Below are 55,550 nucleotides of genomic sequence, written 5' to 3'. Positions count from 1 at the left end.
CAGCGGCTGCGCCGGCCGTGAGAAAGGTCAGGCCATGATCGTTATATATACGGGCCCTACCCTGCCCGTGGAAAAAGCCCGGGCGGTCCTGGATGGGGCGAACTACCGTCCACCCATTGTCCGGGGTGACCTGAGTAAGCTGCCACGGAAGACGAAGATAGTCGGCATCATCGATGGCGTATTTTACAGCGATTCCGCCGTCGCCCACAAAGAGATCATCGAGGTCATGAAGAAGGGCGTCACAGTCGTGGGAAGCTCGAGCATGGGTGCCTTGCGGGCGGCGGAGCTTGCGGACTTCGGGATGATCGGCGTCGGCAGAATTTTCGAGTGCTACAGGTCGGGGCGGATCACCAACGACGACGAAGTCGCCGTCACCTTCAACCCCGTGACGGGGGAACAGATGTCCGAGCCCATGGTCAACGTCCGGTACCAGCTCAAGGCCGCCGAACATGCCGGCATTATTGATCCAGAAGAGCGCCGGGCAATCGTAGAGATGACCGGCCGGATCTTTTATCCGCAGCGGACTTACGAAAATATCCTGGCTAAGTCGATCGAGGCGGGAGCCATCTCCCGGGCAAAAGGAGATCGGCTGCTCGAGTTCGTGCACGAAAGCCCGCTGAACCTGAAAGCGGAAGACGCCGTCTTATTACTGGAAAAGATAAGGTCGCTCTCCTGTCTCTAACGCTTATTTGTATGCGTCGCTTTCTGGCAGGCGCTGGTTACTGGTAAAATTCGCTCATGTATTAGCGCCCTATCGGTAGCGCAGGAAGATCAGTAAGCCCCCGCATCCGAGAATGCAGGCTCCGATCAGCATGAAGTAGATTGTCGGGCTGGTCTTGACTGTTACCTCTCCCAGGGTGGTCGGCTCTGTCGGAGGCGTTGCTGCCGCATGACCGCTGGCTACTCCGATCGACGGCACTGCCAGCCCCAGAATCAACATAATCATCAGTGTAGTGATGCCTGCAGGAATGAACCTTTTTATCATACCTTAACCCCCTGGCCGGCAACGGATCACTGCTTACCCCCAAACTGGGCTGCCGACTGATAGCTAATTATTAATTCGTATTATTTAACATTTATGTTGTTTATAATAATTAGAAATAAATAAGCTGCAGCGCAGACTCACATTGATTCCAAAAATTCGACGAACATTCTCAGCTTCTTCGCCCGCTCCTCCGATGTTCTGCGGCCCACCATCTCGAGGAACTCTTCCTTGTGTTCAGGCCGAAGGCAGGTCATGCTCTCTTCGCCGTTCTCCGCCAGGCAGAGGAGATAGTCAAGTTCTTCGTCCGTCAGGCGCTCGATTCTCTGCCGAAAGTCTTCTCTGGACTTAGCATAGTGCATAGAAATGGGCGGCAGGATAGACCTGTATCTTCTACCCGAGCCGGCGCAGATACCGTTATCGCAAAGCTCGGGGGCGAGCTTTTGCAGAATCTGCCAGTCGAGGTCTGTGAGTTCTCTGGACATGAGTTTACCTTTGGTGTGAGTATATTGTGTGGATATAATTCCACGGGCCGGGGATGTCCTCCTTTTGCTGCAGATCAGGATCGATCGTCTGGACGTAATGGTGGTCGATACTGAATATTCAGCAAATTTGGGGCCCGGCCGCGAGTTTTTATGCTACTCCTATCTAAGCGTGTTACGTACATATTATTTATCTATCGTCCTTACTGAATCGTTTTATACGTGTACCCGTACCATTTACACGAAGTATAGTCGTTACTGAAACGTTTTGGACATTCGTCATTTAAATCCTCTCTGGCCTCCGGTTCCTCACTATACTCCTCTCTGATCTCCTGACCTCTGACCTCTCCCCGAGATCGTTCTCTCTGATCTCCGGGGCCTCCGAAACCTCACTGTTGCCCGGCTTGCGTATCCGTACCATGGAAAATGTGAGGTTGGGGAGTGCCCGGAGGTCCGGGAGACTTTTTTTCAAACTGGGAGGTCAGAGAGGTCAGGAGGTCTGAGAGGAGGAAGGTGAGGGGCCGGAGGATTGGAGAGGAAAAATCGGCTATCAGAAATCGCCTGTTGAACGCCTGCGAATGCAGGCGTTCTCAAGGCGAATATCCGGCAAATGAACTGTCCAAAAAGTTACAGGAAAGACCATACCCGAAGTACTCGAATCACTCAAAGTTCGATAATAACGGCATGCTAGAAAATGATCTTATCGTAAAACTTCGTGTACTTTGTGTACCTTGTGTACTTTGTGTAAACGGTACCTGACTGTCCTAAAAGTTTTAAGAATAACTCGCTTATGAAAAGTGGGTTTTCAAGCAGGGGATACGAAAAATTGAACTGGCTCGGCCACTGGAGTCCTCGGTTTTAATTCGCAAAGGTGCAGGGGCGCAAGGGCGCAAAGGTTTTCTGATTAGACTTTGCGTCGTTGCGTCGTTGCGCCGACGCGACCGAAGGGTCGAATCCTTGCATATTGCGAACTAAATACAAGGCGGCCCGGCGCCGACGACATCCACATTTTTCATCGGACTATTATCTTGCTAGGCGCCATGTGTAAAAGATCAATAAAAGGAAAAACGTTTTTAGTTGAAGAGGGTTGACGTTTTTACTTGCTTTGAGGGTATATTTGAGGGTAGTACTTATTTTTTGAGGGTAGTACTTTACTTATCCATTTGCTTATTTTGAGGGTAGTACTCAATTCTTATTTTGAGGGTAGTACTCAATTCTTTTTTTGAGGGTAGTGCGGCGGAGGGTATGCCGCCGCATCAATAGCCATCACCACCCGGGTGATGGGGAGGGTAATGGATAAGGTGAGGGTTACGTCACGGTAGATGTTATGTACTCGACGCACGTTCCGGGTCGCCAGGCATTGTTGTCTGGCATATCTGATCTTATGCGCCGGGTAAATCGAGCCGAAGGCTCCATCTACCGTACCAATCCCATCCCTGCAAAAAGAACATTCTCGGGAGCGTTTTTATAATTTACCTGCGGATTAAAAGTTTATCTTTCCATGGCGGCGCCAATCTTTCGAAACTATGCCTGCGCTGCCCGATACACTTTTTCCTTAAAATCTGTGCCGTCAGGATATATTTTATCGAAACGTGTGCTCCTGAAATATGAATTTTCGAGACATATATGGCTATGATATGATTTTTCAAGACATGTGCTGGCGTGCCAGCGGTATGATGACAGTTACGTCCGCAAGATAAAATGGCAGACGCACTGCTATCCTAAGCAAGCTAAAAACGTAAGCTTGAGTTGCTGGTGTTGGCAGGGTAAAAAGAAAAGCCCCGGGCGCTGCCAGCCCGGATTAGGCTGAGCCCGCTGTGCTGTTCAGGAATTTGTTACTGTAGTAGCGCGTTCGCCCGTCATGCCATCGTAGCTCTGGTATACCATCTGCGTCCTGGGACCTTCAGGCGTCATCACTGTCTTCGTATAGGACCTCTGCGATGTGACCGGGCTGCGGAAGAGCCCGAATCCTCCGAACGGCAGGCCTATCCCCGACGACAGCGACAGATCGCTGAGGGGCGAAATCGTCTTCTCTATCTTCGTCGTCGTCCCGGGCTGATCGTAGCGGTCCCCGAACGAAAACGCGTCCAGGTCAAACTTCGGCATGCTGAACAGTGATGCCGATACCGGCACAAGAATCATCGCCAGCACTCCTATCACCAGCACCGGCATAAAATAACTCGCACACTTCACCCTCATCTGATACCCTCCTGATATAGAGACGTGTGATAACGTCTCAGGACGTGTGATCGCGTCTTATGACGTGTAATCACGTCCTCTAACTACCCTTTATCGTCTTCGACACGCGGGGTTAAAACAGTTTACCGAAAAAGGGGCGAGCCGATCTGATCGTTGTCCGGTTCTATAAGCCTTCGACCTTGATCTTCCCGGAGCTTCCGATCACGTCGAAGGTGGTCCTGTCGTTGACTCTCCTGAACTCCAGGTTCAGGCTTTCTTTACCCATGCGCAGGTTTTTCACGGTGACGTACTTGAGCCAGTGGGGGAGCGTAGGTTTCACGTATAATACCCCGTTGGGAGCGTCCGGGTATAGCCCGAGCATGGTCTGAATGAAGAGGATGATGCTGCCTGAAGCCCAGGCCTGCGGGCTGCATGTGGAGTGGTAAATGATCGGAGCCTTGCCCTCCTCTCGCTTGTAGCCGCAGAAGAGCTCTGGCAACCTGTAGTCGAAGTGCTTGCTGGCCTCTATCAGGCTGGTGATGATCATGTTCGCCTCGTCGGCAAAACCGTAGTTCTTGAGGCCCCAGGCGACCAGAGAATTGTCGTGCGGCCAGATGGATCCGTCATGATAGCTCTGGGGATCGTAGGCTTTTTCGCTGGAGGCCAGAGTGCGTAAGCCCCACCCGGAGTACATGTCCTCCTGCATGAACCGCTTTGCCATGGCTTCTGCCTTATTCCCCTCTATGAGCCCTGACCACAGGCAGTGGCCCGGGTTGGTGGTGATCGAGTCGACAAGCCTCTTATCCTTGTCCATCGCCTCGGCGAAGAAGCCTTTGTCGGCCATCCAGAACTGGTCGTTGAACTTCGCCTTGAGCTCGGAAGCCTTGCTTTTCATCAGCCTTGCCAGGTCGCTGTCCGGGTACAGTTCGGCAAACCTGAGCCGGGCGTCATACGTGTACCCCTGCACCTCCGAGAGGGCGATAGGCGCATCTGCCAGCCGGCCGTCGCTGAATACGATGGAGTCGTGGGAGTCCTTCCAGCCCTGGTTGACCAGGCCCAGCTTTTCAGACATCCTTATGTACTCGACGTAGCCGTCCTTGTCCAGGTCTCCATAGTTATCGATCCAGAGCGCAGCCTGCTCTGCCCCGCCCCTGAGATCGGATACCAGCGTCTGGTCCCCCATCCAGCGGTTGGATTCCGAGAGCAGGATCAGGTATAGCAGCGTCGCGTCGATGGTACCATAGTAAGGCGTATGCGGGATGTGGTGCAGGTTGGCCAGCTCCCCTTCCCGGATCTCGTGCAGTATCTTCCCGGGCTGCTCGTCCGTCCACGTATCGACCTTGTTCCCCTGGTAGATCGTCAGGAACTGGAGCGTGGACTGGGCGAGCGTCGGGTTGAGCATCAGCGTCTGCAGGCTCGTGATGATGCTGTCCCTGCCGAAGATGGTGTCGTACCATGGTATGCCGGCGGCCGGCACGAGCAGGCCTTTCTTGGTGTTGATGATCAGCGATCGCAGGTCCAGGATGCACGTCTCGATGACGCTGTTCATCACGTCGCTGTCGGTGGAGATCTGGGTCAGCTGCTTTTGCCACTGGCCGTACGATTCCTCGATCTCTTTCTTGGCCACGCCGTATTCCTGCCTCATCACCGGAACGCCGCCCAGCGTCATGACCACTTCGATGTCGATCTCCCTCGTCTCGTAGGGTTCGACGTCGACGTTGAAGATGGCGGTGTCCCAGTAGATCTCAGGAGCAGGCTTAAAGTAGAATTCAGTGCGACGGATGACGTTGTCCAGGCCCTCGTAGCGCAGGATGATGTTCTTTCCCTCATCGCCCTCGATTAGCGCCCGGAGACCCCGTCGCATGGGGTTTATGCCTTTGACTTCGAAGATGTCTCTGAAGTCCGTGTCGTACGATAGCTCAAGGCTAAGCTTCACAGGGAAGCTGTTGGTATTTTTCACGAACAGCTTCTCGTAGAAGTTCGTGCTTATGAACATGGTCCGGAGAATGTGGAGTGTGCCCTCCGGCACGACGTTCCCGTCCGTGCCCTTCAGCTCCGGGTTGGTCAACGATATGTTGGCGATATACCCCCGGCGGGTGAAGCTCAGCGGCACCAGGTCCCTGTCGTTGACTTTCAGGATATACTTGTTCAGGTACCTGGTGTCAGAGCGGAACAGGCCTAGCGGGGTGCCTCTCGGCACATTACCCACGTTATCGGTGACCATAAAGGTCGTGCCTTCGTTGATGACGATCGTATCGTTCATAAGTGGGACCCGTTACTGTTTCGCTAAATCCTGGACTGGCCAGCGAAATCCGTGCCGAGGCCCTTGTTGCCTGCGCCCGGCTTAATCACCGTGTCCATACGGTCGACCTTCTCTACGATGCTGGCGTTGACCAGCCGGTTGTACAGGTCTTCCATCTTCAAGGCCATCTTTTTAGAGTCAAACCTCTCCAGCGCAAGTTCTCTGCCGTTATTACCGAGGTATTCAGCATGGTCAGGGTTACTGAGGAGGTGGTCGATATGCCGGGCCAGTTCCTCACTGAGTGATTCGCTGACGTCTAGCACGATGCCATTGATGCTGTGCTGCGTGCTCTCGACCAGGCCGCCGCTTCGGGTAACTATGACTGGCTTGCCACAGGCCATGCCCTCTACTGGCGCAATGCCGAACGCCTCGCCCTGGGGTGTGATCGTCGGGTAGAGGATGACGTCGGCAGCCTGCATGTACAGTGGCATCTCTTCGCCGCTGGCCGCCACGAAAAGCATGTTATCGCCTACCTTCAGGTCGCTGATCATAGAATTGATACAGGTCCGGAAGGCGGGCCTCTCGTTCTCGAAGTCCACCGAGTCACCGTTACCGCTGACAATTAGGCATATGTCCGGGTACTTCTCTATCAGTCGGGACACGGCTTCGATGCTGTGCAGCGTTCCCTTTGATTTGCAGGCTCTGGCAGGGTGGAAAATCACCTTCCGCCCGGCAAGTCCGAACCTGGCTTTAGCTGCATCCTTGTCTGTAGGTACGCAGTACTTGTTAAGGTCGACACCATGGTAGTGGACCTCGACTTTGTCCTGAGGCAGCATCGAGTGGAAAATACACGGGCTCTTCATAAAGTAGCTGACTGCCACGATCTTATCCCACTTAATATCCCGCATCAAATGCTTGCAGAGGTCATCTTCCCAGTAATTGTGGATGGTCAGCACTATCGGTATGCCGTACTTCTTCGCCAGCTCGTCGAGGCATTCGGCGTGATCAGGTATGAAGTAGTGGAAATTGTGAGCGTGGATGACCTCGGGGTTTTCCTTGAGGATAAACCGCTCCATCATATCGTACACTTTCTCGTACCGGCCGGAGACCGGGGCTTTCTTCTGGAGGTATTCCAGGCTCATGTACTCATCTGACGTGATTCTGATCCAGTCGTAGGATGAATCGTCTCTCTCGGGATGGGGTGCGGTCAGTAGCGATATCTCGTGCCCTCGCCTCGCCAGTTCCTCATAAAGGTAAACAAGATGGGACTCGACACCCCCTACTACAGGGGGGAATGCCCAGTGCATAACGCTAATTTTCATGATATCGACCAAACCAAATTATATTTTAAGTTTTTTAAATCTAATCTCTATTAAAAACAGCATTAGTTACGGGCGCCCACCTTTTTAACACTGCCCTCCTGGAGTAGCTTAACCGATGGCCGAGCCTCCTGCCATAGGGGGCATAATCGTGACCGTGTCACCTCCGGTAAGCCGGGTATCCAGCCCGTCCAGCGAGCGTATTTCCCGGCTGTTGACAAAGACTGCCAGATACTCGTTCATCCGGCCGGTCCTGGGGTCGTAGATCGCCTTCTCAAACCCCTGCCTGCCGAACTGTGACAGCTCTGCGAACAGGTCCCTCATCGTCATGCCCGGGCGAAACTGGAACTCCAGGGACTTGCGATCGAGCACGTCTGATGAGTAACCTACGATTATGACCCGGACAACCTCCGGGCTAAGCTGCTCTTGCAGTCTCAACCGGGCCTCCCTCTCCGTACAGGATGTCGATCACGAAATCGAGGCCGAGCGAGCGGAGCTTTTCTTTCGTGGGCACGCCGTTATCGTCCCAGCCGCAGAGCTCATAGTACCTGCCGATCATCTCCTCGATCTTCGCTACATTGCCCTTTGCGAGGCCATCTTTCAGCGGCTCGGTGTTAAACCGCTTCGGCAGCACGTCTTCCCTGCGCCCGAAGCCCTCCCTCGAGTAGAACGCCCTGGCCAGATTGATGGCACGCTCGCCTATATCCAGGAACTCCTGCAGGTCGTAGCCGAAACCGGTTGCAGCGTTGACCAGCATCAGGAAATCGTTTTCCAGGTTCAGTTCGTTAGCGACGAATCTGCAGACACAGATGCAGTCAAGGATCGCCGAGTCAGCATCGTCTCGCTTGATGAGAGCGGGCTTGTCCTCCGTACTGAACGGGTCGGTACGCTCCCCCGAGGTGAGCCACTCTTTGTTAAACACCCACGGCTTCAGGTGATCGGCGCCTCGTATTCCCCGGGCGTACGACAGAGCGGTACCCTGGCCGCTTCTCGGGTCGTAAGCGGGCATTTCCTGGCCTTTGGTGTGGGCGGCAAAGTCGGCGCTGCCCTGGCCGATCTCTTCGGCGGCTCGCCTGACGCCGTTGGACGCCAGCCTGCCCAGCTCTCCCTCCCCCTTGCCCGCAGCATGTATTGCAGCCATCCACGCCTCCTTGTTGCCGAACCGGAGGTCGAGCCCGTTGGTCATGTCCTTGCCGATGAGGCCCTTTTCATAGCACTCCATGAGGAACGCTATCGTGTTTCCCAGCGAAATCGTGTCCATCCCGTAGCCGTCGATGATGTAGTCTGCGAGAGATATCGCCTTGATATCGCTGATGCCGCAGTTGGATCCCAGCAGGGCGGTTGTCTCATACTCCGGGCCGTCATCGATCTTACCTTCATACCCGGGAGCGTCAAGCACGTGGAAGTGGGTACACTTGATGGTACAATTCCAGCACGGATGCCAGTTCCTGCCGTCGTTCCACAGCTCTTTTCGCATGGCTTCGCCGTCGATCTTCTCGGCTTCCTCGAACTGTCCCGTCTGGAAGTTCCTGGTCGGCAGCCCTCCCGCGGCATTTACGCCAAGAAGGATGTTGGGCGTTCCCCTGTACCTGAGGGCATCGGAGGTAACCGGGTTCTTATTGAGCCGCATGTTCTGCTCTTTTACCAGGGTCATGAACTCCTTCTGCATGGCAAGCTGCGGTCTCTTGCTGCCGAGGACGGAGATCGCTTTCAGGTTCTTGGAGCCCATGACTGCGCCTACCCCGCCTCGAGCAGCAGCGCGTGCGTCCGCAATGATTGCCGCCAGCAGGGCCATTCGTTCTCCGGCCTGGCCGATACTGAGCACTTTGATCGGCCTGGGGGTCTTTCCCTGCAGCTCCTTTATCCGCTCAGTGGTCTCCCACGTGTCCATCCCCCACAGCTCAGCAGCATCCAGGAACTCTACTTTGTCGTCTGTAATATGCATGCGGACCGGGGCCTTCGACTTCCCTTCGAGGATGATGCCGTCGTAGCCGGCGAAGCGAAGCTCCGGCCCCCAGAACCCGCCGCCGTAAGAGTCGGTAAACGAGCCTGTCAGCGGCGACTTAGTGGCAGCGACAAACCGGTTTCCGGTCGGCGCCGGCGTTCCGGTCAGTACGCCCGTAAACAGGTACAGGATGTTCTCAGGCGACAGCGGATCTGTATTCCTCTTGATCTCCCTGATCGCGTAGTGTGCAGCAAGCGCTTTACCTCCCAGGGTGGCTCTGGCCACGTCTTCCGCAACGTCTTCCACAGCGTAGGTATGATCTGTCAGGTTAACCCGCAGTAATTTACCCCAGAGCCCTTTCATGCGAACAGCTCCTCGCCAATGCCGGCATTCCTCAGGTGATCCTCCACGACTATCCGCTCGGCATCCGTCAGCTCCTGCAGTGGAGCCCTGACATGGCCTGCGGGGAATCCCTGTAGCGTCAGCGCATACTTAATCGCAGCCGGGAAGGTGCCGACCTGCATCGCCCGGATCGCGTGATCCAGCGACTTCTGCAGCTCGAACGCCCTGTCGTACTTCTTGTTAGTCAGCGCCCGGTACATCTCGGCACAGATGTGGGGAGCTATGCATGCGCTGCCTATAGCCATACCTTTAGCCCCTAGCGCAATGCCTGAGCTGACCAGGCTGTCCATGCCCACCAGCACTGAGAAGTTCTTAGGCGATCTCAGGATAAACTCGGAGAGCTTCGCTGCATCCCCCTCGCTATCCTTGAGCCCCACGATCCTGTCGTCCCGGGCGAACTCATCGAGAATGTCCGGCGACATCCTGTTACCCGCAAAAGAAGGTATATTATAGGCGATGACGGGAAAGTCGACGGCTTCTGCGATGGAAAGATAATGCCGGGCGATACCTTCCTGGGACGGGTGGAAAAAGTACGGCTCTACTGCGACAACCGCATCGGCCCCCGCGTCCCTGACATACTTTGCCAGCTGGATCGTCTCCCTCGTAGACGCCGAGCCGGCGTTGATGATAAGCTCAATCTTTTTCGCCGCGCCGACTACTATATCGACGACCGCCCTGCGCTCCGCCTCGTTCATGAGGGCGAACTCTCCCGCCGTACCCATGACCAGCAGGCCGTTGATTCCCGACTCCTCGAAATGGGTGACCAGCTCGCTCAGCAGGCCGCCATCCAGGTCTCCGTTACGCTTGAATGGCGTAGGCATGGCCCCATAGACTCCCCTGGGATGATACATGACGTAAAATGCCTCCGAATTCTACGTTCAGGTTGGATTCGGCACAACAAATACGTTAGGCGGGTAAAAAACGGCCGAAATCGGCCTGCTTCGCAGGCCTAAAAAGCGTAAGCGATCTATCAGGAAGACAATCTCATTTTCCGCGCAGCGGCCAGCATGCGCTGGTATTCGACGAGGGGGAATGACAGATCTGCAGGCAGCTCGTCGAAAAGGCGTACTTCGGCGATCTCTTTCGCGTTGGGGACGGTCTCGGTTTTGGGCCCGAGGTCGCCGAGGTAGACCAGCCCGTCTTCCTCGTGCTCGAGGACTCTGAGGTCGTGCACCTCGTACCCGGTCTCTTCCCGGAACTCCCTGGCGGCTCCCAGCTCTGGTGCTTCCCCCGGCTCCAGCTTGCCGCCGGGCATTTCCCAGGCACGGCGGGCGTGCCGGACCATCAGAAACTGTTCGCCCGAGAACGCGATGACATAGACATAGCTAACTACCATCTATCTGCTGCCTTCCAGTATAAGCGTAAAATTTAGAAGGGGACTTTGGTGTTAGCCAGCGTCCACTCGACGATGCCCGCGTACTTCTCCTTCAGGCTGTACTCGTACTTTGCATCATACGAGTTCTTGTGGGCGTGGAGAATGCCCAGCTTGGAGTGAATGACGCCAAGCATTGCGGTAACCTGCTTCAGCGTGATCGCGAAGTTGCGCTCGATCAGGATCCGGTGGAGCGTGTCAGCAGTCAGCTTCTTGAGCTTGACGAATGCGTGCAACACGGTCCTGCGAATGCCGCTCACATCTGACTTGAGATACTCATCCAGACGCTTAGTGATCTCATTAACGATAAAATCCATTTCTATCCCTACCAATATACCCTAATGATCATTTATCACATGGTCATATTTAACTCTTTCTTAACAAGCAATTAATCAACTATAGAATATATTAAAAGTCTATAGATTTAGACGTGCCAGAAACTGCCCGATTTATCGGACGCAATTCTAAAAATTTTTTTATCGCAGGCTTAAAATTTTCGACAGCGATAATAAAATATGCGATGCGGCTACCGGGAATTGAACCCGGACTTCGAGCTTGGGAAGCTCATGTCATAGCCACTAGACCATAGCCGCGCATGAAAAAGCCAGACTGGCAGATGATTTAAACGCGTTTTTTCTATATGTATCTTTTGGAATAACGGGCATGTACGATGCAGGTATTCCTGAGTTTACCGCAGCATAACCGGTATACTGCCGGACTATCTCAGCAGTCTCATGATATCCTCGCATATCCTTGCCGGACTTTTGCTCCCTGATGTGACGCCTCTTCGGGCCCGCGATCTCGTGCAGACAGCGGTGCCTGCAGATATTCGATGTAGCCTGTCGAGCAGGGGGGCGACCCCCTTTTCAGTCCCTTTACCCGCGACGATCGCGATCCTGAGCCTGAATCTGCCGGCCCTGTCGGGGCACAGGAATATCACTTTGTCCACGAGAGCTCTGGCTTCTATAGCCGCAGCGGTCACAGCGGCATATTCCTGGTCACCCGCCAGTATGGCCGTCCGTATCCCGATGACCTCCCTGAGAAAATACTCGATGAGCTTCGAGTGGTACGCATGGTCCCGGGTTTCGTCAGACTTCATCATACTCTCGATATCCAGAGAATATACGAAACTGGTGCCCGCAAGGCACTCGAAAAGATACCGCCAAGCGTAAGAGCCATATATCGGCGAGATGCCGGCGGTGATCAGCAGAGGCTTCCCATAGCCCCTGACCCTGTACTCGCAGCGCCGGCCCTCGAAGGCGAAACTCCCGATGTAATCACCGTTCGCGTCCTCCCGAAGCATAGAGACCTATCCAGTGCTCCGGGGAAAAATGTTTGGCACGACAGACGCGTCAGATGCGGGAAACGCCTCGCTACTGTTTGATCCGGCGCTGGCTGATCTTTCGCTTGACCAGCAGGGCAGTCGTACGTACGTGGAATACGGGAGAGGAGCACCGGCCGAAGGCGACGGTCTGTCTCTTCAGGATCGCTTCCCGCAGGTCCGACCCCTCTTCGAGAAGCGTGTAGGCGTTGCCGATCTCCGCTCCGAAGTGGGCGTCGCTGCCGCCAGTCTTAGCCTTGCCGTAGTTGTTCGAATACGCGTCGGCGGCATCGTTATATCTGTTGAAGACGCACCGGGCGTTGATCACCTCTACCCCGTCAATGAGCGGCGCATCGTTTTCCCTGAGCCAGAAGGCAGAGCTCCGCATGCTGTCGAACGGGTGGGGCACTATGGCAACTCCTCCCTGCGCCTTGATCTCCTCGATCACGGCAGTGTGCTCCCGGGCTTTGATATCCTCTGTGAGAAACAGCCCGATCACATCGCCCCTGTCCGTTTTTACCTCGCACCCGCAGATGACGTCGATGCCTTCGGGCTTCAGCTTGACAGCCTCCATACCTCCCCTGATGGTGTCATGATCGGTGATGGCAATCCCGTCCAGGCCTCGTTTTTTCGCTATCTTAAGGAGGTCCCTGACGTCCATGATCCCGTCTTTGGAGTACCGGGAATGAGAGTGCAGGTCGTACTTCAGCATGATTTGCCCTTCTTTTAATACACCTGTCTGCTGATCGACTAAATATCTTTCCGGGTGGCCTGATGGCCCCGAAGAGCGCTGACACGATAAAAGCGGCATTCTGCCGGTCTGCCTGTACCTTTAAAAGTTAACAAAAACTACGAACTAAAAAACTAAGAGGGGCCATCAGGCCCCTCACATGAAGCCGCCCATTCCGGGTGGCATGCCGCCGCCCATGCGGCCGGCTGCAAGCTGCCTCTTTGCCTGCTGCTTTGCTTCGGAGATCGTCTGCTCGCTCGGACCTCCCGAGGCGATTACATCGTCAATGCGCAGGATCATGACAGCGGCTTCGGCTGCGGAGCCCACTGCCTGGGTCTTGACCCTGAGCGGCTCGATGATGCCGGCTGCGAGCATGTCGATCGGCTTGCCCTCGTAGACGTTCAGGCCGAAATTCTTGCCATTCTTAGCCTCGTGCTTGCTGCGCAGGCTGACGAGCATGTCGATGGGGTCGAGACCGGCGTTCTCGGCAAGCGTCCTGGGGATGATCTCCATGGCGTTCGCAAACGACTCGATGGCCAGCTGCTCTCTGCCGCCGATTGTGGACGCATACTGCTTCAGCCGGAGGCTGAGCTCTATCTCAGGTGCCCCGCCGGCGGGGACGACCTTTCCGTCCTCCACTACGACACTTACTACCCTGATGGCGTCATGTAATGCCCGCTCCAGCTCGTCCATCACGGTGGCCGTGCCGGCACGGACGAACAGAGTGACGGCCTTCGGGTTCTTGCACTCCTCGACGAAGGTCAGCGATTCGTCGCCGCTCACCTTGCGCTCTTCGACGATGCCTGCGTAGCCGAGGTCCTTCGGGTCGATCTCCTCGATCTTGGTCACGATCCTGGCGCCCGTAGCCCTGGATAGCTTTTTCATGTCCGACTCGGAGACGCTCTTGATGGCGAAGATGCCTTTCTTGCCCAGGTGGCTGGCTACCAGGTCGTCCATTCCCTTCTGGCAGAAGAGCACGTTGGCACCGCTCTTGCTTATTGCCTCCACGTTCTTCAGAAGCATGGCCTCTTCCTGCTCCAGGAAGGTCTTCATCTGCTGCGGGCTCTTGATCTTGATAGATGCGTCGACCTGTGTCTTTTTGATCTCCATCGACGCGTTGAGCAGCAGAATCTTAGCTTTCGAGACAGCCTTCGGCATGTTCTCGACAACCCTGGTCTTGCCCAGGGCGATGCCCTTGATGAGCTGTGAGGCCATGGCGCCGGGGCCGACCATCTTCTCGACCTTGACGTTGTCGGTGTCCACCTTGCCGGCATCTTCCACTGCCAGGACTGCGTCCACTGCCAGCTTCGAGAGCATGGCACCCTCTGCTTCCGCGCCTTTGCCGGTCATGGCGGTGAAGGCGATCTTCTCGAGCAGCTCCCTGTCTGTCTTCTCAACCGGGACAGCGATCGTCTGCAGCAGCTCCTTAGCCTTGTCCGCAGCCATCCTGTAGCCGGTAGCGATGACCGTCGGGTGGATCTGCCTGTCCATGAGATCCGAGGCCTTCCTCAACAGCTCGCCCGCGAGCACCACTGCGGTCGTCGTGCCGTCGCCTACCTCATCATCCTGGGCCCTGGCGACTTCCACGATCATCTGTGCGGCAGGGTGATCGATCTGGACTTCCCTGAGGATGGTGGCTCCATCGTTGGTCACAGTGACGTTGCCCGTAGGGTCGACAAGCATCTTGTCCATGCCCTTGGGGCCGAGAGTCGACTTGACTGCCTCAGCCACTGCTACCGCTGCCATGATATTGAATTGCTGGGCATCCCGTCCCTTGGACTGGGTGCTTCCTTCCCTGAGTATGTATACTGGCTGACCGCCAGCACCTTCGTTGGCCAAAATCATACCTCCAGAAATATGCCTGATTATGGTGCATAATTAGGATTGTACTTCTATAAATAATTTACCGCCAATGATACGAAGAATCGCCATGCTGTGGTGCCTATCTTGGAGGCGGCCTGGTGGCCGCCCCGGGGGTATCGTCTACCGTAGATGCGGTTGCCTTTAAGCGATGCCGGAAGCTAAGTATAAATAATACAACCGCAGACCATACCCACCACCATGTTCGACCAGATGCTACTATCCATCGGGCTGATCATCGCCTCCCTGATCGCCGGCGTCCTTGTAGGCTTGATTCGAAAGCAGTTCAGCGACAGGGAGAAAAAGCTGATTTCCATGGCCATGACCGGAATGGTCTTCATCCTCATCTTCCTCATGGGCGTCAAAACCGGGCTTAATAAGTCAGTTATGGAAGGCCTGGGAATCTTCGGGCTCAAGGCTCTGCTGATCACGCTCGCGGCCATAGCGGGCAGCATTCTCTTCGCCGTGCTGTTCGATAAGCTCGTGCTCAGGAGCGGGTCGAAGTGATCTGGCAGATTATAGCAGCACTGGCGCTAGGCATTACCCTTGCGGTTTTCGGGCTGATCCCTGACGCAGTCTCAGCCAGCCTCGACACGATCCTCACCGCCATGCTGTGCCTGCTTCTCTTCTTCATCGGCCTGGACCTGAGCCAGAACCGGACCGTAATAACGGAGATCCGGCGGCTGGGCGTGAAGATACTGCTGCTTCCCCTGTTCATCGCCTGCGGCAGCATCGCCGGTGGACTGGCAGCCAGCTTCGTGGTCGGCATCACTCCCGCTTACGGCATGGCCATCGGCGCGGGCTTCGGCTGGTACAGCCTCTCCGGCATCATGCTCACCACCATGGTCGGAGCAGACATCGGCACGATGGCACTTCTCTCCAACGTCTTCCGGGAGATCCTGTCGATCATGATGCTCCCGCTGGTAGTCAAGTACTTCGGCAAAATCGCCTCGGTAGCCCCCGGCGGCGCCACTACTATGGACACCACCCTGCCCTTCGTGGTCAAGTATGCCGGGAGCGAGATGAGCATCGTCGCCTTCATCAGCGGGGTAGTACTGTCAATCCTCGTCGTGTTCCTCGTGCCTGCCCTCGCCGGGCTGTGAGGGCTTTTTAACCACTGGGGCAAAGATAACCATTCACCACAGAGTGCACAGAGACGCACAGAGAACGGTTTACCACAGAGGCACAGAGAAACACAGAGACACAGACACACAGCTATTTTTATGGATAATGTAGGAGCAATCATTTAATGTGGAAATCTCTGTGCGTCTCTGTGCGTCTCTGTGGTGAAACAATCGCTCTGTGAGTCTCTGTGCACCTCTGTGTCTCTGTGGTTATATTCGAATTGGGGCACTTATTTTCCATAACATGAAAATAATACTTTCACTCCCCTTTAGCGTAAACAGTATAAACCCACAACACTCATGTCCTATCGATGGAACGATTTAGCCAGGCAGCGGAGCGGTGTGCGGATCTGATTAAAAAGAGCGACGAGCTGCTCGTTGTCTCTCACATTGACGCGGACGGGCTGACCTCAGCGGGTATCATCTGTACTGCGCTGCAGAGGCTCGGCAAGGGCTACGATACCCGGTTCGTAAAGAAGCTGGACGCGGAGGCGCTGAAGCAGATAGCGGCCATCGCCGGGAAGCGTACTGTGATCTTCACCGACCTCGGGAGCGGGGCGATCGACCAGATCAATGAGCTGGGGCTGACAGCGGTGATCGCCGATCACCACCAGCCGAAGCCGTCCGACTACCCGTACCATCTGAACCCGCACCTCGTCGGGCTGAACGGGGCTACCGATATCAGCGGCTCAGGAGTAACGTTCCTGCTGGCGCTCAAGCTCGGCCCCAACGAGGACCTTTCTTCGCTGGCCATCGTCGGGGCCGTCGGCGATCTGCAGGACATGCGCACGAACGCGCTGGTCGGGGTGAACCGGCAGATCCTGACACTTGGGGTATCGGGCGGCTACCTGTCGTTCGAGAAAGACATCAAGCTCTTCGGCCGGCAGACCCGCCCTGTCTATAAGCTTCTCCAGTATTGCTCGGACCCGTACATGCCCGGGTTGAGCGGGTGTGAAGAGGCCTGCGTCACCTTCCTGGAGAACGCGGGTATCCCGGTCAAGGCGGAGTCTTGGAGGCGGTGGATCGACCTGAGCCGGGACGAGAAGACCCGGGTCATCTCCAGCCTGTTCCAGCACTGCATGGCCTGCGGTATGCCCTCCCATAAAATCCAGCGGCTGGTGGGCGAGGTATATACCCTGTGCAAGGAAGAGCCAGGCACTGAAATGCGGGACGCATCCGAGTTCTCTACGCTGCTGAACGCTACCGCCCGGTACGAGTACGCCGAAACCGGCCTGGCCATCTGTACGGGCGACCGGGGCGAGGCTTTCCACTACGCCCGGGACCTGCTCGAGCAGCACCGCCGCAACCTGGTCAACGGCCTGAACTATGTCAGCGACCATGGCGTCACCCGGCTGAATAACGTCCAGTACTTCGACGCCAGGAGCGAGATCAGAGAAACGATCGTAGGCATCATCGCCGGCATGAGCAGCAGCCTGGACTGCGTCAGCCGGGGGATGCCCATCGTCGGGCTGGCCACGTCGACCGAGGGGATCAAGGTTTCGGCGAGGGGCAACCATGATTTGATTATGCGCGGCCTCAACCTGGCCCGGGCCATATCCGAAGCTGCAGCCGCCGTAGGCGGCGCCGGGGGAGGCCACGACATCGCCGCCGGAGCTACGATCCCCGCAGGTAAAGAGGTAGAGTTCATGGCTCTGCTGGACCAAAAAATCGGGGAACAGATAAAGAGCAAGCTATAAATGCGCCCCTGTCGGATATCCCTCGCAGCGAAAACATTTATATGCAGCCGGTTCATGTATGGATTTAGACGGAAGGAGATAATCAATGCTCATGTTTTATTCCGAGGAAAGATGGAACAACTGGATCAACCAGGTCAAAGAGAGCAAGTTCAAGTTTGACCCGAGCGCAGAAGGCCTCGGCAGGGAAGGCATCGTCTTCCTGGACATGGAAGAGGACGTCATCCTGGCGATCTGCAAAATCACGGGCAAGCTCCAGAACAAGTACATCACTAAAGAGGATGCGGCAGCTAACCTGGAGAACATGAAACGGATTATCCTCTCTCCCGTGGAGCCCATAGACCCCGACAAGGACGAGATGATTGAATCGGTGCAGCGGGCGCTCGTGGCGGTTTTCGGCGCAGCCGAATACTTCGTAGCCGGCGACTTCGACCCTAAAGCGGATCCGACAAAGCTCATCATCGATGCTTTCAAGGCTGAGGAAGCCGAAGACATGGACAAGACCTTCGAACTGGTCAGCAAAGCCGGCGCACTGGTACTGGCAGGCAAGTCGTTCGACAGCGAGAAAGCGCTGGACAAGGTCGCCCCCGACAGCCTGGTCGCCGAAGGCATCGACGGCCTTGACTCTATCGCAGCCGTGCTCGCAGGCGGCATCGACTACACAGATGAAGCTGACGACGAAGAGTGAGCAAAAAACGCTCCTTCCTGTTTTTTAAGATATTCAATGCGTACTGCCTGACAAACGCTATCTTCCCAGTATACGCGTACCCATCGTCTTTTCTTCTCTGACGGCTTTAGAGACGCGGGCAGTATCGAGGCCGTTTACGACGAATGCGTCCAGCCTGTTATTTAATAAAAATTCGGGAAGCGCGCTGTCGATGCAGGTTTCGCCGGTGCCGCAGAGTCTGGAAGCTTCTACGGTCTCCAAAAGTTTGCCGTCGGCGAAAATGCCGTCCACGTCCGTGGCTTTGATCAGCCTGCCTCCGGTCTTCAGGGCCATCCATGCGGCGATGGTGTCCGAGGTCACGTCCCAGCTGTGCGGCAATGCATCATCTTTCCGCAGGATCTCGTACGGCAGGGCGATTCTGATGCCTGTGCCTTTCAGCGAATCCGCCAGCGGTATGCCCGTGCCGTCGGCCAGATAATACGCATATTGATTCATGGCGAGGACCGCCATCCAGTGGGCGGCATCGTCGGATAATTGCTTCTCCCGGTAGACTTTCCTAATCGTGTCGGCAAAGTCGCCTCCCCCGGGAACGATGAGGATGTCTGCGGCTAACTCTTCCTCAGCTATCCGCTTTACCAGCGCCCGGGAGTGATCAAAGAGGCTGCCGCCTATCTTCAGCACGATCAAAGTTACCAGCCCATGCCGCTTCTTATCATGTTATACGAGATATAGAGTAACACGAGGTAAAAAATATACCTTATGTACCTGACGGGCAGCCTGTCCGAGAACATTGTAGCAAGCTTTGCCCCGATGACTGACCCGGGCACAATCGCCGCAGCGATGACCAGGGCTTCAGTAGCGGAGAAGAGTGTCCCCGAGCCCACGATGAAGTATGTGACGGCCCCGACGGATGCCGAGACGACGATCGTGGCGAGAGAGTTGGCGATCGCGTTTCTGAGCGGGACTTTCAAGAGCGAGTTCTGCACCGGCACCGCCAGTGTTCCGCCTCCTATGCCGAGCAGCGCTCCCAGCAGCCCCATGCAAAATCCCAGTGCTGAGAACGCCGGCACGTTGAGCTTCTCCGGCTCTTGCGCCTCGCCCAGATCTATTTCTCTCTTGACCAGTACCGCCTCTGCTATCATGAACAGAAGGAAAATGCCGAACAGGAGCTTGATACGTGTATCCGGGCTCCAGGCTGCGACCAGAGTGCCCAGGATGATGCCGGTCACAGACCACACGTTCATGATCCAGATCGTTCTCCTGTGCAGTAATCCCCGGCGCCTGTAGCTCATCACCGACGTCAGCGAGACGAAGATGTTGGAGATCAGCGAGACAGGTATGGCCAGGTGTATCGGCAGGCCGAAGCCCAGCGTCAGCACCGGTACGAGGATCACCGCTCCCCCCAGGCCGAGCAGGCCACCGAAAGCGCCGGCTATCAGACCAGTGATCAAAAACAGTATGATGCTGACGGCGGATAGCATTTTAAACGGTTATGATATCAGATTTGAATATGAAAAATGCTTTGCCCGTTTCCGGGCAAGCTTAAAAGTGAGAAAAGTAGAAGCTCTGGCTTAGAGAATAATCTCTATGTCCAGCTCTTCTGCAAGTTCCTTGTACCTGTTACGGATGGTGACTTCCGTCACGCCCGCCACGTTGGCGACCTCGCGCTGCGTCCTGCGCTCGCCGCACAGGATGGACGAGATGTAGATTGCCGCCGCTGCGACGCCCGTCGGGCCTCTGCCGCTGGTCAGCTCCTTCTCGGCCGCCTGTCTCAGGATCTCCACTGCCTTGCTCTGCACCTCACCTTTTAACGATAAGCCCGAGCAGAACCTCGGGACGTAGTCGATGGGCGACGTAGGCATGAGCTTGAGGCCGAGTTCCCTGGATATGAACCGGTAAGTCCTGCCGATTTCCTTCCTGCTGACTCTCGACACCTCTGCGATCTCGTCGAGCGTCCTGGGAACGCCGTTCTGCCTGCAGGCCGCATAAAGTGCTGCGGCAGCGACGCCTTCGATGCTTCTGCCACGGATCAGGTTCTTGGAGACTGCTTTCCTGTATACGACGGCGGATGTCTCCCTGATGTTCCTGGGCAGGCCCAGCGCAGAGGCCATCCTGTCCAGTTCCGACAGGGCGAATGCGAGGTTACGCTCTGTTGCGTTCGATACCCTGATACGCCTCTGCCATTTCCTGAGCCTGTACAGCTGTGCCCTGTTCTTGGAAGAGATGGACTTGCCATAAGAGTCTCTGTTTCTCCAGTCGATCATAGTCGACAGGCCTTTGTCGTGAATGGTGAATGTCATGGGGGCGCCCACACGGGACCGCTTCATGCGCTGATCGTGATCGAAAGCCCTCCACTCAGGGCCCATATCGATAAAGTCCTCGTCGACTACGAGGCCGCATTCGTTGCACACGAGCTCCGCTCTCTCATAGTCGTGTACAAGCTGGCGAGAGCCGCATTCCGGGCACTCCATGATGCGCTCTTCGCTTTCACCGGTCTTCTCGGTCTCCTTCTTTACTCTTTCGAGGGACTTCTCTCTGGAAACCTCTCGCTTCTCTATCTCTCTTATTTTTTCAATTTCTGCCACGGTAATACACCTTCTACGCGACGAATACTCGCTCGTTCACCAGCGCCTGCACGCTGGCTTTCGGTAACTTTCTATCTACTTTCACGGAGACGTAAGGGGCTTTTTCAGGCCCGAAAATATCGTAAACAGTGCCAACCCTGTCCATCTTTTTCGTTACAACCTTCGCGTTCATCTTCGGCAGCGACGTTTCTTCCAGTCTGATAATCAGGTGGCCATGCGGGGATAAATGCAAAACTCTGCCAAGTCGTTTCAAAAAACGTCACTTCCAAAACTATATATAGTCTTATGCGATAGTATAAAAACTTTACGCAATACTTAATATGCTATGCTATATTAGAATATACCGGCGCTATCTGCGCATTTTCATGAATTAGTGCGTTAATTTATTACTATGTAGCCAGTGGATATTAAAACTTTCTAAATTGCCTGTATAGTAAGACTATTACCTGTTATACGGCCTCTGCCGGATCACCTGCGGCCTACTATTAAATTCAGCTTACGTACGGCGTTTTCTCGCGTCAGGGCCGCCTCTTGCTCGCTCAGGCCTGCGCCTCTTGCTACCGCGAGGGCTCGGGCGCCCGTGATGAGGTCGCCCGGCGCGTGCGAGTCCGTGTCCACTACCATCATTGCACCCGCTTCCCGGGCTGTGTTGGCTACGTAGCCATTCGTCATGTTGTGGCCGCCCCTCGACGTGATCTCCAGCAGGATGCCGTTAGATGCGGCAAGCCTGGCCTCCTCCAGCGTCAGAAAGCCCGGGTGCGCCAGCACGTCCACGTCTTTACAGCTAACCGCCGCTTTATTCGTGCCCGGAGCTACAGGCTCCGCAGGCGTCTCCCCGTGCACCACGACGATTTCAGCGCCCAGCTCTTTCGCCCTCTTCGCCAGCGGTGCGATGTGCTCCGGCGGCAGGTGAGTCAGCTCCACGCCAGATATGACGACAATGCCATAGCTCTCCTCCAGCACCCTCGCCTTCTTCGAGGCGTCGATCAGCCTCTCGAGGTTCGTGTAGTCGGCGTGATCGGTGATGGCGATAGCCTCGTAGCCGATCACCTTCGCCCGGCGCACCAGCTCGCTGGGCAGGAGTTCGCCGTCGCTTAAAAGAGAGTGGGTGTGGAGATCGATCATGAATGAAAGTAAGCTCTGATTGAATATTAATTCTTTTCCAGGGGCAGAAAAGTCAAGAAAAAAGATTACTGCTTACCGCCACGCATGCGGATAATCTCTGTGCCTATCCTGCGCAGCAGATCCGTTTTAGGCCCGATGTTGTCGACGAGGACGTAGCCGCTCTTGTCCGCCCACGCTGCCGGGTGAGCTTTGCCGGTCACATGCTCGGGGTGCAGGCCCAGCTTTTCTGCAGCCTTGAATATCTCCATCACTCTCGGTGTCTTGACCGAGCAGGACATGGGCGTCAACCTGCCTTCGTTCCGGGCCTTGTTCGCGTCCAGGTATACGGGCCAAATTACTATCTGGTGTTTTTCCTTCATCTCTTCGCGCTGCATCTTTCTAAACTTACTCCTTATCCTCTATATGACTTTCGGGTTGAAAAGACAGGATGTTGTTCGACTCACGTTATAGCCGTATTTATGATCGCACATAGCGGGTCGACGCCCGTTCTATCAGTTACGCTTGTTTTGGCAGTTATAGGTAACAATAATCGCGGGTCGACGCCCGCCTGATGGCGGGCTACTCGTCGTTTCGGGTACTCCGATGCCGGGGCCGCGCTCGCACCCTCGTCGGACGACCTGGCTGCGCCTTCGGCTGCGCCAGTCGAACCTCCTTCGCAAGCGCTAAGCAACGCCACCTTCGGTTGGCGTTCATTGCCCCGTCATCTCCGTATCCTGCCCTGACGGGCAGGACAAGCCCGAAACGCCTCGCCGACCGCTAAACCATTCAGGTTGCATTGATAGGGTTACACAACAAGTATTGTCGGTATGCGGTCGACGGAGGTTTTTCGGGCCTGTCCTCGCATTAGCGAGGGGAAAATAAAAATGCGTCTTTTACTACTCCACCTTCAACTTCGGCGCGATCTGCATGGAGTCGTTTGCGACAGCAACCTTATCAAAGTCCATCATCTCGCTCATGAGGATGTGGAGCTGCCGCTCGTCGATGGTTCTGGTGTCTATGCAGAAGACGACTCTGCTGTTGCTCATCATGATCCGGTCGTTGAGGTAGTGGATGAACTTGAGCAGGGTTTCGTAGCTGCTGCGCATCATCAGGTACTCCATGCCGTCGAGCAGAATTAAGCCGTCCTTAGCCTCTGACATGAACTTGTATATCGTGGCGCCCAGGCTGGTCATGTTGTCGGGCTTGATGACGCTCTCGCCGGCGACTCCTTCGCCGCTGTTGAGCCAGATGATGGGAGTCTTTTCCAGGCCGTACTTCTCCCTGATCTTCTTCGGGTTCTGCCTTGTTATACATAAACCCTGGATGTTGTGCTTGACCTGGTCTGCGAATACTTCCATGTGGTCCTGCCGCTTCTTTTTGTCGAACAGGTAGATGACCCCGGGATCGAATCTGTATGCGGACGAAGTTTCGGGGGCTGCCGTGTTTTCTGTGACCGGCACGACCCTCAGGCCACTGATCTCGGAGAGATCCTTCAGGGTGATAATGAAGCCGCTCTTGATGCCGTCCTTGTATAGCCTGGCCGTCGAGGTGGTGAGCTTGATCACCGAGCCGTCTTTGCACTTGAACTCTCTGACATAGCTCTTGCTGTCTCCGAGGTCGAGCGTCGTTCCGGGGGGCAGCAGCGAGTTGACCGGCCGGCCGACGACTTCGTCCTGTGCGTAGGAGAGCAGCCTCGACGCACTACGGTTGAACGAGACGATGAGGCCAGAGGCATCGGTGGTCAGCATGGGGTCGGGGGACTCGTTGATGATGCTGGCCAGGTAGTTGCTCGTATCCTGGATCTTCTTGAAGAGCCGGTGGTTGTCCACTGCGATGCCCAGCTGGGAGCTGATGCTGAGCAGCTCTCTGGTATCGCTGGCATCGAGGCTCCTCCCGGGTGACAGGGTCATGATACCTACCACCTTGTCCTTGACGGATATCGGCACGTTTGTGACTGCGCTGGCGCCGTCGCTCTCGTACAGGTACTGGGTGCTGTCGCTGTAGAAGATGCTTCCCTGGTCTACAATGGTGATCCCCGGCACCGTCTGCTTGTACCTGACTACCCTGCCTCTCTCTAAGCGGGTGACCGCAGCCCTGAGCTTCATCTCAGAAGCATCCTCCGAGTCGAACAGGTATATGGCGCCCGAATCGATCTCGAGGAGGTTCAGGATGTCCCGGAGCACGTGGTCCAGCATGTCTCTGGTGTTGTCCGACTTGTTGATCGTGGAGGTGATCGAGCTGATGATCTCGAGGTGGCGGTTGTTTTCCATCAAGGTCTGCTCGGCCTGCTTACGCTCGGTGATGTCCCGGGCGAAGGTGCAGATGTACTCCCGTCCGTTGAACTTGAGGACGTTGGTGGTGACCTCTACCGGGAAGACCTTGCCGTCCTTTTTCCTGTGCTTCGATTCGAAGGTCCACCTGCCGTGCTCCTTGAGCCGATTCATGTGGTCCGGCCACTCTTGCTCCGTGATATCCTCGCTGATGTCCGCTATGCTCATCCTGAGCAGCTCGTCCCGGCGGTAGCCGAGCGACTGGCAGGCGGCCTCGTTCACGTAGAAGAAGTGTCCGTCGTCCCGGACCCAGAAGGCGGCGTCTGCGGCGTGGTCGACCGAGAACTGGGTGAACTGCAGCGCCTCCTCCGTCTGCTTCCGCTCGGTGATGTCCCGGAAGACCAGCACGGCGCCGATAGTGTTGTTCTTGTCATCCCTTATGGGCGCTGCGCTGCTGTCTATGGCGATCTCGTTCCCGTTCCGGGCGATGAGGATGACGTCGTTCTGCTGAATGACGGCAGCGCCTTCTTTGATGACTCTGCTGACCGGGCTCTCCAGCGTCCTGCCCGCCTCGTCTATGAGGTTGAAGATGCCGAACAGATCCCGCCTGTGCGCTTCCTCCTGCTTCCAGCCGGTCAGGTTTTCGGCAACGTGGTTCATGAACGTGATCTTGCCCGCCATGTCCGTGGTGATGATCGCGTCCCCTATGCTCTTGAGCGTGACTGACAGCCACCGCTCGCTTTCCTTGAGCCGTCTCTCCATCTTGTGCTTGTACAGGGCCATCTCGATGGCAGTGAGCAGCTCTCTCTCCTCGAACGGCTTCAGGATATAGCCGAACGGCTCTGTGATCTTCGCCCGCTGCAGCGTGTTCGGATCAGCGAAAGCGGTGAGGAAAATGACCGGAATGTCGTACTGGCGCTTGATCTCTTCCGCAGCCTGGATACCGTCCATCTCCCCCTTCAGGAAGATGTCCATCAGCACCAGGTCTGGCTGTAATTCTCCCGCTTTCTCGATGGCCTTCTCACCGTAGGCGACTACCGCCGGCACTTCGTAACCGAGGTTTCTCAGCCGGTGCTGAATGTCCTTGGCGACAATGCTCTCATCCTCGACCACTAACAAGCGTGCATTAACCATCTTCCATCCCACTCGACATCAACAGCTGCAGCATATGCCTGATGATTCCAAGCATTGTGCCATTATCTTCTTTTTCCGTTATATACTTCTTCTACCAATCTTTAACTTTATGCTTCGAAGGTCGTGCACTTGCGCCGGTGCAGATACGCCGGCGGCGACAAATATTTCATTGATGATGCCATGATTGATCTAAAATCTTCACGGTGATATCTTGCATAAAATTCAGGTTAACGTAGGTGCCAGCGTCACAGAGGCCAACAAGAGGCAGGCAGAAGAGAACCGGGAACACCTCGAGGAACACGGCATCAAGGCGATCGACATTCTCGGAGCAGTGGGCTCCGGCAAGACTATGCTGGTCGAGAAGCTTACCCCTGTCCTGCGGAACAGAGGCTTCAAGGTAGGCGCCATTGTCGGCGACTGCTACGGCGACGACGACTATCAGCGCATCCACGCCCTGAACATCCCGACGGAGAACCTCAACACCGGCACGGAATGCCATCTCGACGCACACATGGTGCACCACGCGCTGCATCATCTGCCCCTGGACGACATCGACCTGCTGCTGATCGAGAACGTCGGCAACATGGTCTGCCCCACCGACTTCCCCGTGGGCAGCCACAAGCGGGTGGTCATCGTCTCCGTCACCGAAGGCGACGACGTGGTCAACAAGCACCCGGCCATGTTCCGGGAATGCCAGATCGGCATCATCAACAAGGTAGACCTTGCCGGGGCCGTCGGAGCCAGCATCGAGCGCATGGAAAAGGACATGAAGCGCCACAACTCGAACATCCAGATCCTGAAGACCAACCTGAAGACTGGTGCCGGAGTCGAGGAACTGGCCGACCTCATAACAAAATAAAGTATTTGTACCTTGAGCGATTATCCAGCATAGATAAACCTTCAAAGAGGTGACTACTGATGGCAGGATGTGGATGCGGCTGCGGCAGCAAGCCTAAGAAGGACGAGAAGGCTAAGGACTCGAAGAAGAAGGCGTAAGGCTTATCTTTAAGAGTCCCGGGACCTGTTTACTGTTACAATCATTGAATGCGGCCGTAAGGCCCTTCTCTTTTTACTTAAACTCTTTCTCCGTCCTGCTGACGCCTTCTCTGGCCATGTGCCAGCAGGCTGCTTTAGCGCCCGGACAATACGAAATATTTATATTATAGGACCTGTTTATTGTTCCAACGGTTTCAGTCGCGGGATACGTTCCCGCCGGGATGTGGCCTATCCATATTCATCATGACAGGATAGGTTGAACCAGGAAACACTATTCAAAGGAGACACGAAACTAATGGTAAAATCCGCATACAGCTACATACGCGATGCCTGGAAGAACCCCAGCAAGACGTATGTCGGCGAACTCTTCTGGGAACGCCTCCAGGAATGGAGGAAGGAGCCCACAGTCGTCAAGATCGACAGGCCCACAAGGCTCGACAGGGCGCGAGCACTTGGCTACAAGGCCAAGCAGGGCATCATCGTCGCACGCGCGCACGTCCGCCGCGGCGGCCGCCGCAAGTCCAGGTACTCCAGAGGCAGGAAGTCCAAGCACATGGGTCTGAGGACTCTGACCAGGCGCACCAGCATCCAGAGGATGGCAGAGGTCAGGGCAAGCCGCAAGTTCCCCAACATGGAAGTTCTGAACTCCTACTGGGTTGGCCAGGACGGCAAGCACAAGTGGTATGAGATTATCCTCGTCGACCCCCACCACCCGAGTATCGCCAGCGACAAGAACCTGAGCTGGATTACTAAGGGCACCCACCGGGGAAGGGCCGAGAGAGGCCTGACCAGCGCCGGCAAGAAGGGCAGAGGCCAGAGGCGGAAGGGCAAGGGCACCGAGAAGAACTACCCGTCTGTCCAGGCTCACGACCGCAGGGGCAAATGATCCACTATATCCTGTTCAGAACGCAGGCACACTCGACAGAGGAACCCTCGAGGGTCAGACAGGCCCTCGAGAACGTTCTTCCCCAGGATACTCCGATCGAAGCCCTCGAGACCGAAGGCTACTTCGGCAACCCTATCACTATTTTTACTGCCCGGCTGGAAAAGAAGGCTGCGACGCAGTACATGAAATTTCTACGTGACAAGCTGCCGGAAGAGGATCTCAGGGCACTGATCTCGGAGCTTCCGGAGCGGGTCAGCGAAGATTGCACATTCTTCCTCCGCCTGTCCAAGCAGGATGCCTATCTCGGCGACGTGAGGATCACGTACGCTGAGGACGCCATAGCACTAAAGGCCAAGGTGGCCGCGTACCCCGCCAAATATGAGCTGGGGCTCAAGATACTCCAGGACTATTTCCATGCCGGCGAGTGAGCAAGAGCTACACTACTATGACATGAACATTCACCCCTACCCGGAGGGCTCGAGTTCCGTCTCGAGAATGGCGCTGGAGGCCGGAAGACTGGGCCTGTCGGGGATATGCGCTTCGCCACACCACGACTTTTTCGCCGGAAAGGAGCCACTACCGCAGAACTTCAAAGTGCTCCGGGGTGTCGAAGTCTCGCCGGCGAACGCCAACGAGCTGCGCCGGCTGGTGGAAAAGTACCGCAGCCGGGTCCAGGTGCTAGCTGTTCACGGCGGCGACGAGGCGATCAACCGGGCTGCCTGCGAGGACGGCAGAGCCGACGTGCTCACCCACCCGCACGACGGGGGCAAGACCAGCGGCATCAACCACATCATCGCAAAGCTGGCCGCCGATAAGCAGGTGGCCATCGAGTTCAGCCTTTTTCCCATCATCCACAACCGGGGCGGGACCAGAGTCCGCACCCTGTCCAGCTACAGGGCTAACTTTGCCCTCGTCAGAAAATACGGGGCTCCCTACGTGATCACTTCAGGGGCCATGTCCCACTACGATTTGCGGGACCCGCGCTGCATGATCGCGATAGCCAGACTGTTCGGCCTGAACGAGGCCGAGGCGATCAAGGGCCTCACCTATTATCCGGAGCAGATCATCCGCCGGTCCTCGGCCAGCTACGTCATGGACGGCGTCGAGATCGTCGGGGCGGGAGGGGGCGACGAATGAAAATCCTGCCATCTTCCCTGCGGGAAAAGAAGCGGTACATCGCCTTCAAGGTCGTCACCGAGAGCGGCGATCCTGTAGACCGGAAGGTGCTGCTGGACGAGATATACTTCGCCACTCAGACCCTTCTCGGGGATACCGGCAGCAGCGAGATCGGCTACCGGCTCATGGACTTCGATGGCTTCCGGGGCATCCTGCGGGTGAACCACGGTGCCGTGGAGCTTGCCCGGGCAGCGATCGCCACTGTCTACGTCATCAAAGGCACCCGCGCTCACATCTTTATCTCAGGAGTATCGGGTACGATACGGGCTGCAACAGAAAAATATATTGTTCCAGAAAACATAGCTTCCACTAATATCCTTTCTATACAAATTCGCCATGGGCGCATGTCCGGAACTGCGGTGAGAGAGAAGGGAGATGAAATTGACATTGTTCCGGATGAACGGGAGGTACTGAAACGCGGGAACACCCGCTATCTCAGCCTAACCTCTTCTGATACAGTAACTAATCAACAGGAGTGAAAGACAAGATGCAGCAGATGACACCACAGATGATGGGCTACGACCGGGCTATCACCGTGTTCAGCCCCGACGGCCGGCTGTTCCAGGTTCATTACGCACAGGAGGCGGTCCGCAGGGGAGCGACCGTCATGGGCCTGAAATCGAAAGATGGCATCGCACTGCTGGTGGACAAGAGGATCTCCACCAAGCTGCTCGAGGCAGAATCAATCGAGAAGATCTTCAAGATCGACGATCACATCGGAGCGGTCGCCTCCGGTCTGGTGGCCGACGGCCGGGCGCTGGTCGACCGGGCAAGGGTAGAAGCCCAGATCAACCACATCACCTACGACGAGCCGATCAGCATAGGCATATTAGCGAAGAAGATCTCCGATCACATCCAGCAGCTCACCCAGTACGGCGGCATGAGGCCGTACGGTAGTGCCCTCCTAATCGCCGGCGTGGACGAAACCGGCCAGCGCCTGTTTGAGACTGACCCGTCGGGTGCTCTGTACGAGTACAAGGCTGTCTCCATCGGCGCCAACCGGAACACCGTCATGGAAATGCTGGAAAGCCAGTACAGAACCGACATGTCCCTCGAAGAGGCAATAGTGCTCGGTATCAAGGCGCTATACAAGTCGATGGAAGCCAAGGGCGAGGTCCCGACCATCGAGATCGGCGTCATCGACGTCGAGACCCGGAAGTTCCGGAAGCTGTCGGAGAGCGAAGTCAAAGACTATATCAGCAAGGCCGACATTAAGAAGCCGGACGCAGAATCTGCGGCCAGACCAGAGAGAGAAGAGTGATCAAGCATGGTGACGCTCGACAACGCGGTCGTAGCGAGGCTGAAGACTCACGGTGAGCACTTCGAGATCCTCGTCGACCCCGACGGTGCGCAGGAGCTAAAACGTGGCGCACCGATCAAGATCGAAGACATCCTGGCCGTTGAAGACGTTTTCTCCAACGCGTCCAGGGGCGACCGGGTGCCTGAAGAAGACCTGGTGAAGGCCTTCGGTACCACCGCCGTTTTCGAGATCGCCCGCAAGATCATCACTGAAGGCGAGATCAACCTGACTGCCGAGCAGAGGCACCGCATGATCGAAGAGAAGCGGCGCCAGGTAGTCAGCTTCATCTCCCGGAACGCTATCAACCCGCAAACCATGACACCCCATCCGCCCCAGCGTATCGAGCGGGCAATGGAGGAAGCGGGTGTCCACATCGATCTCACCAAATCAGTAGAAGAGAACGTCAACATAGTGATGAAAGCCATCCGGCCCATCATTCCTATCCGCTTTGAGGAAGTCAAGATCGCCGTCAAGATCCCCGGGACCTATGCTCCCCGGGCTTTCGGAGAGATCACGTCTTTCGGAAAGCTGATCAAGGACGAGTGGCAGAACAACGGCACGTGGATCGGAGTTATCCAGATACCGGCGGGCATGCAGCCCGAATTTTACGATCTCGTCAACAAGCTGAGCAAGGGTGAGGCAGAGACCAAGCTGCTCCGCTGAGTGTGTGAGAGGAATCACAATGTCTGAAAGAGAACTGGTAGTTCCAGGCGATCTGCTCGGAGAGGACCCGAAACTCGCGAGCCACGGCACCTATGTGCAGGACGGCAAAGTATACGCGGCCAACTTCGGCCTGGTAGACCGCCGGAACAGCATCAAAGTCATCCCATTATCGGGCAGGTACATACCCGCCCGGGGCGACCTGGTCATCGGGAAAGTCACTGACGTGACGTTCTCCAACTGGATCGTCGATATCAACTCCCCCTACGAGGGCCTGCTCCACGCATCGGAGTACCCGGAGAGGGTGGACCAGAACAACATGACCAAGTACCTCCACGAGGGCGAGCTCATCATCGCCAAAATCTCCGACGTAGACCCGTCGATGAAGGTAGAGCTCACGCTGCGGGAGGAACACCTGAAAATTCTCAAGGACGGCCGGGTAATCGAGATCTCCCACGTGAAGATCCCCAGGGTGATCGGCCGCAACGGCTCCATGATCAAGATGCTCATGAAAGATCTGGACTGCAGCATCTTCGTCGGTCAGAACGGCAGGATATGGCTAAAGGGAGATGACAAGAAGGTCGACCTCGCGATTCGCACCATCTTCAAGATCGAGCGTGAGGCGCACACGTCGGGCCTGACTGACAAGATCAAGGAGTACCTGAAAAACGAGCTTGAAGTTATGAGGAATCAAAATGAGTAAGCCAGAGAAACTAATTGTGGATGGGAAGAGGCTGGACGGAAGAGGGCCGTTCGACCTGCGCCCTATCAAGTTCCAGGCGGGAGTGCTCAAGCGTGCAGACGGCTCCTGCTACTTAGAGTTTGGCGGCAACAAGGTCATGGCCGCCGTGTACGGGCCCAGAGAAGTGCACCCGAGGCACCTGCAGCAGGCATCTAACGCAATCGTGCGCTACAGGTACAACATGGCTTCATTCTCGGTGGAAGAGCGGAAGAGGCCGGGACCGGACAGGAGGAGCATCGAGATCTCCAAGGTGAGCCGGGAAGCGCTGGAATCTGTCATTCTCAAAGAACTTTACCCGAGGTCTGCCATCGACATTTTCGTCGAGATCCTGCAGGCCGACGCAGGCACTCGCGTGGCGGGCATCAACGCTGCCTCGGTCGCGCTGGCCGACGCGGGCATCCCCATGAAGTGCCTGGTCTCGGCTTGCGCAGTGGGCAAGGCTGATGACACGCTCGTGCTCGACCTCAACAAGGACGAGGACAACTACGGCCAGGCCGACCTGCCCATCGCGATGAACCAGTTCGGCGAGATCACGCTGTGCCAGATGGACGGCCACATGACGTCCGACGAGTTCAGCACCGCCTTGAACATGGCCATCGAAGGATGTAAGAAGCTCCACGAACTGCAGAAGCAGGCGCTGGTCGAGAAGTACGCAAGAGGCGTCGCTCCGATCGCAGTGGAAGTGCCCGAAGCAGGAGGCGAGACCAATGAGTGAAGACGTTATCGCAGAGATCAAGCGAGACTATATATACAGCCTCGCCAATCAGGGTGACAGGGCGGACGGTCGGAAGTTCGACGAGTTCCGCGCTATCTCAGTGGAGACCGGCGTAATCAACAAGGCCGAAGGCTCCGCCAGGGTAAAAATCGGCGACTCGCAGGTCGTCGTAGGTGTCAAGATCCAGCCCGGCGAGCCGTTCCCGGACACCCCGGACTCCGGTGTCATCATTACTAACCTGGAGCTTGTGCCGCTCGCATCCCCGACGTTCGAGAGCGGGCCTCCGAGAGAGGACGCGATTGAGCTGGCACGTGTCGTAGACCGTGGGGTGCGCGAATCAGGCGCAATTGATTTATCTAAGTTATGTATTGAAAGTGGTCAGAAAGTCTGGATGGTCTTCATCGATGTTCATGTACTTGATCACGATGGCAACCTGATGGACGCAGCCTCGCTCGGCGCTATCGCAGCGCTCAAGGCAACGAAGATCCCGAACTCCAAGTTTGGCCTCGGCGAGGACGTCAAGCTGCCCCTGAACGACGTGCCAATCGGCGTTACGGCGGTCAACATCGGCGGCGCAATCATGCTCGATCCGAGCCTGGACGAGGAAAGTGTCGCGCCCTGCAAGCTGACGGTGATCACCAACAAGGAAGGCGCCATCTCGGGCATGCAGAAGAGCGGTGTCGGCACGCTGACACCAGATCAGATTAATCATATCATTCGCCTCGCGAAAGAGAAGGCGAACGTACTCAGAGAAAAACTGGAGGGAATTCAGTAATGGTAACAAAAAGTGCAAAGGGAAGAAAGACCCGCAGCGCAGGCCGCTGGGGCTGCAGGTACGGCCGTAAGGCAAGAAACCTGGTAGCCGACATCGAGGGAAACATGAGGCAGGCTCACAAGTGCCCGAAGTGCGGACGCATGTCCGTATGGAGAGAAGGCACCGGTATCTGGTCCTGCATCAAGTGCAAGTACTCGTACACCGGCGGCACCTACCTGCCCCAGACCCCGAGCGGCAAGACAGCACTGCGCACTATCAGCAAGCTCTCGATCGCTGCCAAGGGTGAGTAACCGATGGTTTACAAGTGTGCACACTGCAAGCAGACCGTAGAAGTCGACAAAGACATGAAGGGCGTACGCTGTCAGTACTGCGGCCACCGTATACTGATCAAAGAGCGGCCGACCGCAATCAAAAGAGTGCCCGCAGTATAGTGCGGTTGCCCCGCAGTATCATGTGGGAGTGCTGGCAGCATAATGCACACACTATCGGTCGAGTTCGAGCTCGGAAGCATGGCTTCGTCTGTCTACCAGACACTCCGCCCCGAGCTGCAGGCTATACCATCGGAGCGCTCAAAAGTATCGCTGGAACAATCCGGCGATACTCTGAAGCTCTTCGTCGTCGCCGAAGACGTCGTCTCGCTGAGAGCCGCCATCAACACATGGCTCCGTCTCATCAAGATTTCAGAGGACATGTTTTTAACACGAGGGTGACTTTACAATGAACGAACTACCACCGCAGATCCAGAACCAGCTGGCCCAGATTCAGCAGGTCCAGCAGCAGGCGCAAGCCCTGATGCAGCAGAAGGCTCAAGTCGAAATGCTGCTCAGAGAGACTGAGCGCGCTTTCGAAGAGCTCCAGAAGACCGAAGAAGGCGCCGAAGTCTACAAGGGCGCAGGCGAGCTCCTGATCAAGGCCAAGCGCGAGGATGTGCTCAAGGACCTCGAGGAAAAGAAGGACAACTTCGACGTCCGCCTCAAGTCCCTCAGCCGCCAGGAAGAGCGTCTCCAGTCCCGGTTCAACCAGCTCCAGGAACAGCTTAAGTCCGCGCTGGGCAAGATGCAGGGCCAGGGCCCCGCAACCGGCGGCCGTGCCGAGTAAATCTATGAAGGAAGAAGAGATCATCGACGCGGTCTACCAGGCCGTCGTCGATCACATCTATTCTGTCGTCCCCGCCAAACGAATCGCCGACCTCGACATCTCGATCGGCATCGAAGGCAGGGATCTTACCATCGATATCACCCTGGTTACCGACCGTACCCAGGAGATCGACCAGAAAACAATTGAAGAAGCCATCAAGGTCGCGACCGAAAAGGCTGACGAGCTTATGGCTAAAAACGATTAACTTTTATTCCAGAGTACTCTGGGTGTGATTTACCACAGAGGCTCATGGAGCGACTGTTTTACCACAGAGGCACAGAGGTGCACAGAGTCTCACAGAGTACAGTTTACCACAGAGGCACAGAGGTGCACAGAGACTTTCTTAATATGGGGTTACTATATAACTATCTATAGAAAAATCTCTGTGTTTCTCTGTGCCTCTGTGGTGAGCCGTTTCTCTGTGTTTATCTGTGTCTCTGTGGTAATCCATTCGCCTCTGAATCTCAGTAGTGACTCGCTGTCGAGTTTTATAATACATCCTCTCTGAGCTGTAGTGCCCGGGTGAAAAAGCTTGAGGTAGCATAGTACAATAAAATGTTCGAAGAGATCATCCCGGTCAGGAAGATGGCGATGAAGATGCTGACCTGTATGGCTGCAGCCTGTACTGGGTTCGAGCCGCTCAGAAGCATGCCTGTCATGACTCCGGGTATCCACACCAGGCCTAAGTTTTTCATGTTATCGATGGACGGTATCAGAGCCGATAATATTCCCTGTTTTAAGCAGTGTTCTGTCGCCATTCTGGGCGATGTTCCCAGCGCAAGATACGCTTCAACTTCGCCTCTGCGGTTGCGTAGCTCTCCTCTGTACCGGTCTATGGCAAGCGAACTGACGTTCATGGCGTTGCCGATGAGGATGCTGCCTGTCGGTATCAGGTATCTTGGCTCAAGAGGGAAGATGCCGATCAGGAAAAATGGCACGAGCATCATTATAGACGTTATCGCAATTGAAGCTACAGCTGTCGGAAAGACCAGTTCCGGCTTACCGGCTCGTGCATACGTGGTATAGCCAGCAATAGTGGCCATGGCGAGCAGGATCAGGGCGCTCCAGTAGACCGGCAGATTGAACATCAGGATGATGACTGATGATAATATAAGTATCTGTACGATGGCCCGTGCGCCGGATACTGTCACTTCTTTCCATATGTGATACCTTGCTGCCAGGACGGCGGATATGATCAGAAATGCAAGAGCAAGCCCGAACCCGAGCATGATGACGTCAACCATGCTCTTCCCTCAGCTTACCGTCCTCCAGGACGTAGTTATGTCTGGAGACTCGTCTTGCCTGCGCTCTTTCATGGGTGACCCAGAGCATCGTCAGGTTATGCTCGACCTGCAGCCTCAGGAGCAGGCTTTCTACCTTTTCGGCCGACGCTCTGTCCAGTGCCGAGGTCGGCTCATCCAGCAGAAGCGCTTCGGGCTTGTTGGCCAGCGCTCTGGCGATGCTTACTCTCTGTTTCTCTCCTACGGAAAGATGCGTAGCGTCTGCATCGAGCAGTTCTTCGGGTATGGCTGCTTCGGATGCAAGAGCCTCGATATCGGCATCCGTGTGCCATAACTTTTTGCCAAAAGAGATATTGTCCCTTACGCTTCCCTTGAATAGGACCGGTGTCTGGAATACCATGCCTATTCTTCTGCGCAACTCTCTGGGATCATAATCCTTTATATTGACAGAGTCTACGAGAATCGTGCCGGAGTCTGCCTCGGTAAGGCGGTTTATCAGGCGCAGCAGCGTCGATTTTCCCGTCCCTGACGGGCCCATCAGGGTGATAAGCTCTCCCCTGTATACTTTCAGGCTTACACCGCTCAGGATCTCAGATCGTGAGAGTGCCCCTGGCTGTCGGGCTACTGTTTTATACACATCTATAAGCTCTATGTGAGGTTCAGCCATGCGGGTATCACGACATAAAATCGTGGTACTTCCGGGAATATCACTTTTAATCCCTGTACTGGCGAAAAGCCTGCACGTCAAGGGCGGGCGCTTCGCTATCTCTTAAAATATAAATCGTCAAAAGAGAAGGTTGCGGCGGATTCATGGCCCGCCGCTGCCATGTGCTTTTTGCTATACCCTATGCAGCTGCTACACTGCACTCAACAAATTGTTCGGTGCCAATATGGGATTAACACCTCTTTGTTGCTGCATTGTTGCGTTCTTCAGCTATTCCGCGTTCGACAGCTTTACGATGCTACAATCTCAGTGGGTTTGAACACCCTCTTCAATTTATTTTAGCGTTCGTATGCTTTCGGTATTCGACAACTGTACGGTGTCAGACTTCAGTGGGTTTGAACACCTTCTTGCCTTTGCGTTTTCGCCTTCAAACACTATGTTGTGTTTGACAGCTTTTCACAGGTATATTACCAATAGTCCATTGGCTTTTAAGCCATATATACTTGCCGATATGGGAAAAAACGGCTTACCGCTACCTATTTGTACTCAGAGAAAGATACATCTCAATTTAAGATAAATGGCGGGCATACGCCCGCTAAAAATGGTTCAATAGTACATGTCCCGGGTGACGAAGAGCCCGAGGCTCTTACGCTTGTCTATCGTCTCCCTGGCCATAGTTTTCTTGGCCAGCGCCAGTTTCTGAAGCAGGCCGGGGCCCGGCTGCACGGTGCTGATATCCTTGACTTCAAGCACTCCGTCTGCCTGCGCTCCGCTCAGCAGCTTTTCGCCTCTCCGGGTCCTGACGAAGACCGTGTTCCATCCGGGTTCCGAACCGATAGATCCTACGGAGATATCTGCGTACTCAGCAGTAAGATCGGGGCAGACGTGATCGCCGTCCTGCGCATACCTTGCCGCTTTCTTGATTCCGACTTCCCGTGTGCCTTCCTCTCCTTCGATCATAAATTTCCCTTTCGAAAGGTGCATCCGGCTCATCTGATCGAGGGGTACGCCTCCGTAGCCTTCGGCAATATCTCTCAAGCCTTCGTGGTGGAAGTTCTCGCTACAAAAAATACCTATGATGTAGCGGATTTTGTCGCCGACATGACGACCGCCGAACGGGTATAGCTGCATCTTGCGCACGGCCACGACCTGGCAGGGCAACCCCACGTACGCCACGTTCTCCAGAGCGTTCTCCCTGACCGCATCCTTAAGCTGGAACACGCTGGGCGACAGCTCGTACACGCTGCCGGCGCTGCTGATGATCTCTTCCCTGGTAGTGGCGACGAACTGGCCTGCATGCCAGTCCTGGCTCGCCCTCTTCGTGAGGACTGCTCCATCAATATCTCCCTTATCCAGGGCATCGCAGAGCAACGCTGTGACTGTCCCTCCATCCTGGGCTACCGCCCTGATTTCTTCTGCCGTGGCACGGGCGGTTACTACGCTTCTGTACTTTCCGAATCCATCGCCGGTCATAATTCCTCCAGCATCCTGTTCATCATATCCACCGGCTGGAAGCTCCTGGGGCACTGGGCATAGCATGCCCCGCACTTGACACATCGCTCCCAGTTAATGCTCGGGCGTCCCTGCACCATATCTATCGCTCTCGTCGGGCAGGCGAATGCGCATGCCCCGCAGCCAATGCAAAGAGCATTCTCAATGATTTTAGATATGAGATCACAGCCGCAGGCGAAACCACCCATGCCCTCTGTTGTCAGGTACTTCAGATAATCCGTGTCTCCCTCGACGAACGCCCTGATAACGTTATAGGCCATTTCGGGCCCGGGCGGAGATCCCGGTACGAACGCATCTACTTTTACGAGGCGGCTGATCTGCGGGAAGGACTCGTGCTGGGGCTGGGGACTCTGCCCTCCCCTTGAGAAGTTATTAATGGTAGCCGTGCTGGAGCAGCCGCCCCAGGCTACCAGGAACCCGGTATTTTCCCTCGCTTTCTTGAGGGACTCTACGCTCTCCTTCGACTGCAGGCAGGCCGCGCCGTCCACGAATAGCAGGTCGACCTTCGGTATTTCCGTGGCATCCGCAATCAGCGTCATGTAGTCGATGTCGACCATGTCCATCATGTCCAGCACTCGCTCGAAGTTGTCGAGGAACGAGATCTCGCAGCCCGAGCAGGCTGCCAGGTGCACGTATGCAAACTTAGGCTTCGTCATACTGGCCCTCCTCTGCTATCCGAGTACCGATCCACGACCCTGCCATCGTGTACGATTATGAAATGAGTAGCGCAGGAGATGCAGGGATCGTAAGACCGCATGACCCACTGTGCCCACCTGTGGTGGAAGCCTTCCGTAGCCTTCCCGATGGCCGGGATGCTCCACATAGTCGCGGGCATTGCCTTATAAAACGAGATGCGGCCGTCTTCGACCTTCGCCATATGGACGTTAGTGCCTCTCGGCGCTTCGTTGACGCCTATGCCCAGCCGGCCCGAGCCTTTCGTCACAGGCTGGTTAATGGTCCGGGCTCTGGTATCGAGTTTCTCGAGGATCTCCTCCGCCCTGTCCAGGCGGATAGTGATCTCTATAAGCCTGGCCCGGTTGAGCGCCATGGTACCCTTCGCATTGTAGCCCCGGAACTTCCACAGCCTCGCCCTCGGGCCGACCTCGACCGGGCCGCCTTTGATCATAGGTATGATCGTGCATGCCTCTACACCGATGTCTTCCCCGTAGTAAGGCACGGGCAGCACTTCTGAGTAATCTGGATAGTATTCCCTGCGGAATACGTCCGACCTGCCATAGATGAGGTCGGTGGCCATCAACGGCATGTCATGTGCCCCCAGCCCTTCCGGAACCCGGGCGGCATCAAAAGCTCCCTCCATAAACTGCCGCTGCTCTTCCCAGATGCTCCTGTATTCCCTGACCTTCTCCAGTAGCTTGCGTCTGGCAGCCTCGCTGATGTTCTTTGCCATGCCACCGATCCTGATGTGGGGCGAATGAATCGCCTCCCCGCCCGTCACCTCACAGATCTGCTGGCCAATCTTCCGCATCTTCTGGATGCGGATGATGGCATCTTTTTGCATTTCGGCGTCCGGAACAAAGTCCGGCAGGATCAGTATCTGCTGGAGCGGATGATCGTGTAAGTGGTTGCCAAGGTTACACAACTCTCTCAGCAGCAGGCCCTGGCGTGGCGGAGTCACGCCTATCGAGTCCTCAATCGCCTCTGCTGAGGCGGTAGCATGTGTTGGCGGGCATAGCCCGCAGAAACGGCTCGTGGCAACCGGGGCAAATTCCATCGCCCTGCCCACTAAGAATTTTTCGAAGCCCCGGACGAGTACCAGGCTCAGAAAGTGTCCCTTAGTCACGATTCCTTCATCGTCGACTTCCAGCACGAACTTCCCGTGGCCCTCGTTACGAGTGGTCGGGGCTATTACCACCCTTTCAGCCAAAAATAATCACCATTCAATAGTATTGTGACAAATTTATAACCATTATTGACTTATCGCACGAATGCGGACAGAGGGCTGTCATGCTCGCTTCTCCGGTATCTGGTATGCCTGAAAATAAAAAGAGGAGATCAGGCAATATTTACCTTCTTGCTGAAGCTCCCGATTTCAGTGCCCCCGGTCTTGACTGTGACGTGCAGCGTATATTCTCCCGCCGTGGATACGCCTCTGTACTCAGCCGGGATGTCGGCCTTGAACTCTATACGCTTGGTTTCGCCGGGGTTGATGTTCAGGTTACTGAAGGTGTAATCCTTGCTCCCGAGGGTAGTCTCACCTATTACCGGCACTGCCCTGCTTGCAGAGACTGCAGTGGTCACGTCGTTGATGACCGTATTGCCAGTATTTTTGATCGTGATGAACCCGGTTGCCTGTTCTCCCCTGTTAAAGGTATCCTTGTCCGTACCATAGTTCACCAGCTGAGCTGAAGTTCCCTGCTGGCCCGCTGCCCCTGCCACCGGGGTCGGAGCCGGCGTGGCAGCAGGCGTCGGAGTCATGGGGGCTGGAGTCACAGTTGGAGTAGATACCGTCCTGGTGCCTACTGCAATCGTCGGAGCGGCTGTTGCATCTCCCCCGGGCGCAAATGCCGTCGGGCCGACCGCCGGGGTAGGCACAACAGTTGCTGATACTGCGAGGCCGGTTTCCTGCGCCTCACCGTACGGTGATATTGCCCAGATCGCCGAGGCCACGATCGCCAGAACTGCGAGAAGAATAATAATTTTGTCTCTCTCTTTCACAACACTCACCGAGAAAAGGTATGAGTGTGTGAAGTTCATTCTATTCTGGACTTAAAGCGAAAAAACAAAAAATCGGCGTTTTTCAGGGTAACCGGGTCACAGGCACCGGTATTATCGCCTACGGGGGTTCCCCGTGAGCCTGTTCGAGTTAGGCTCCTGCAGGGGACTGTTAAATTGTCGGGAGCTGCCAGATATCAGACGACTTTCACATCTTTACTGAATCTGCCGATCTCCTTGCCTTCGACACTCACTACAATGTCAAACTTATAAGTGCCTGCCGTCGACACGCCCTGGTACTCGGCGGGAATAACCACGGCGATCTCCACCCGTTTAGTCTCGCCCGGCTGGATGTCCTGGTTATCGACGGTATAGGTCTCGTTGTCGATAACGCGGATCATCACGCCGAAGGCTGACCTGTAGACGTCTACCCTGAAGTCGACCATGTCGATCGGCACTTCGCCAGTGTTCTCGATCTCTACGTAACACAGGGCCGTATCACCGCGGCTGTATGTATCTTTGTCAGTACCGTAACCGATCATCCTCGCATCCATGGTGCCTGTCACCGGAGCCGGGCTTATGCCCGGTGTCGAAGTCGGGGCCGTGCCCGTGGCCGGCGTCGGAGTATGCCCGTCAGGCGACACTGTCGGCACCGCAGGAGTTTCAGTCGGGAGGAGAGTGGGCTCGTCTGTAGGCTCAGGCATGGGCTCCGGTGTCGGAACCGTATCTCCCGGCGTCCCGATGTTAAAACATACACAGCCGGATATTGTTAGTGCTATAATCACACAGGCAAGGGCTACAAAGCCCTTGATCGAGGTTTTCATCAGCATGTTCTCATTCCTCTTCATCACGGTTTATGATTCTGACACCCTTACCGATGCAGGTTACATACGCCTCTGAAACCACTCCCGCTTCCTCAAATTTCTTCCTCATGGCGGCGGCCACGTCGAACGACCTGTCCTCCGGGCAGAGCGCCAGCATCGTCGGTCCTGACCCGCTAATCGCCACTCCGTAGGCACCCGAGTCCAGCGCTGCCTCCCGGACGCTGCCATAGCCTTTGATCAGCGGAGACCTGTACTTCTCGTTAAACGTGTCCGAGAGCGAGCGGCCAATAATCACAGGGTCCTTTTTGACTACCCCTGCCATAAGCATGGCTGCCTTACTCACGTTCAGCACCATCTCCTGTAGAGGCACCTGCTGCGGTAAAATGCCCCTGGCGGATTTCGTGCTTACCACGATCTCGGGAAGAACCGCCACCACGCCCATCGGAGGCAGCTCTACGTGCTCCACATAATTATTACATACGAGCGTAAGTCCTCCCATAATACATGGGGCGACATTGTCTGCATGGACTATCCCCGCAGCGGCCATTTCTCCTCTCGCCGCTATCCAGACCAGCTCTTCTTTCGAGTAGCCCAGAGAAAAAAGCTCATTGATGGCGACGGCCGTGCCTGCCGCAGGTGCGGCGCTGCTGCCGAGGCCGCTTCCGGGCCTGATGCCGCTCTTTATGGTAATTCTGACTTTCTTGTCCATGGCCAGAGCTACCAGGCCTGCGGTGTTTTTCTCGGGATCTGCCGGGATGCCCTCTGCACCTCTGCCTTTGACGACGATGGAGAGTTCGTCGGCTTTCTCGACCCGGATGATGTCGCCAGGGCTCTCGAGGGCTATGCCCATGACATCAAAACCAGCCCCCAGGTTCGCTGAGGTGGCGGAAGCCTTCACAGTGATCGAATCCATAGGTTATCCCTGGGAGTCGCCATGAATGAACAAGCCCATGAGCTCATGACCATCTGCAATATAGCGGCCGTTCTTCATGGACTCCTCATCATAGCGCTTATTATTAGTATTATTATATCTACTATCATATATAATATATGGGACCGGGTCGTATGCGTGCGTCTTCGTAGCCAGCGGCGTCGGGTGGTCAGGGAGCACCATCAGCCTGAAGTCGCCTTTGCTTTTCAAGCCCTCCAGTATGGGGCGGATAAGTTTACCGTCCAGGTCTTCGATAGCCCGGATCTTGTCCTTCAGCCTGCCTTCGTGAGACATCTCGTCCGGGGCTTCCACGTGGACGAAGACAAAGTCCTTGTTTTCCAGTGCTTTGAGCGCATGTACAGCTTTTGCACCATAGTCCGTATCGAGGTATCCCGTGGCTCCGGGAACGTTGATTACTTCCAGGCCTGCAAATACGCCGAGGCCTTTGATAAGGTCCACCGCTGAGATAACTGCACCATCCAGCCCGTACCTGTCTCTGAATGTCGGCATCGACGGTTTCCGGCCCTGGCCCCATGGCCATATAGAGTTTGCGGGTCGCTTGCCTTCAGCTATTCTCTTCTTGTTTATAGGATGGCTGGCGAGAAGGTCTCTCGAAGCCTCGATGAGGCCAATAATCTTCTCGCTTCCCTCTCCTTTCGGCAGGTTGTCTTGCACCGGCTGTCCAACTACGTCATGCGGGGCAGTACATACTATTCCATCCGGGCAGTTCTCTATCACCAGGAGGTGCCGGTAGCTGATGCCCGGGTAAAAGCGGGTGTCAGTGGTGCCAAGCTTGCTGTCCAGGTATCTCATAAGCTCCGACGCTTCCTGCGTTGTGATATGCCCTGCGCTGTAGTCGACTACGTTGTCATCGGCAGTGATCAGGTTGCACCTGAAGGCCACGTCAGCCGGCTTAAGCGGTATGCCGATGCTGGCCGCCTCGAGCGGGCCTCTGCCCGTATAATACTTCCGGGGGTCGTATCCCATGGCTGACAGGTTGGCAACGTCGCTTCCCGCAGGCAGCCCGGCTATAGTCGTTTTTACCAGTCCGTAAGTAACAGCACGATCGGCCAGATAGTCCATACACGGCTTATTTGCGCTCGCCAGCGGCGTCTTACCGGACAGTTCGGGTATCGGGTAATCGGCCATTCCGTCTCCGAGAATTACAGCATATTTCATGGTACCAGTTCGTCAAACATTAGCCGGCTTAGTACAAATATATTTAGCGGTATAGTGCATATCAGCTAAGCATATATTATAGTATGTCTGACGTTACTGGAACTATGCGTTAGTCAATTGTCGTAGGTATGCCGGGAAGTATGTCCACAAACGTCGTAATGGCCTGATCCTCGTGTGACCTGCGATTGTCACGCATTCCACAATCCCGGTACCGTATAGGTATTATGTAGAAAACCATGCTTTGTAAACGTATTTTCGGCGTGGGAAAGACCAAAAAACTTTTATTAAGGTAATGACTAATGTATGTCCAATAATCCGTGTCTATGGATTAATTATCAAGCGATGTCAAGTTCGACATATGTCGAAGATACGGCATATGGGCTGATAAAACAAGAATGTTTTATCGAGGCGTGATATCTGCAGTCAAAATATACACAACCATGGGAGGTTGAATTAATGAAGAACACTACTAAGGCAGTATTAATCGCCCTGGCGGTACTCGCGATCATCGCCCTGACGATAGATGCTACTGCTGTCAAGCCGTATTACAATACGAGCTACTCAAAGGCTCCGGCAATGAGCGAAGCTCACCCGAGCCCCGGTGCAGTGTCCGGTAGGTTAACCACCGCTAACACCAGCGCTGGCCTGCCGAACGCGTACGTCGCGATCGTGAACGCAGCTAACCTGAGTGAAGCCTGGTATGAAGGCGAGTCGGACTCGAACGGTTTCTACCAGTTCCCGAACGTCAACAACACCTGGGTTTCAAACAATGGTGGCCAGTACGCTAGCCTGTACAAGGTCTACGCTAACCACAGCGTGTTCGGCGAGGGCTACTCCAACGCATTCCCTGTTGAGGAGAGGTCCACTGCTCCGGCTAACGTAGTCATCATCCCGCAGCCCGCTAAGATCGTTGTCACCGCAGAGAGGAACAACATCGCAGCTGACGCCGCAGACCACGTTAAGATCTACGCCTACGTCACTGACGCTCTCAACGACCCCGTTGCAGACAACACTCTGATCAACTTCAGGATCAACGTCACTGACTCGGAATACAACAAGAGCTACAACGGCTCCCTGAGCAGGGACGGCATCTACTCTGACTCCCAGGGCAGGATTCTGAACGATGTCCCGACCAAGGGCGGCTGGGCTAACGTCAGCTTCGGCTGGGTTGTCGAAGAAGCAGCTGGCTTAAACTCGACCATCATTGCAGAGTACCCCGCTGACCCGGAGATCAACGGCTCGACCAGCATCTACTTCAGCCCGACTCTCGCTTCCTGGTTCGGCAGCGTTCAGGACAGCTTCGGTAAGCCCTACGGCGGCACCGTCGTTACCCTGCACCTGATGGGCTACGTCTACGATTCTGAGAGTGGTGCAATCATCGGCACTAAAGAGATCTACAACATGACCACCACCGCATACGTTGACCTTCCGTACCCCGGCAGCTACGTATTCGACAACATCGAGCTGAACAACAGCATCGCTTACGCCTATGCATCTGCTGAGGCTGACATCGGCGATGGCGTCATCTACTACGGCAAGTCGGACAACTACACGCTGAACAAGTCGAGGACCAGCTCGGGCTTCATCGTCCTGCACGTCCCGATGCCGGATGCAATCGAACTGACCCCGGACCCGGAGACCATCCTGGTTGGCGGAGACCAGTCGATCATCACTGCACAGCTGTACTATAACGGCAAGCCCTACAAGAGGGGCGGTGTGACTGTTACCTTCTTCGGCAGCAATGACACCATTGCATACCTGCCCAGCGTCAAGACCAACGTGTCCAACAGCGCAGGCCAGGCAGCAATCATCCTGACGTCCAACGCGACCAAGGGCAAGGTCACTGTGACCGGCTACACCAAGATCGGCATTACCCAGAACCTGACTGATGACTGTGAAGTCGAAGTCGTCGGCTGGGGTACGATCTCGGGCATGGTAACCGACAAGAACAAGAACGGTATCCCGAACGCGACTGTCAAGCTCTGGACCACCAAGTGGGCTAACGACACCTGGGAGTCTGTCAGGCTTGTAAAGTCCCCTGAGAACCCGCAGTACACTGTCTCCAGACCGGAGATCGCTGCAATCGGTACGTACACCTACTACAGAGTCCCCTCTGGCATCTACAACCTGACTGCTGAGAAGGCAGACTCCTCGGGCAACGTACACATGTGGTTCGCAATTGTCAACCTGACTGTCGGTACCGCAACCAACAACGTTGCACTGCCGGACTATGTCGTACCCTCTGAGGTTGTAACCGCAACCCCAGTCGTTACTCCGTCCGTAACTGCAACCCCGACTGCAACCCAGACTGTAACCCCGACAGCAACCCCGACTCCGACCCCTGGTTTTGAGACGGTGTTCGCCCTCGCAGGCCTGCTCGGCGTTGCATACCTCATCATGAGGAAGGAGAACTAAGTACAGATATCCAACGAGGGGAGATTTATCCCCTCAACCTTTCTTTTTTGGGATAAAAATGTTAAAAACACTTTATCCTAAGATTCTCATTCTATTCGTCATTTTCATTATCTTCGTCCTATCTTTACCAGTAACAAATGCCGCTCAATACGGCACCGTTCAGGGTAAGGTCCTGGATCGTTATGATAATCCTATGCCAGGCGTTACAGTTGTAATACAAGATGGAGAATGCCGTCCGATAGGTTCTGTACAGAGCGCCTCTGACGGAAGCTTCTGCTATAATCAGGTACCTATCGAAAGCGGCAGCGGCACCTTCCGTATTGCTGCAGTTATGGACAAAGACGGCGTCCACATACAGGAGAATACCGCTTTCTTTATGGTCTATCCTCTGAAAACTACTACTCAGGATGTCCGTTTTTACACGTATCCTTCAAGCGGAATGGGCACGCTGTATGGTGTCATAACGTCAGACGATTATCTGATCCGTGAAGTAGCCGGAGTCGTCTACATCGATAATGGCATGTACACTATCTACGAGGGAAATGCAGGCGGACGATGGTCCTTCTGGCTACCTGCGGGCAATTACGTCGTCTGGGCAGAGACAAATAAAAACCTGACAACGTATAAATCACAAAATTATACGGTGACAGTTCCTACCGATGATTATGGGTATTTGCCGATATATCTGCCTCTGAAAGAGCAGGCACCATACCATATACAACCAACAGTACAAAGAAACATTGTATACGGTCATGTGACTCAGAAGAACGGCTATCCGCTTTCCGGTGCTACCGTTGAGCTATTCAGGTATGTTGCCGGAGGTTCAGAATTAGTCGATTCCACGAAGACCAATTCAACCGGTGATTATTGCTTTTATAACGTAAATGCCCGCACAGTCTCGGAAAAATTCCTGGTTAAAATATCTTGTGAACTGGGCGGTCAGCTATACGAGCAGTCGAGTGCTCCCTTCGAAGTCTACTACGCTAATACTATTGGTAAAAAGCACGAGTACTATATTCCCTTATCGCTAAATGTTGCCAGTACTGGTAACCTTAACGTTATTACCACACCGACAGGAGCACGGGTCCATATTGACGATATCGACACAGGTAAGCTGACACCATGCAATCTTTCAGACATTACAGTAGGCAGGCATACAGTCACCTTAATCCTCGATGGCTACTACAACGACACATCCGATGTTAATATCGAGCCGGATAAAACCCTGCTCCTCAATCGTACGATGCAGATCAGTACCGGTACGATAACGATCGATGCTATGCCCGCAGATGCCAGGATTTACTTGAACGATCAGTATATCGGTACCGGAATAGTCAACATACCCAGAGCGCCTGCCGGTAAATACAAGTATAAGATTGTCAGAGACGAATACCAGTCTGAAACAGGGAGCTTCGACCTCATTCCTGGCCGGGAGGTCAGCAAGTCGTTCGACATGGTCGCCGTCCCGTCCTTAAGCCTGACTTACCTCAGCTATCTACTTAATAACATGATCAAAGCTCTGGCCAGTCTTTTCTAGTTAACGAGTGACAATATTTACAGTTCGGATAATTATTAAATATCTTTATCAGCAACTATCTTTCATGCAGATGATCGAGATCGACGGCTCTTATGGGGAAGGCGGAGGCCAGATTCTTCGCTCTGCAGTAGCTGTATCTGCGATTACAGGCACCCCAGTCAGGATCATCAATATTCGTAAAAACCGGCCACGTGCTGGTCTCAGCATCCAGCATATAAAATCCATCGAACTGGTAGGTCAGATGTCCGACGCCAAAATCGAAGGGCTCTCTCCAGGCTCGACTACAATTACCTTTATTCCGTCCGAGATCCGCGGTGGTAAATACTCTCTTAATATTGGCACTGCCGGCAGTATATCGCTGGTATTACAAAGTATTACTCCCGTTGCCTCTTTCGCACCTTCCCCGGTCTCTATAAATGTAACTGGCGGTACTGATGTTCGCTGGTCTCCGACCATCGACTATTTCAAGCACGTCACGATGCCCGCTCTAAGGATGTTCGGCTTCAAGGGGACACTGCAACTCCTCAGCAGAGGCTATTTTCCTGTAGGCAGCGGCAGCGTCGTCATCGATATCGAGCCTGCCGACCTGAGGGGCGCCATAATCGATGAGCACCGGGGCGGGCCTGTCAGAGGTATTTCCGCCTCTTCACGCCTGCCATCGCACGTGTCCTGGAGGCAGAGAGACGCTGCCCGTAAATACCTGGAAAGCGTGGGGCTGGAAGTCGGCGAAATTGAGCTGGATGTCAGAGACGACCTCTCTACCGGCTCAAGCATTACCCTTTTCAGCGGATTCCATGGTGGCAGCGCCCTTGGGGAACGGGGCCTGCCCGCGGAGAAGGTGGGCACCGAAGCAGCGATCAACCTGGCGAACTGTCTGGAGTCGGATGCGGCCGTTGACCCATTTTTATGCGACCAGCTTATTACCTTCATGGCTTTATCTAAGGGCTCGTCCCTCATCACCACAAGTAGTGTTACCTCTCACGCTGTAACCAATATGTGGATCATGGAAAAACTGACTGGCCGGAGATTTACAGTCGAGAAAAATAGAAATATTGTTATCCAGTCGGCTTAAGAAGTCTATATAGCAGAACTGGACTTATCCTATCTGCAAAAATTCCGCCGGTATCTGAGCCGTCAGGCATACAGGTCCGGCATCCAGGATCTCTATGCCGGTCTCCCGGGCCTTTTTAGCATCTACCTCTATTATTACAGGGTGCTCTGTCCGTATACAGGCAACCTTAACCGCTTCCTCGATGCTCTTGCTGAGGTGGACAAAGTGCTGGTTTACTGGTTTGAGGCCTATCTCAAGGATCCGATCTGCTTCCTCTTCACTGGTACCATAGTAAAGTTTGTCTCCGTCGAACTCAGGATAGTCCGGCTTTATGTTTAGCGAATGCCCGTACCTGGCCCTGACTTTATCTCCTTTTCTCTCGTACCGGCCCTTATCGTCGGTCTTAAACATGGCATCGACATGATATGACCTGGCCCATTCGTATTTTCGCTCTATGACCCTGGTCAGGTCTCTTAAGCTGACCCAGCCATGTTCGTCCATATCCAGGCCCAGATCTGCGGGGAAATGCCTCAGCGCGCCAGATATGATCTTACCCAGCTTTTCCGCCTTGTAGCCTGAGAGTACAAACCTTCCGGGGTTGCCGCACGTACACTCCCGACCCCTGAAGTACCCATGTACCGGACATTGCTTGATTTCGCCTGGCTGTTCTCTGTTTTCCATGTTGACACCTGGTAAGATCCCTGCAATCGGGATATAATATACAATTGATAGCGTTGATTTGAAATATACTTTATGATTTTAGCCGTTGCCTGGCAACTATAAACATATCGTTAATATTCGCCTGTATTCTTATCTTTGATTCCGGGAACGTACGCGAACGCTGCGCTGTGCCTCACCTTCTTGCACAGGCTCCCCCGAGATTACATGTCTAACGCTGCGCTGGGCCAATCCTCACAGATGCCACAGATGACACTCGATTCCACAGATTCCTCTGCTGAATCCACAGATTACTACACGATATCACAGAAGGAATACTCTAACTATTCGATCATTGACAGCAATCATCAGACAGTCGATCGGATTATTTTTTAGTTATCTGTGCAATCGGTTGTTATCTGTGGCATCTGTTTCAATCCGTGAAATCTGTGAGGAATAGCACAGCGCAGCGTTCGTATTGCTGTCTCACCACACAAGAGCAAGGGCATAGTTCAGTTAGCTTATATGGTAGAGGATACCTGGAAATGTTCAACACCGCAACCTGTATCATATCTTTAAATACCAGAAGGGATTCACTATACAATGCCGTACCTCCGGCTGCTTAAGTGGCGGAGTCGGCTGGTGAAACTATATGGTAATTGACCGTATCATTGACCAGTGCTCAAGAGCACTGGGCTTTCTTATCGAGTGTTTCAAGATGATCCTGGAGGAGCCCAAACTCCTTATACCTTCACTGTTGTCGGTTCTCTTCGGGTTCATCATGAGTCTGGTGATCATCGTCCCGTTCGTCTTCATGGGCTTGCTGGGCAAGCTCGGGCTCTACATCTTCGGAGGCGCAGTGCTGACCCTGCTGTTCGTTAGCTACACGTTCAGCTACTTCTTCATGGGTGCATCCTCCTATGCTGTCTACCAGCACATCAAGCAGGGCCGGTCCTCCCTCAGCGACGCTTTCAGCCGGGCAGTTTCCTGCATCGTGACCCTGCTGCTTCTTGCGGCCACAGGTGCTGTCATCCAGATGATCGTCAACATGCTGAAGAACTCCTCTAAAAACAAAGGCTTCCTGCTGAACCTGATAGGCTCCCTCGCCGCAGACGTGCTCAGGGAAGGCTGGGACATCGCCGTCCGCCTCCTGGTGCCCGTAGCCGTCATCACAGGCCTGGGATACATGGATTCGCTGAAAAAGGCGTTCGAGATCGTCAAGAACAACGTGATCATCGTAGGCGTCGGCGAGATCAGCATCCGCATCCTGACTGGCATCATCGGCTTCTTCGGAGTGGTGCTGTCGATCTTCGCTGCTCTTGGGCTGTTCTTCGTCCTGTCGGCCTTCAGCTTCCCGGTTGCAATAGCGATAGCAGTGCCGGTCGCCTTCGTCTGCATCTCGCTGGTGTCGACGCTGAACCTCTTCATCCGCACTTCCTACTACACCATGCTGTACGTCTGGGCAGAAGAGCGGAGCGTTCAGGGCCCGGACGACGGGGTGGCACAGGCTGTGCCTGCGCCGTTGCACAATGCCTTCGGGATCTAAAAGTCCCGAAGGTGAGAACTTTTTTGAAAAATTTTTTTATGAGAACGACTTAGCAATTGCCTCTACCGATCTTGCCAGCAGGTCCACTTCTTCCATCGTACTATAGCACGCGAACGACGCTCTGACCGAGCCTGCTATACACAGCCTTGCCAGCGCCGTCTGGGCACAGTGCTGGCCGCTGCGGACGCAGATCTTTTTCGTCTCGTCCAGGATCATGGCTACGTCGTGGGGGTTGATGTTCTCCACGTTGAACGAGGTAAGAGAGACCCGGTTGTCAGGCCCGTATAACTCTACCTGGGGGATCTCTGCCAGACGTCTGGCACATTCCCGTGCAAGCCTGTTTACGTGGGCTTCGATATTCTCGACTCCCATGGCTTTCACGTACTCTACGCCTCTGCCGAGGCCGATGATGCCCGGTATGTTGGGTGTCCCGTACTCGAACCTCGACGGGATCTCATCGAAGGTGAAAGAGCCGGTCGTCACCTTCTGAACCGTCCCCCCGCCCACGAACACCGGCTGAAGCCTTTCCGGCTCCCTCACGTACAGAATGCCAGTGCCCTGCGGGCCCAGGAGCCCTTTATGGCCCGGCATCGCCGCAAAGTCGCAGCCGATCTCATCCAGATTCAGGGGAATTTCGCCAGCCGACTGGGCGGCGTCTATCAGCAGCATAATCCCATGTTTTTTAGCAATCCTCGCAACGGCTTTGATATCCTGGGCTGCGCCGAAGAAGTTGGAAACATGGGTGACTGCAATCAGCCTGGTCTTATCCGTTATCGCTTTCTCGATCGCCTCAGCCGTGACAATGCCATGCATGTCCGAATCGACTACCGTTACCTCGACTCCCTTTTCCTGCAGCCTGATCCACGGCAGCAGATTGCTGTGGTGCTCGACCACCGTGGTAATGACATGATCGCCCTTTTTCCAGTCCAGACCCAGGGCAACCATGTTAATACTTTCAGTGGTATTCCGGGTAAAAACGGTGCACCGCGGATTTATCCCGAAGAAGCCGGCGACAGTTTCCCGGGCGTCCTCGTACTTCTCCGTAGTGCGCCGGGAAAGCCTGTGCGCACCTCTTCCGTAGTTTCCGCAGTAACGGGTGAAATACTCCTGTACCGCCTCTGCCACCTGGACTGGCTTCTGGCTGGTAGCAGCGCTATCCAGGTAAACGACCTCTCTCAGGACGGGAAAGTCCTCCCTTATCCGGTAAACGTCATACATCTGCTCTTGCCTCAAAAGAAACCGGGGCTTCTATCCCCCGGAGACCACTCTCATCACTTCGACCGTGCCGCCTTCAACCACAGAGTCGAAAGCCACCGGTATGCCGTTTTTAAACACGACCACTGTTTCAGGGTTAACTTTTAGTTCTCTGAGCAGGTCAAAATAGCTGCTGCCCTCGGGAAGATCGACTTGCGTCTCCGTCTTCCGTCCGGCATGCAAAATCACTGTCAGGTGCAGTACTTCCACCTTCTTTTCTGCCATAGGCTAAGTTGTCCGCCTGTACTTCGCACCGGCCGTTTTCTCCTCGGCAGGCTTAGAAGATTCGGATTCGTATTCCTGGCTGAGCCTCTCGGGATGCGCGAGATCTTCAGCATTCTTATCAAGCAGAATCTTCTCCTTTCCCATTTCCTTTTCAGTGCCTTTTCGCTCGACTTCCCGCTTCCTAAACTTTCCAGGCATGCGAATCACTACATTTCATATATGGCAGGGTATGAATAATTAGTTTACGCAGTTAAGTATGCGAAAGCACCGCCATCCCCCCGGGCGGCGGCCGGGTATATACAAGTTTTAGTATTACTTTTTTTCAAGCCCGCCATCCCCCCGGGCGGCGGCCGGGTTATCCTGTGCCATAACTTTTAAATACTCCGTGCATGTAAAAGGAAGTCGGAATTTTCTCGGAAGCCGAGGTACTCTAACGGTAAGGGACTGGTCTCGAAAACCAGCGGTCGCAAGGCCTTAGGAGTTCAAGTCTCCTCCTCGGCGCTTAAAAGTTTTTAGGGGGCTCCCGGGGGACTTTTTCAAAAGTCCCCCCGGGTCTCGACACCCGAATAAGCCCGAAGGGCATTTTAAAAGATCGTTTTTGAAGGGTGCAAGGGGAACTTTTTTCCAAAAAGTTCCCCTGTACACCGATCCTAAAAATCATCCGAAGTTTATTTCTTCGCTATAGTAACCATTCCAGCCCCGAACAGGGCCAGCACCACTGCCAGCACCAGGATGACAATACTGCCAGCCGCCGGTAGCCCATACCCTGTCAGCAGGCCGTCGACCGTCGAAGTAACGTTGATCGTATGCAGAGTGCCGATCAGGTACCCTGCCGCGAGCAGGCAGACAACTGCCAGCAGCACGTTAGGGAGCGAAAGCTGCGGTTCCCCGGCTCTGGCCGAGACTGCCGGGCGCTTCTGTACAGTGGACATTTCCCGCTCCAGCCTGATCTCCTCGAGCTCTTTGCGCATGCGCTCTTTCTTGATCTCTTCCAGCTCTTTGCGCATCATGTCCGCCTTGATGTCCGCGAGTTCCTGCCTGAATGCCTGTATTTCGTCGGGGCTTAGCTCTTTGTCTCCCATATCATATTCCCTCGAACAGTAGATCTAGCGACGGCTGCGGCCTTTTACCTTTCTCTACTTTGAGTTCTATCACAGCCTCGTTTCCCCGGGCTAAGGCATCGACGAGTTTCCGGTTCAGGCGGGCGGCCGGCTTGTCGGCGTTGACCATGACTGTCCGCCCGCAGACGTAGTCGCTTACCCTGAAGACCATGCTGCTGTCGTCTGTAAAAGTGAGCTTAGCAGAGCCCCAGCCTTTGACGACGTCCGTGAGGCCCGCACAGGTGATCGTCGCCATAATGATAGCGTCTTCATCCGCGGCCGCTCTCCTGAACTCCTCGCTGAGCATGGCAGCGCCCTTGTCAGCGCTCACAGCTATGATGCAGTCCGCTGTCGTCGAGATCTCCGGGTCTCTGGTGACCTCGAAGGTCGATGGGTGGAGAGCTGTCACGTTCCGGTGCCCGCGTGCAAAGACTGTCTCTGCCGTCATTGTGGCTACATATTGCATACGCAGGCTATAAGTATTCTGTTTGCCCATTAAGAAGATGGAGAAGATTATGGATAAAATCGAGATCGCGGAGGCAGTGTGTCCTTCGTGCAGCCCGGACGAGCCTACTGTGCACGTAATACTGAAAAAAGGCGGGCTGGTAAAGTGTGAGGAATGCGGCTATGTGCACGCTATTCCGGTCAAGAAGAAAAAGCTCATCAAGCTCAGAGTCATCGTCAGCCGCCAGGATAAGTCCTCGGTCCAGTCGTACGAGGTCGACGAGGACGACATCATTCACGTCGGCGACGAGTTCGTCGTGGAGTCGGAAGACGAGGTGAGCGGAGTCAGAGTCCAGTCCATCGAGACGAAGACCAAGGCCCGGCCTGAGTCGGCGCCTGCAGGCGAAATCGAAACGCTGTGGGCCCGCACCATCGACGACGTCATTGTCAAAATTGCGGTGCAGGAGGGCCCGGTCACCGAGTCGGTCCACTACAAGGTCGCCGGCGACCACGAGTTCGACATCGGCAGCACTATCAAGCTCAAGGGCTACGAAGTGGCAATCGTCAGCATCAAGACCCGCGATGGCGGGCATGCAAAGCGCCAGGGCCAGTTCGTTAAAGCCAAAGACGTGACGCGCATATACTCGAAGATCGTATCGCGGGAGCGGCAGGCGGGCCGCGGCGGGGGGTTCAAGCTACGATCGAGGAAGGCATACCGTGGGACAGGCGACGAAAAAGTCTGATTGATCTGCTCCGGCGCCAGGGCATCGGCGATCGGGTACTTGAGGCAATGGATCGGGTGCCTCGAGAAGAGTTCGTGCCGGAAGATGTCCGGCCCGACGCCTATTATGATACTCCGCTCCCTATCGGGCATAACCAGACGATCTCAGCCCCAAGTATGGTGGCGATCATGTGCCAGGCGCTCGACATCCGGGAAGGGAACAAAGTCCTCGAAATCGGCACAGGCCTCGGCTACCACGCTGCCGTCATGGCCGTGCTCGCCGGGGCCTCCGGCGTTGTTTACACTGTCGAGCGCATACCCGAGCTGGCTGACATGGCCCGATCGGTCTTGAGCCGGCTGGGCTTCGACAACGTTAAAGTATTTTTACGCGATGGCACTGAAGGCCTCCCCGACTTCGCCCCCTACGACCGAATCAGCGTCGCTGCAGCGGCCCCCGACGTCCCGCAGCCTCTGGTAGATCAGCTCAAGGACCCAGGTCGTTTAGTTATCCCTGTAGGCCGGTACTTCCAGCAGCTCATGCTCGTCGAGAAAAAGGGCGGCCAGATCATCACTACCGACAAGGGCGGCGTGGCATTCGTGCCCCTGCTGGGGAAATACGGGTTTAAAGGGTATTAGGCTGCCCGGGCGATTAGAGCTAATCACAACCGCCCAACGTTTTGCGCCTCAGCAGCTAACCTGCTCAAAGCTTGCCTGTTTCCCGGCCGAGCCACGGAATACGCTTTTATTCACCCCGACAAATCTTCGTATTGTACGGGGTGTGCATGAGTGGACGTCGATCTGTTTTACGTGCCAGGCTGTGAGCAGTTCAAGGATCTGGTCTCAAGGAAGATTGCCGCTACTTATGGCGTCCAGGTGAAGGACCGGGGCCTTCTTCCGGTATACGATCGGGCTTACAATCCGTTGAGAAGGCAGTATGATGCGTACGTGCTGCTGGACTACCTGATCAGGTGCATCGTGTCTGATACAGCCGTTTGGATAGTCGATCGGGACATGTACTGCGAGAACCTGAACTTCGTCTTCGGGCTGGCCATGTACCACATCGCAGCGGTAGTATCCACCTACCGGGTCCCATCGGCTGAAATGGTGGCCAAGGAGGCGGTCCACGAAGCAGGCCACGTGATGGGGCTGCAGCACTGTAAGAACCGGTGCGTCATGCGCTACTCAGAATCGCTGGAGGACGCCCTGGACAAGCCATCAGAACTATGCACCAGCTGTAAAAAAACCATAGACCGCAAGGTAGTTGAGCCCGGACTGCAAATGTAGTGCCGGAGGCATACGAACCTTGGAAGGTAAAGGCACATACACGCTCATCATGCAGCTTAAGGAAGGCCGCAAGCTCCGCGTGGGAGCGCTGGGCGAGATCTATTTTGAAGAAGGCTTCTATGCCTATACCGGCTCAGCGCTGGGCTCAGGGGGCTTCTCCCGGATCAAGAGGCACCTCGATGTCGCCGCAGGCAAGAACAGCACCAGGAAGTGGCACATCGACTATCTGCTGCCCCATTCTGACGTTCTCCAGACCGTGACCTCCGTCCGGCCCGAATGCAGCGTAGCCGCGGGCATCGACGCAGTCTTACCACGAATCGCCGGCTTCGGCTGCAGCGACTGCCGCTGTCAGTCCCACCTTCACTACTCGAGAACTCTGGACTCCATGGTCAATGCAGTGCGCAAGGCGCATAGAGTGTAAGTACGCTCTATCTGCCCGCTCTAAAATTTTAAAAGTTAGGCGCCGGAGCACGTCCACTAGTAACCTCAGAGGT

At 55.1% G+C, this 55,550-nt stretch carries 64 protein-coding genes and 2 tRNA genes (1 of these 66 only partly in view); 30 read left to right on the top strand and 36 right to left on the bottom strand.

Features of this window, described 5'->3' with window-relative positions; genetic code table 11:
* Window positions 1-38, top strand: partial view of a YcaO-related McrA-glycine thioamidation protein gene (locus RCI_RS05235; RefSeq protein WP_012035355.1) — the final stretch only. It extends 1,210 nt beyond the left edge of the window; only the last 38 of its 1,248 coding nucleotides appear in the window; the start codon falls outside the window, past its left edge; it ends in the stop codon at window positions 36-38.
* Window positions 35-682 carry a TfuA-related McrA-glycine thioamidation protein gene (locus RCI_RS05230; RefSeq protein WP_012035354.1) on the top strand — a complete coding sequence of 216 codons (648 nt, stop codon included), beginning with the start codon at window positions 35-37 and terminating at the stop codon, window positions 680-682. The genes RCI_RS05235 and RCI_RS05230 overlap by 4 nt, the downstream gene beginning before the upstream one ends.
* Before the next feature lie 69 nt (window positions 683-751).
* Here RCI_RS05230 and RCI_RS05225 read toward each other — a convergent pair whose 3' ends face one another.
* The 14 genes from RCI_RS05225 to thsA all read right to left on the bottom strand — a co-directional run bounded on the left by RCI_RS05225 (window position 752) and on the right by thsA (window position 14,818).
* The gene (locus RCI_RS05225; RefSeq protein WP_012035353.1) at window positions 752-985 is read right to left on the bottom strand and encodes a hypothetical protein; all 234 of its coding nucleotides are present in this window, start codon (window positions 983-985) and stop codon (window positions 752-754) included.
* 137 nt (window positions 986-1,122) lie between these two features.
* Window positions 1,123-1,467 (bottom strand): hypothetical protein, encoded by a 345-nt coding sequence (locus RCI_RS05220; RefSeq protein WP_012035352.1) that lies wholly within the window; start codon window positions 1,465-1,467, stop codon window positions 1,123-1,125.
* Window positions 1,468-3,288: 1,821 nt separating this feature from the next.
* A complete protein-coding gene (locus RCI_RS05215; protein ID WP_012035351.1) occupies window positions 3,289-3,663 on the bottom strand; it encodes a hypothetical protein in 375 nt (124 codons plus the stop codon).
* A gap of 163 nt (window positions 3,664-3,826) precedes the next feature.
* Complete coding sequence (locus tag RCI_RS05210; protein WP_012035350.1) at window positions 3,827-5,905, bottom strand: amylo-alpha-1,6-glucosidase; 2,079 nt, start codon at window positions 5,903-5,905, stop codon at window positions 3,827-3,829.
* Between the two features lie 23 nt (window positions 5,906-5,928).
* Entirely contained in the window at window positions 5,929-7,206 is a 1,278-nt protein-coding gene (locus RCI_RS05205) for a glycosyltransferase family 4 protein (RefSeq protein WP_012035349.1), read from the bottom strand.
* A 108-nt stretch (window positions 7,207-7,314) separates the two neighbouring features.
* A complete protein-coding gene (locus RCI_RS05200; RefSeq protein WP_231844948.1) occupies window positions 7,315-7,641 on the bottom strand; it encodes a MoaD/ThiS family protein in 327 nt (108 codons plus the stop codon).
* Window positions 7,619-9,511: an aldehyde ferredoxin oxidoreductase family protein gene (locus RCI_RS05195; RefSeq protein WP_012035347.1), complete on the bottom strand. Its 1,893-nt coding sequence runs from the start codon at window positions 9,509-9,511 to the stop codon at window positions 7,619-7,621. The genes RCI_RS05200 and RCI_RS05195 overlap by 23 nt, the downstream gene beginning before the upstream one ends.
* Window positions 9,508-10,401, bottom strand: a complete 894-nt coding sequence (gene dapA, locus RCI_RS05190) for a 4-hydroxy-tetrahydrodipicolinate synthase (RefSeq protein ID WP_012035346.1) — start codon at window positions 10,399-10,401, stop codon at window positions 9,508-9,510. The genes RCI_RS05195 and dapA overlap by 4 nt, the downstream gene beginning before the upstream one ends.
* A gap of 119 nt (window positions 10,402-10,520) precedes the next feature.
* Entirely contained in the window at window positions 10,521-10,886 is a 366-nt protein-coding gene (locus RCI_RS05185) for an NUDIX domain-containing protein (RefSeq protein WP_012035345.1), read from the bottom strand.
* 32 nt (window positions 10,887-10,918) lie between these two features.
* Window positions 10,919-11,239: a DUF2551 domain-containing protein gene (locus RCI_RS05180; protein WP_012035344.1), complete on the bottom strand. Its 321-nt coding sequence runs from the start codon at window positions 11,237-11,239 to the stop codon at window positions 10,919-10,921.
* A gap of 204 nt (window positions 11,240-11,443) precedes the next feature.
* Window positions 11,444-11,515, bottom strand: a tRNA-Gly gene (locus RCI_RS05175).
* Between the two features lie 125 nt (window positions 11,516-11,640).
* Entirely contained in the window at window positions 11,641-12,225 is a 585-nt protein-coding gene (locus RCI_RS05170) for a hypothetical protein (protein ID WP_012035343.1), read from the bottom strand.
* A gap of 70 nt (window positions 12,226-12,295) precedes the next feature.
* A complete protein-coding gene (locus RCI_RS05165) occupies window positions 12,296-12,955 on the bottom strand; it encodes a PHP domain-containing protein (RefSeq protein ID WP_012035342.1) in 660 nt (219 codons plus the stop codon).
* Between the two features lie 174 nt (window positions 12,956-13,129).
* Entirely contained in the window at window positions 13,130-14,818 is a 1,689-nt protein-coding gene (gene thsA, locus RCI_RS05160) for a thermosome subunit alpha (protein ID WP_052309910.1), read from the bottom strand.
* A gap of 216 nt (window positions 14,819-15,034) precedes the next feature.
* On the opposite strand from thsA, the gene RCI_RS05155 reads away from it, so the two are divergent.
* The 4 genes from RCI_RS05155 (at window position 15,035) to RCI_RS05140 (ending at window position 18,339) form a co-directional block, all read left to right on the top strand.
* Window positions 15,035-15,340 (top strand): LysO family transporter, encoded by a 306-nt coding sequence (locus RCI_RS05155; protein ID WP_012035340.1) that lies wholly within the window; start codon window positions 15,035-15,037, stop codon window positions 15,338-15,340.
* Window positions 15,337-15,936, top strand: coding sequence for a lysine exporter LysO family protein (locus RCI_RS05150; RefSeq protein ID WP_012035339.1), 600 nt, complete (start codon window positions 15,337-15,339; stop codon window positions 15,934-15,936). Before RCI_RS05155 ends, RCI_RS05150 begins: the two co-directional genes overlap by 4 nt.
* A 332-nt stretch (window positions 15,937-16,268) precedes the next feature.
* Complete coding sequence (locus tag RCI_RS05145) at window positions 16,269-17,654, top strand: single-stranded-DNA-specific exonuclease RecJ (RefSeq protein ID WP_012035338.1); 1,386 nt, start codon at window positions 16,269-16,271, stop codon at window positions 17,652-17,654.
* An 85-nt stretch (window positions 17,655-17,739) separates the two neighbouring features.
* Window positions 17,740-18,339, top strand: a complete 600-nt coding sequence (locus tag RCI_RS05140; protein WP_012035337.1) for a DUF2150 family protein — start codon at window positions 17,740-17,742, stop codon at window positions 18,337-18,339.
* A 57-nt stretch (window positions 18,340-18,396) separates the two neighbouring features.
* Here the strand turns inward: RCI_RS05140 and RCI_RS05135 are convergent, their stop codons facing one another.
* The 7 genes from RCI_RS05135 to RCI_RS16135 all read right to left on the bottom strand — a co-directional run bounded on the left by RCI_RS05135 (window position 18,397) and on the right by RCI_RS16135 (window position 25,411).
* Window positions 18,397-18,999, bottom strand: a complete 603-nt coding sequence (locus tag RCI_RS05135; RefSeq protein WP_231844978.1) for an amino acid kinase — start codon at window positions 18,997-18,999, stop codon at window positions 18,397-18,399.
* 8 nt (window positions 19,000-19,007) lie between these two features.
* Window positions 19,008-19,769 carry a sulfite exporter TauE/SafE family protein gene (locus RCI_RS05130; protein ID WP_231844947.1) on the bottom strand — a complete coding sequence of 254 codons (762 nt, stop codon included), beginning with the start codon at window positions 19,767-19,769 and terminating at the stop codon, window positions 19,008-19,010.
* A 120-nt stretch (window positions 19,770-19,889) separates the two neighbouring features.
* Window positions 19,890-20,903 carry a transcription initiation factor IIB gene (locus RCI_RS05125; RefSeq protein WP_012035334.1) on the bottom strand — a complete coding sequence of 338 codons (1,014 nt, stop codon included), beginning with the start codon at window positions 20,901-20,903 and terminating at the stop codon, window positions 19,890-19,892.
* Between the two features lie 13 nt (window positions 20,904-20,916).
* Complete coding sequence (locus RCI_RS05120) at window positions 20,917-21,156, bottom strand: H/ACA ribonucleoprotein complex subunit GAR1 (RefSeq protein ID WP_012035333.1); 240 nt, start codon at window positions 21,154-21,156, stop codon at window positions 20,917-20,919.
* A 215-nt stretch (window positions 21,157-21,371) separates the two neighbouring features.
* Window positions 21,372-22,028, bottom strand: a complete 657-nt coding sequence (locus RCI_RS05115) for a histidinol phosphate phosphatase domain-containing protein (protein WP_012035332.1) — start codon at window positions 22,026-22,028, stop codon at window positions 21,372-21,374.
* Window positions 22,029-22,093: 65 nt separating this feature from the next.
* Window positions 22,094-22,402: a signal recognition particle subunit SRP19/SEC65 family protein gene (locus RCI_RS05110; RefSeq protein ID WP_231844946.1), complete on the bottom strand. Its 309-nt coding sequence runs from the start codon at window positions 22,400-22,402 to the stop codon at window positions 22,094-22,096.
* 501 nt (window positions 22,403-22,903) lie between these two features.
* Window positions 22,904-25,411 (bottom strand): PAS domain S-box protein, encoded by a 2,508-nt coding sequence (locus RCI_RS16135; protein ID WP_012035330.1) that lies wholly within the window; start codon window positions 25,409-25,411, stop codon window positions 22,904-22,906.
* 211 nt (window positions 25,412-25,622) lie between these two features.
* Here RCI_RS16135 and hypB point away from each other — a divergent pair, with 211 nt between their 5' ends.
* The 15 genes from hypB (at window position 25,623) to RCI_RS05030 (ending at window position 34,003) form a co-directional block, all read left to right on the top strand.
* Window positions 25,623-26,270 carry a hydrogenase nickel incorporation protein HypB gene (gene hypB / locus RCI_RS05100; RefSeq protein WP_012035329.1) on the top strand — a complete coding sequence of 216 codons (648 nt, stop codon included), beginning with the start codon at window positions 25,623-25,625 and terminating at the stop codon, window positions 26,268-26,270.
* A gap of 432 nt (window positions 26,271-26,702) precedes the next feature.
* Window positions 26,703-27,293 (top strand): 50S ribosomal protein L15e, encoded by a 591-nt coding sequence (locus RCI_RS05095; protein WP_012035328.1) that lies wholly within the window; start codon window positions 26,703-26,705, stop codon window positions 27,291-27,293.
* Window positions 27,290-27,721, top strand: a complete 432-nt coding sequence (locus tag RCI_RS05090) for an RNA-binding domain-containing protein (protein WP_012035327.1) — start codon at window positions 27,290-27,292, stop codon at window positions 27,719-27,721. Before RCI_RS05095 ends, RCI_RS05090 begins: the two co-directional genes overlap by 4 nt.
* The gene (gene rnp3 / locus RCI_RS05085) at window positions 27,708-28,430 is read left to right on the top strand and encodes a ribonuclease P protein component 3 (RefSeq protein WP_012035326.1); all 723 of its coding nucleotides are present in this window, start codon (window positions 27,708-27,710) and stop codon (window positions 28,428-28,430) included. Before RCI_RS05090 ends, rnp3 begins: the two co-directional genes overlap by 14 nt.
* Window positions 28,427-28,948, top strand: a complete 522-nt coding sequence (locus tag RCI_RS05080; RefSeq protein ID WP_012035325.1) for an Rpp14/Pop5 family protein — start codon at window positions 28,427-28,429, stop codon at window positions 28,946-28,948. Before rnp3 ends, RCI_RS05080 begins: the two co-directional genes overlap by 4 nt.
* 8 nt (window positions 28,949-28,956) lie before the next feature.
* On the top strand, window positions 28,957-29,730 hold the full coding sequence (psmA, locus tag RCI_RS05075; RefSeq protein ID WP_048199016.1) for an archaeal proteasome endopeptidase complex subunit alpha: 774 nt from the start codon (window positions 28,957-28,959) through the stop codon (window positions 29,728-29,730).
* A 6-nt stretch (window positions 29,731-29,736) separates the two neighbouring features.
* Window positions 29,737-30,432, top strand: a complete 696-nt coding sequence (locus RCI_RS05070) for a ribosome assembly factor SBDS (RefSeq protein ID WP_012035323.1) — start codon at window positions 29,737-29,739, stop codon at window positions 30,430-30,432.
* Between the two features lie 19 nt (window positions 30,433-30,451).
* Window positions 30,452-31,132 carry an exosome complex RNA-binding protein Rrp4 gene (gene rrp4, locus RCI_RS05065; RefSeq protein WP_012035322.1) on the top strand — a complete coding sequence of 227 codons (681 nt, stop codon included), beginning with the start codon at window positions 30,452-30,454 and terminating at the stop codon, window positions 31,130-31,132.
* Complete coding sequence (gene rrp41, locus RCI_RS05060; protein ID WP_012035321.1) at window positions 31,125-31,886, top strand: exosome complex exonuclease Rrp41; 762 nt, start codon at window positions 31,125-31,127, stop codon at window positions 31,884-31,886. The genes rrp4 and rrp41 overlap by 8 nt, the downstream gene beginning before the upstream one ends.
* The gene (rrp42, locus tag RCI_RS05055; protein WP_012035320.1) at window positions 31,879-32,661 is read left to right on the top strand and encodes an exosome complex protein Rrp42; all 783 of its coding nucleotides are present in this window, start codon (window positions 31,879-31,881) and stop codon (window positions 32,659-32,661) included. The genes rrp41 and rrp42 overlap by 8 nt, the downstream gene beginning before the upstream one ends.
* Complete coding sequence (locus tag RCI_RS05050) at window positions 32,661-32,951, top strand: 50S ribosomal protein L37ae (protein WP_012035319.1); 291 nt, start codon at window positions 32,661-32,663, stop codon at window positions 32,949-32,951. Before rrp42 ends, RCI_RS05050 begins: the two co-directional genes overlap by 1 nt.
* Before the next feature lie 3 nt (window positions 32,952-32,954).
* On the top strand, window positions 32,955-33,092 hold the full coding sequence (locus RCI_RS05045; protein ID WP_012035318.1) for a DNA-directed RNA polymerase subunit P: 138 nt from the start codon (window positions 32,955-32,957) through the stop codon (window positions 33,090-33,092).
* Window positions 33,093-33,134: 42 nt separating this feature from the next.
* Window positions 33,135-33,371, top strand: a complete 237-nt coding sequence (locus tag RCI_RS05040) for a KEOPS complex subunit Pcc1 (protein WP_012035317.1) — start codon at window positions 33,135-33,137, stop codon at window positions 33,369-33,371.
* Window positions 33,372-33,378: 7 nt separating this feature from the next.
* The gene (locus tag RCI_RS05035; protein ID WP_012035316.1) at window positions 33,379-33,759 is read left to right on the top strand and encodes a prefoldin subunit beta; all 381 of its coding nucleotides are present in this window, start codon (window positions 33,379-33,381) and stop codon (window positions 33,757-33,759) included.
* Window positions 33,760-33,763: 4 nt separating this feature from the next.
* Window positions 33,764-34,003 carry a DUF3194 domain-containing protein gene (locus RCI_RS05030; protein ID WP_012035315.1) on the top strand — a complete coding sequence of 80 codons (240 nt, stop codon included), beginning with the start codon at window positions 33,764-33,766 and terminating at the stop codon, window positions 34,001-34,003.
* 283 nt (window positions 34,004-34,286) lie between these two features.
* Here the strand turns inward: RCI_RS05030 and RCI_RS05025 are convergent, their stop codons facing one another.
* The 9 genes from RCI_RS05025 to RCI_RS04980 all read right to left on the bottom strand — a co-directional run bounded on the left by RCI_RS05025 (window position 34,287) and on the right by RCI_RS04980 (window position 42,822).
* A complete protein-coding gene (locus RCI_RS05025; RefSeq protein WP_012035314.1) occupies window positions 34,287-35,042 on the bottom strand; it encodes an ABC transporter permease in 756 nt (251 codons plus the stop codon).
* Window positions 35,035-35,706 (bottom strand): ABC transporter ATP-binding protein, encoded by a 672-nt coding sequence (locus RCI_RS05020; RefSeq protein ID WP_148266534.1) that lies wholly within the window; start codon window positions 35,704-35,706, stop codon window positions 35,035-35,037. Before RCI_RS05020 ends, RCI_RS05025 begins: the two co-directional genes overlap by 8 nt.
* A 603-nt stretch (window positions 35,707-36,309) precedes the next feature.
* Window positions 36,310-37,176 carry a Coenzyme F420 hydrogenase/dehydrogenase, beta subunit C-terminal domain gene (locus RCI_RS05015; protein ID WP_012035312.1) on the bottom strand — a complete coding sequence of 289 codons (867 nt, stop codon included), beginning with the start codon at window positions 37,174-37,176 and terminating at the stop codon, window positions 36,310-36,312.
* The gene (gene frhG / locus RCI_RS05010) at window positions 37,173-37,871 is read right to left on the bottom strand and encodes a coenzyme F420 hydrogenase subunit gamma (protein WP_012035311.1); all 699 of its coding nucleotides are present in this window, start codon (window positions 37,869-37,871) and stop codon (window positions 37,173-37,175) included. Before frhG ends, RCI_RS05015 begins: the two co-directional genes overlap by 4 nt.
* Window positions 37,868-39,100, bottom strand: coding sequence for a coenzyme F420 hydrogenase subunit alpha (gene frhA, locus RCI_RS05005; protein ID WP_012035310.1), 1,233 nt, complete (start codon window positions 39,098-39,100; stop codon window positions 37,868-37,870). The genes frhG and frhA overlap by 4 nt, the downstream gene beginning before the upstream one ends.
* A gap of 128 nt (window positions 39,101-39,228) precedes the next feature.
* Complete coding sequence (locus tag RCI_RS16130) at window positions 39,229-39,891, bottom strand: hypothetical protein (RefSeq protein ID WP_148266533.1); 663 nt, start codon at window positions 39,889-39,891, stop codon at window positions 39,229-39,231.
* Between the two features lie 194 nt (window positions 39,892-40,085).
* Window positions 40,086-40,718: a hypothetical protein gene (locus RCI_RS04990; protein WP_012035308.1), complete on the bottom strand. Its 633-nt coding sequence runs from the start codon at window positions 40,716-40,718 to the stop codon at window positions 40,086-40,088.
* A gap of 4 nt (window positions 40,719-40,722) precedes the next feature.
* A complete protein-coding gene (locus RCI_RS04985) occupies window positions 40,723-41,625 on the bottom strand; it encodes a homoserine kinase (protein WP_012035307.1) in 903 nt (300 codons plus the stop codon).
* A gap of 3 nt (window positions 41,626-41,628) precedes the next feature.
* The gene (locus RCI_RS04980) at window positions 41,629-42,822 is read right to left on the bottom strand and encodes a cofactor-independent phosphoglycerate mutase (protein ID WP_012035306.1); all 1,194 of its coding nucleotides are present in this window, start codon (window positions 42,820-42,822) and stop codon (window positions 41,629-41,631) included.
* A gap of 456 nt (window positions 42,823-43,278) precedes the next feature.
* Here RCI_RS04980 and RCI_RS04975 point away from each other — a divergent pair, with 456 nt between their 5' ends.
* The 3 genes from RCI_RS04975 (at window position 43,279) to rtcA (ending at window position 47,846) form a co-directional block, all read left to right on the top strand.
* A complete protein-coding gene (locus tag RCI_RS04975) occupies window positions 43,279-45,237 on the top strand; it encodes a PGF-CTERM sorting domain-containing protein (protein WP_012035305.1) in 1,959 nt (652 codons plus the stop codon).
* A gap of 58 nt (window positions 45,238-45,295) precedes the next feature.
* Entirely contained in the window at window positions 45,296-46,774 is a 1,479-nt protein-coding gene (locus RCI_RS04970; RefSeq protein WP_048198075.1) for a carboxypeptidase regulatory-like domain-containing protein, read from the top strand.
* Window positions 46,775-46,838: 64 nt separating this feature from the next.
* A complete protein-coding gene (rtcA, locus tag RCI_RS04965) occupies window positions 46,839-47,846 on the top strand; it encodes an RNA 3'-terminal phosphate cyclase (protein ID WP_231844943.1) in 1,008 nt (335 codons plus the stop codon).
* Between the two features lie 24 nt (window positions 47,847-47,870).
* Here the strand turns inward: rtcA and RCI_RS04960 are convergent, their stop codons facing one another.
* Window positions 47,871-48,506, bottom strand: a complete 636-nt coding sequence (locus RCI_RS04960) for an RNA 2'-phosphotransferase (protein WP_012035302.1) — start codon at window positions 48,504-48,506, stop codon at window positions 47,871-47,873.
* A 628-nt stretch (window positions 48,507-49,134) separates the two neighbouring features.
* Here RCI_RS04960 and RCI_RS04955 point away from each other — a divergent pair.
* Window positions 49,135-50,028, top strand: coding sequence for a DUF6159 family protein (locus tag RCI_RS04955; RefSeq protein WP_012035301.1), 894 nt, complete (start codon window positions 49,135-49,137; stop codon window positions 50,026-50,028).
* 36 nt (window positions 50,029-50,064) lie between these two features.
* On the opposite strand, the gene RCI_RS04950 is transcribed toward RCI_RS04955, so the two are convergent.
* The 3 genes from RCI_RS04950 to RCI_RS04940 are packed head-to-tail and all read right to left on the bottom strand — an operon-like array spanning window position 50,065 to window position 51,705.
* Window positions 50,065-51,246 (bottom strand): cysteine desulfurase, encoded by a 1,182-nt coding sequence (locus tag RCI_RS04950; RefSeq protein ID WP_012035300.1) that lies wholly within the window; start codon window positions 51,244-51,246, stop codon window positions 50,065-50,067.
* Window positions 51,247-51,276: 30 nt separating this feature from the next.
* Complete coding sequence (locus tag RCI_RS04945) at window positions 51,277-51,507, bottom strand: MoaD/ThiS family protein (RefSeq protein WP_048198073.1); 231 nt, start codon at window positions 51,505-51,507, stop codon at window positions 51,277-51,279.
* 3 nt (window positions 51,508-51,510) lie between these two features.
* On the bottom strand, window positions 51,511-51,705 hold the full coding sequence (locus RCI_RS04940) for a hypothetical protein (RefSeq protein ID WP_148266532.1): 195 nt from the start codon (window positions 51,703-51,705) through the stop codon (window positions 51,511-51,513).
* Between the two features lie 221 nt (window positions 51,706-51,926).
* Between RCI_RS04940 and RCI_RS04935 the strand changes: the two genes are divergently transcribed.
* Window positions 51,927-52,008: transfer RNA gene (locus RCI_RS04935), tRNA-Ser, on the top strand.
* Between the two features lie 167 nt (window positions 52,009-52,175).
* On the opposite strand, the gene RCI_RS04930 is transcribed toward RCI_RS04935, so the two are convergent.
* Both RCI_RS04930 and RCI_RS04925 read right to left on the bottom strand, forming a co-directional pair.
* Window positions 52,176-52,589 carry a hypothetical protein gene (locus RCI_RS04930; protein ID WP_012035297.1) on the bottom strand — a complete coding sequence of 138 codons (414 nt, stop codon included), beginning with the start codon at window positions 52,587-52,589 and terminating at the stop codon, window positions 52,176-52,178.
* Between the two features lies 1 nt (window position 52,590).
* The gene (locus RCI_RS04925; RefSeq protein ID WP_012035296.1) at window positions 52,591-53,055 is read right to left on the bottom strand and encodes a DUF371 domain-containing protein; all 465 of its coding nucleotides are present in this window, start codon (window positions 53,053-53,055) and stop codon (window positions 52,591-52,593) included.
* A 67-nt stretch (window positions 53,056-53,122) separates the two neighbouring features.
* Here RCI_RS04925 and RCI_RS04920 point away from each other — a divergent pair, with 67 nt between their 5' ends.
* The 4 genes from RCI_RS04920 (at window position 53,123) to RCI_RS04905 (ending at window position 55,477) form a co-directional block, all read left to right on the top strand.
* Window positions 53,123-53,794, top strand: a complete 672-nt coding sequence (locus RCI_RS04920; protein WP_012035295.1) for an HVO_0476 family zinc finger protein — start codon at window positions 53,123-53,125, stop codon at window positions 53,792-53,794.
* Window positions 53,764-54,408 (top strand): protein-L-isoaspartate O-methyltransferase, encoded by a 645-nt coding sequence (locus RCI_RS04915; RefSeq protein ID WP_048198071.1) that lies wholly within the window; start codon window positions 53,764-53,766, stop codon window positions 54,406-54,408. Before RCI_RS04920 ends, RCI_RS04915 begins: the two co-directional genes overlap by 31 nt.
* Window positions 54,409-54,558: 150 nt before the next feature.
* The gene (locus RCI_RS04910) at window positions 54,559-55,056 is read left to right on the top strand and encodes a peptidase (protein WP_012035293.1); all 498 of its coding nucleotides are present in this window, start codon (window positions 54,559-54,561) and stop codon (window positions 55,054-55,056) included.
* Between the two features lie 19 nt (window positions 55,057-55,075).
* Window positions 55,076-55,477 carry a GIY-YIG nuclease family protein gene (locus RCI_RS04905; protein ID WP_012035292.1) on the top strand — a complete coding sequence of 134 codons (402 nt, stop codon included), beginning with the start codon at window positions 55,076-55,078 and terminating at the stop codon, window positions 55,475-55,477.
* Window positions 55,478-55,550 lie beyond the last annotated feature (73 nt).

Source organism: Methanocella arvoryzae MRE50 (assembly GCF_000063445.1).
GTDB classification, from domain to species: Archaea; Halobacteriota; Methanocellia; order Methanocellales; family Methanocellaceae; genus Methanocella_A; species Methanocella_A arvoryzae.
Note: the sequence above shows the minus strand (reverse complement) of the source record. Positions and strands in the feature narration are given on the sequence as shown.

Coding starts and splice junctions, on each gene's coding strand:
- RCI_RS05230 (WP_012035354.1), top strand. CDS start 35: ATGATCGTTATATATACGGGCCCTACCCTGCCCGTGGAAAAAGCCCGG.
- RCI_RS05225 (WP_012035353.1), bottom strand. CDS start 985: ATGATAAAAAGGTTCATTCCTGCAGGCATCACTACACTGATGATTATG.
- RCI_RS05220 (WP_012035352.1), bottom strand. CDS start 1,467: ATGTCCAGAGAACTCACAGACCTCGACTGGCAGATTCTGCAAAAGCTC.
- RCI_RS05215 (WP_012035351.1), bottom strand. CDS start 3,663: ATGAGGGTGAAGTGTGCGAGTTATTTTATGCCGGTGCTGGTGATAGGA.
- RCI_RS05210 (WP_012035350.1), bottom strand. CDS start 5,905: ATGAACGATACGATCGTCATCAACGAAGGCACGACCTTTATGGTCACC.
- RCI_RS05205 (WP_012035349.1), bottom strand. CDS start 7,206: ATGAAAATTAGCGTTATGCACTGGGCATTCCCCCCTGTAGTAGGGGGT.
- RCI_RS05195 (WP_012035347.1), bottom strand. CDS start 9,511: ATGAAAGGGCTCTGGGGTAAATTACTGCGGGTTAACCTGACAGATCAT.
- dapA (WP_012035346.1), bottom strand. CDS start 10,401: ATGTATCATCCCAGGGGAGTCTATGGGGCCATGCCTACGCCATTCAAG.
- RCI_RS05185 (WP_012035345.1), bottom strand. CDS start 10,886: ATGGTAGTTAGCTATGTCTATGTCATCGCGTTCTCGGGCGAACAGTTT.
- RCI_RS05180 (WP_012035344.1), bottom strand. CDS start 11,239: ATGGATTTTATCGTTAATGAGATCACTAAGCGTCTGGATGAGTATCTC.
- RCI_RS05170 (WP_012035343.1), bottom strand. CDS start 12,225: ATGCTTCGGGAGGACGCGAACGGTGATTACATCGGGAGTTTCGCCTTC.
- RCI_RS05165 (WP_012035342.1), bottom strand. CDS start 12,955: ATGCTGAAGTACGACCTGCACTCTCATTCCCGGTACTCCAAAGACGGG.
- thsA (WP_052309910.1), bottom strand. CDS start 14,818: ATGATTTTGGCCAACGAAGGTGCTGGCGGTCAGCCAGTATACATACTC.
- RCI_RS05155 (WP_012035340.1), top strand. CDS start 15,035: ATGTTCGACCAGATGCTACTATCCATCGGGCTGATCATCGCCTCCCTG.
- RCI_RS05145 (WP_012035338.1), top strand. CDS start 16,269: ATGGAACGATTTAGCCAGGCAGCGGAGCGGTGTGCGGATCTGATTAAA.
- RCI_RS05140 (WP_012035337.1), top strand. CDS start 17,740: ATGCTCATGTTTTATTCCGAGGAAAGATGGAACAACTGGATCAACCAG.
- RCI_RS05115 (WP_012035332.1), bottom strand. CDS start 22,028: ATGATCGATCTCCACACCCACTCTCTTTTAAGCGACGGCGAACTCCTG.
- RCI_RS05110 (WP_231844946.1), bottom strand. CDS start 22,402: ATGCAGCGCGAAGAGATGAAGGAAAAACACCAGATAGTAATTTGGCCC.
- RCI_RS16135 (WP_012035330.1), bottom strand. CDS start 25,411: ATGGTTAATGCACGCTTGTTAGTGGTCGAGGATGAGAGCATTGTCGCC.
- RCI_RS05095 (WP_012035328.1), top strand. CDS start 26,703: ATGGTAAAATCCGCATACAGCTACATACGCGATGCCTGGAAGAACCCC.
- RCI_RS05090 (WP_012035327.1), top strand. CDS start 27,290: ATGATCCACTATATCCTGTTCAGAACGCAGGCACACTCGACAGAGGAA.
- rnp3 (WP_012035326.1), top strand. CDS start 27,708: ATGCCGGCGAGTGAGCAAGAGCTACACTACTATGACATGAACATTCAC.
- RCI_RS05080 (WP_012035325.1), top strand. CDS start 28,427: ATGAAAATCCTGCCATCTTCCCTGCGGGAAAAGAAGCGGTACATCGCC.
- psmA (WP_048199016.1), top strand. CDS start 28,957: ATGCAGCAGATGACACCACAGATGATGGGCTACGACCGGGCTATCACC.
- RCI_RS05070 (WP_012035323.1), top strand. CDS start 29,737: ATGGTGACGCTCGACAACGCGGTCGTAGCGAGGCTGAAGACTCACGGT.
- rrp4 (WP_012035322.1), top strand. CDS start 30,452: ATGTCTGAAAGAGAACTGGTAGTTCCAGGCGATCTGCTCGGAGAGGAC.
- rrp41 (WP_012035321.1), top strand. CDS start 31,125: ATGAGTAAGCCAGAGAAACTAATTGTGGATGGGAAGAGGCTGGACGGA.
- rrp42 (WP_012035320.1), top strand. CDS start 31,879: ATGAGTGAAGACGTTATCGCAGAGATCAAGCGAGACTATATATACAGC.
- RCI_RS05050 (WP_012035319.1), top strand. CDS start 32,661: ATGGTAACAAAAAGTGCAAAGGGAAGAAAGACCCGCAGCGCAGGCCGC.
- RCI_RS05045 (WP_012035318.1), top strand. CDS start 32,955: ATGGTTTACAAGTGTGCACACTGCAAGCAGACCGTAGAAGTCGACAAA.
- RCI_RS05040 (WP_012035317.1), top strand. CDS start 33,135: ATGCACACACTATCGGTCGAGTTCGAGCTCGGAAGCATGGCTTCGTCT.
- RCI_RS05035 (WP_012035316.1), top strand. CDS start 33,379: ATGAACGAACTACCACCGCAGATCCAGAACCAGCTGGCCCAGATTCAG.
- RCI_RS05030 (WP_012035315.1), top strand. CDS start 33,764: ATGAAGGAAGAAGAGATCATCGACGCGGTCTACCAGGCCGTCGTCGAT.
- RCI_RS05025 (WP_012035314.1), bottom strand. CDS start 35,042: ATGGTTGACGTCATCATGCTCGGGTTCGGGCTTGCTCTTGCATTTCTG.
- RCI_RS05020 (WP_148266534.1), bottom strand. CDS start 35,706: ATGGCTGAACCTCACATAGAGCTTATAGATGTGTATAAAACAGTAGCC.
- RCI_RS05015 (WP_012035312.1), bottom strand. CDS start 37,176: ATGACCGGCGATGGATTCGGAAAGTACAGAAGCGTAGTAACCGCCCGT.
- frhG (WP_012035311.1), bottom strand. CDS start 37,871: ATGACGAAGCCTAAGTTTGCATACGTGCACCTGGCAGCCTGCTCGGGC.
- RCI_RS04990 (WP_012035308.1), bottom strand. CDS start 40,718: ATGCTGATGAAAACCTCGATCAAGGGCTTTGTAGCCCTTGCCTGTGTG.
- RCI_RS04985 (WP_012035307.1), bottom strand. CDS start 41,625: ATGGATTCGATCACTGTGAAGGCTTCCGCCACCTCAGCGAACCTGGGG.
- RCI_RS04980 (WP_012035306.1), bottom strand. CDS start 42,822: ATGAAATATGCTGTAATTCTCGGAGACGGAATGGCCGATTACCCGATA.
- RCI_RS04975 (WP_012035305.1), top strand. CDS start 43,279: ATGAAGAACACTACTAAGGCAGTATTAATCGCCCTGGCGGTACTCGCG.
- RCI_RS04970 (WP_048198075.1), top strand. CDS start 45,296: ATGTTAAAAACACTTTATCCTAAGATTCTCATTCTATTCGTCATTTTC.
- rtcA (WP_231844943.1), top strand. CDS start 46,839: ATGCAGATGATCGAGATCGACGGCTCTTATGGGGAAGGCGGAGGCCAG.
- RCI_RS04960 (WP_012035302.1), bottom strand. CDS start 48,506: ATGGAAAACAGAGAACAGCCAGGCGAAATCAAGCAATGTCCGGTACAT.
- RCI_RS04955 (WP_012035301.1), top strand. CDS start 49,135: ATGGTAATTGACCGTATCATTGACCAGTGCTCAAGAGCACTGGGCTTT.
- RCI_RS04950 (WP_012035300.1), bottom strand. CDS start 51,246: ATGTATGACGTTTACCGGATAAGGGAGGACTTTCCCGTCCTGAGAGAG.
- RCI_RS04945 (WP_048198073.1), bottom strand. CDS start 51,507: ATGGCAGAAAAGAAGGTGGAAGTACTGCACCTGACAGTGATTTTGCAT.
- RCI_RS04940 (WP_148266532.1), bottom strand. CDS start 51,705: ATGCCTGGAAAGTTTAGGAAGCGGGAAGTCGAGCGAAAAGGCACTGAA.
- RCI_RS04930 (WP_012035297.1), bottom strand. CDS start 52,589: ATGGGAGACAAAGAGCTAAGCCCCGACGAAATACAGGCATTCAGGCAG.
- RCI_RS04925 (WP_012035296.1), bottom strand. CDS start 53,055: ATGACGGCAGAGACAGTCTTTGCACGCGGGCACCGGAACGTGACAGCT.
- RCI_RS04920 (WP_012035295.1), top strand. CDS start 53,123: ATGGATAAAATCGAGATCGCGGAGGCAGTGTGTCCTTCGTGCAGCCCG.